This window comes from Leclercia sp. LTM14, assembly GCF_023736175.1.
GTDB classification, from domain to species: Bacteria; Pseudomonadota; Gammaproteobacteria; order Enterobacterales; family Enterobacteriaceae; genus Enterobacter; species Enterobacter barmai.
Map to the genome: position 1 here is coordinate 345,150 of NZ_JAIKTT010000003.1, position 52,074 is coordinate 397,223.

A 52,074-nucleotide genomic window follows, 5' to 3' on the forward strand; every position below is an offset into this window, starting at 1 on the left:
GCTGCCCGGACCACGACGTCCCGCTGGCGGCGCAGACCGTCAGCCAGATGGTGGATAACGTGCTGGCGCAGCCGGAAGGCCGACGCCTGATGCTGCTTGCGCCAATCATTAAAGAGCGTAAGGGCGAGCACACCAAAACGCTGGAGAACCTGGCAAGCCAGGGTTATATCCGCGCCCGTATCGACGGTGAAGTGTGCGATCTCTCCGATCCGCCGAAGCTGGAGCTGCAAAAGAAACACACTATCGAGGTGGTGATCGACCGCTTCAAGGTGCGTGACGACATGACCCAGCGCCTGGCGGAGTCGTTCGAAACCGCGCTGGATCTCTCCGGCGGTACGGCGGTGGTCGCCGATATGGACGATCCGAAAGCGGAAGAGCTGCTCTTTTCCGCCAACTTCGCCTGCCCGATTTGCGGCTACAGCATGCGCGAGCTGGAACCACGTCTGTTCTCGTTCAACAACCCGGCGGGCGCCTGCCCGACCTGTGATGGCCTGGGCGTGCAGCAGTACTTCGATCCTGACCGGGTGATCCAGAACCCGGAACTGTCGCTGGCTGGCGGCGCGATCCGCGGCTGGGATAAGCGTAACTTCTACTATTTCCAGATGCTGAAGTCGCTGGCGGAACACTATAAGTTCGACGTCGAAGCGCCGTGGGGCAGCCTGAGCCCAACCGTGCACAAAGTGATCCTGTCCGGTTCCGGCAAAGAGAACATCGAGTTCAAATACATGAACGATCGCGGCGATACTTCGGTGCGCCGTCATCCGTTCGAAGGCGTGCTGCACAATATGGAGCGTCGTTACAAAGAGACGGAATCCAGCGCGGTGCGTGAAGAGCTGGCGAAGTTCATCAGCAACCGCTCCTGCGCCACCTGTGACGGCACCCGCCTGCGTCGCGAAGCGCGTCACGTGTATGTTGAAAACACGCCGCTGCCGACCATCTCAGACATGAGCATCGGCCACGCGATGGACTTCTTCAACAACCTGAAGCTCTCCGGCCAGCGGGCGAAAATCGCCGAGAAAGTGCTGAAAGAGATCGGCGATCGCCTCAAGTTCCTGGTCAACGTTGGCCTGAACTACCTGACGCTTTCCCGCTCCGCAGAGACGCTCTCCGGCGGCGAAGCCCAGCGTATCCGTCTGGCGAGCCAGATTGGTGCGGGTCTGGTGGGCGTCATGTACGTGCTGGATGAACCCTCTATCGGTCTGCACCAGCGCGACAACGAGCGCCTGCTCGGGACGCTGATCCACCTGCGTAACCTCGGCAACACGGTGATTGTGGTTGAGCACGATGAAGACGCCATCCGCGCGGCAGACCACGTGATCGACATCGGTCCGGGCGCTGGCGTCCACGGTGGTGAGGTGGTGGCGGAAGGGCCTCTGGACGCCATTATGGCGGTACCGGAATCCCTGACCGGCCAGTACATGAGCGGCAAGCGGAAGATTGAAGTGCCGAAACAGCGTGTCCCTGCTGACCCGGAAAAAGTGCTGAAACTGACCGGCGCGCGCGGCAACAACCTGAAAGACGTCACGCTCACCCTGCCGGTCGGCCTGTTCACCTGTATTACCGGGGTGTCGGGTTCCGGTAAATCAACGCTGATTAACGACACCCTGTTCCCGATTGCGCAGACTCAGCTTAACGGCGCAACCCTGGCTGAACCGGCGCCGTATCGCGAGATCCACGGCCTGGAGCATTTCGACAAGGTGATCGATATCGATCAGAGCCCGATTGGTCGCACCCCGCGCTCCAACCCGGCCACCTATACCGGCGTGTTTACGCCAGTACGTGAACTTTTTGCCGGCGTGCCGGAATCGCGTTCACGCGGCTATACGCCGGGCCGCTTCAGCTTTAACGTGCGCGGCGGACGCTGTGAAGCCTGTCAGGGCGATGGGGTGATCAAAGTTGAGATGCACTTCCTGCCGGATATCTACGTGCCGTGCGACCAGTGCAAAGGCAAGCGCTATAACCGCGAAACGCTGGAGATTAAGTACAAAGGCAAGACCATCCACGAAGTGCTGGATATGACCATCGAAGAAGCACGCGAGTTCTTTGATGCCGTTCCGGCGCTGGCGCGTAAGCTCCAGACCCTGATGGATGTCGGTCTGACCTACATTCGTCTGGGCCAGTCGGCGACCACGCTGTCGGGCGGGGAGGCGCAGCGCGTGAAGCTGGCGCGTGAGCTCTCCAAACGCGGCACCGGTCAGACGCTGTACATTCTGGATGAACCGACCACCGGTCTGCACTTTGCCGATATCCAGCAGTTGCTTGACGTACTGCACCAGCTGCGCGATCAGGGCAACACCATCGTGGTGATTGAGCATAACCTGGACGTGATTAAAACCGCGGACTGGATTGTCGATCTCGGCCCGGAAGGCGGCAGCGGTGGCGGCGAAATCCTGGTTTCCGGCACCCCGGAAACCGTCGCGCAGTGCGAAGCCTCGCACACCGCCCGCTTCCTTAAACCCCTTCTGAAGTAGTTACACTGACAGCTGCTGCCGGGTCATCTCCGGCAGCAGTTCTACCGCCTGCTTGTAAGACGCATCCACCAGATAGTAAATCTGCGAATCCGGAATCGACCCGTCCAGATAGACCGTGCTCCAGTGCGCTTTATTCAGGTGCTTGCTGGGACGCACGTCGTTGTGCTGCTGGCGCAGCAGATCCGCCAGTTCAGGGCTGGTTTTTAGCGAGGCCGCCGGACGCCCCTCCACATCTTTCACCATCGCAAACAGCACATCTGCGACCTTAATCTGGGTGGCCTTCCAGTCGCTGTGCACGCTTTGCTCCGCACCCGGCTTGTTCATGCAGTACTGAAGTATCTCCGAAATTGTCATCATTATTCCCCTTGTAGCGTGGCGATGATTTTGCGCGACCCGCCGTGGATACGATGTTCTCCCAGCCAGATCCCCTGCCAGGTGCCCAGCTGCACGCGCCCGTGATTCACCGGCAGCAGCAAAGAGACGCCCAGCATGGAGGATTTAATATGGGAAGGCATGTCGTCTGGCCCCTCGTCATCATGCTCCCAGCGGGCACTATCGGGAACGGATTTGAGAAAATGCTGTTCCATATCGGAACGGACGGTAGGATCGCAATTCTCATTAAGCGTGAGAGAGGCTGACGTGTGTTGCAGCAACAGATGCAGTAAACCGACGTTGATGCGGGGAAGATCGCGGATCTGTCCAATAACCTCGTCCGTCACCAGATGAAAACCGCGAGACCTGGCGCGCAGGGTCAGGGTTTGCTGATACCACATGTGCTGCTCCGTTTTGCAGGATAATCCTTCTAAGTGTGCAGCAATACGACGAAAGGTAAAACCCGTAGCGGGTAAATCTGCTTAAAAAGTGTTCTTTCCTGCGCCAAACAGGCACTCAGTATTCTGAATTAACGATCACCTCTTCCCCAAACGCCCCCGCCTGCGGCAGCGGTTTATACGTGGAGTTGGAGGCGCGCAGCACCCGAATGCCTCTCGCCCCGGCTTCGCGGGCGGCAGTAATGTCGCTATCCGCATCGCCGTAGTAAATCTTGATCTGTTTCTGTTCGATCCACGGGGTTTTGTTATTCTTGCCGGACTTCTCCCCGGCAAAAATCACCGGATTCATCTGCGCCGCAGGGATCAGAAAAGCCTGCTGCAGGGTTTTGGTGAGGGTTTCGGTTTTAGTGGGATGACGCCCGGTAATAAACCAGATGTTGTCGCCGCGCTTCAGATGAAGGGCAATCAGCGCCCGGGCCACCTCTTTGGGAATGCTGAACTCATCCCAGCCGTTGTTCATCTGCTGCCAGAAGGCCGGGTTTTTCAGGTAATCCTCGCTGTCCGGTGACCAGGTTTTTTACCCCGCCAGAAGCCGGGGCTGGAGAACAACACGGTGTCATCAATATCAAACCCCACCGACATGGGCGGGCGGCCCGTCAGGCTGTTCTCAATTTGCGCGATGGAAACCCAATGAATGGGGGCCTGCTCAGCCAGTCGGGCAACGGTCGTGCCGGGATATAACGGTGGAGGTGAAGAGGGACGAGCCGCGACCGGATGACTGAGCGAGAGCAATAAGCAGGCAGCGCTGAGCGCCAGTGTGATCTTGCGCATATTTTCCCCTGAATATTCAAACCGTTATTTTATTTTGAATGGATGGTCAAAACCTCATCGAAAATAACCGCTGAGGGAGGGGAATGAAAGAAGAATTTTTATCTAAGTCGCAATAAAAGAGGAGTATCACAACGCGCGGTTTGACCCATTACGGCCTCCTTCACTGAAGGAAGGAGGCCGTGAGTAAGTGCTTACATTACAGCAGCAAAGGCCTTCGCCACGCGCTGAACGTTGCTGCTGTTCAGGCCGGCAACGCACATACGCCCGCTGGCTATCAGATAGACGCCAAACTCCTCGCGCAGGCGATCCACCTGCTGCGCGCTGAAGCCGGTATAGCTGAACATGCCGCGCTGCTGCAGCAGGTAGTCGAAATTGTGCCCCGGAACGGCGTCCTTCAGCACATCCACCAGCGTCTGACGCATGGCCAGAATGCGGGTACGCATCGCTTCCACCTCTGCCAGCCACTCGGCTTTGAGTTCGTCATCGCCCAGTACGGTCGCCACCACCTGCGCACCAAAGTTTGGCGGGCTGGAGTAGATGCGGCGGACGGTGGCTTTCAGCTGGCCCAGCACGCGCCCGGCGGCTTCCTGATCTTCACAGACCACGGACAGGCCACCGACACGTTCGCCGTACAGCGAGAAAATTTTGGAGAAGGAGTTGCTGACCAGCGCCGGCAGGCCTGCGCTGGCGATGGCGCGAATGGCGTAGGCATCCTCTTCCATCCCGGCGCCAAAGCCCTGATAGGCGATGTCGAGGAACGGGATCAGGTTGCGGGCTTTCAGCACCTCGATAACCACATCCCACTGATCGTTAGTCAGGTCGGCCCCGGTCGGGTTATGGCAGCACGGATGGAGCAGCACAATGCTGCGCTCCGGCAGGGTGTTCAGTTTTTCCAGCAGCGCGGCCACGCGCACGCCGTTGGTCTGGTCGTCAAACCACGGATAGGTATTCACCGTGAAACCTGCGCCTTCAAAGATGGCAACATGGTTTTCCCAGGTCGGATCGCTTACCCAGACACCGGATTCCGGAAAATACTTGTGCAGGAAGTCGGCACCGACTTTCAGCGCACCGGAACCGCCCAGGGTCTGGATAGTGGCGACACGCTTCTGTGCCAGCACCGGATGGTCTGCACCAAACAGCAGCGGGGCAATGGTGTGACGGTAGCTGTTAAGCCCTTCCATCGGCAGATAGAGCGACGCGCCGTGTGGGGTGGCGTTCAGACGCGCTTCGGCCTTGGCCACCGCCTGCAGCTGCGGAATAATGCCCGCTTCGTTGTAGTAAAGACCGATGCTGAGGTTAACTTTATCGCTGCGCGGATCTTCTTTGAAACGCTCCATTAAGGAGAGGATGGGGTCGCCAGCATAGGCGTCGACTTTCTGGAACACGCGATGGTTCTCCGGATAATAATGAGGCAGGGAATTCAACAATAAACCGGAAGCGGCAGAAGATCGAGAGGATGTTAAGGAAGATGGGGTGTGGGCGACAGAACCTGCGGTGCGGTCTGTTTCCCCTCAGCCTGACCCTCTCCCCACAGGGGAGAGGGAACATAGCCATCAGTCGAGATAGTGCATCGCGACCCGCGACGTCAGTCGCGTGATAAGTTCGTAAGCACTTACTTTTGTGATTTCTGCAATCCGTTCGACGGGTAAACCTTCGCCCCACAGGGTCACCGGATCGCCCGCTTTCTCCTGCGCCTCTGGCCCGAGGTCAACGCAGATCATGTCCATCGCCACGCGCCCAACGATGGTAACTTCACGGCCATTCACCAGTACCGGGGTACCGGATGGCGCCGCGCGCGGGTAGCCGTCGCCGTAGCCCATCGCCACCACGCCCAGACGGGTGTCGCGCTCGCTGATCCAGGTTCCGCCGTAGCCGACCGGCTCCCCAGCTTTGTGCTCGCGCACCGCAATCAGGCTGGAAGTGAGCGACATCACCGGCTGAAAACCGAAATCAGGCCCCCAGGGTTTACCCTCCAGCGGCGAGACGCCATAGAGTATAATGCCCGGACGCGCCCAGTCGAAATGGGACTGCGGCCAGAGCAAAATGCCGCCGGATGCCGCGATAGAGCGCATCCCCGGCTTGCCTTCGCAGAAGGTGTTGAAGATATCGAGCTGCTGCTCGGTGGCACCGCATTCGGGCTCATCGGCGCGGGCAAAATGGCTGACGATATTGACCGGCTGACGAACGTTGTTGCACTGGCTCAAGCGCTGATAAAACGCCTCAGCCTGCTCCGGGCGCACGCCCAGACGGTGCATGCCGGTGTCGAGCTTCATCCACACGGTAACGGGCTCGCTGAGCGCCGCGTTTTCCAGCGCCTCGAGCTGCTCCATATTATGCACGGCGGTATGCAGCTGTTGCGCTGCAATGGTCGGCAGATCGGCGGCATTAAAGAAGCCTTCGAGCAGCAGGATCGGCTGGGTGATTCCCCCTTCGCGCAGGCGCAGGGCTTCTTCGAGACGGGCGACGCCAAAGGCGTCGGCATCGGGGAGCGTTCGCGCGGTCTCGATGAGACCGTGTCCGTAAGCGTTCGCTTTCACGACTGCAACCAATTTGCTGGCGGGAGCCAGTTCACGCAGGCGTTGCAGGTTGTGACGCAGAGCGCGGCGGTTAATGACTACAGTTGCCGCTTGCATTGCAATTCCTTGTTAAAAGAATGTCAGAGAGTTATTCGTCGTCGTACTGCGGGCCCGCATAATTATCAAAGCGCGACCACTGTCCGTTAAAGGTCAGACGCACCGTACCGATTGGGCCGTTACGCTGCTTACCGATAATAATTTCCGCGATACCTTTCAGGTCGCTGTTCTCGTGATAAACCTCGTCACGGTAGATGAACATGATCAAGTCGGCATCCTGCTCGATGGAGCCGGATTCACGCAGGTCGGAGTTGACCGGACGCTTGTCGGCGCGCTGTTCCAGGGAGCGGTTAAGCTGCGACAGCGCCACGACCGGCACCTGCAGCTCTTTCGCCAGCGCTTTCAGCGAGCGGGAGATTTCGGCGATCTCCAGCGTACGGTTGTCAGAGAGTGACGGGACGCGCATCAGCTGAAGGTAGTCGATCATGATAAGGCCAATACCGCCATGTTCACGGGCAATACGGCGCGCGCGGGAGCGCACTTCCGTTGGCGTCAGGCCAGAGGAGTCATCGATATAGATGTTCCGTTTTTCCAGCAGAATGCCCATGGTGCCGGAGATCCGCGCCCAGTCTTCGTCGTCCAGCTGGCCGGTACGGATCCGGGTCTGGTCCACGCGCGACAGCGAGGCCAGAGAACGCATCATGATCTGCTCGGAGGGCATCTCCAGACTAAAGATGAGTACCGGCTTATCCTGCAACATCGCCGCGTTTTCGACGAGGTTCATCGCAAATGTCGTTTTACCCATCGACGGACGCGCGGCGACGATAATCAGATCCGAGGGCTGCAAGCCGGAGGTCTTTTTATTCAGATCGTCATAGCCGGTGTTAACCCCAGTCACACCGTCGTGCGGCTGCTGGAACAGTTGCTCAATACGCGAAACGGTGGCGTCCAGCACTTCGGCGATGTTCTTCGGCCCTTCGTCCTTATTGGCACGGCTTTCGGCGATTTTAAACACCCGGGACTCGGCCAGGTCGAGCAGTTCGTCGCTGTTTCGGCCCTGGGGATCGAAACCGGCCTCGGCGATTTCGTTGGCAACGGAGATCATGTCGCGCACGACCGCACGTTCGCGCACGATATCGGCATAGGCGCTGATGTTCGCCGCACTTGGCGTGTTTTTCGACAGTTCAGCCAGATAGGCAAAGCCGCCGACTGACTCCAGTTGCCCCTGACGCTCCAGCGATTCCGCGAGCGTGATCAGGTCGATGGGGCTGCCGGATTCCTGCAGTCGCGCCATTTCGGTAAAGATATGGCGGTGCGGACGGGTATAGAAATCGTCGGTGACCACGCGCTCGGCGACGTCGTCCCAGCGCTCGTTATCCAGCATTAAACCGCCCAACACCGACTGTTCCGCTTCAATCGAGTGCGGCGGGACTTTTAACCCGGCTAACTGCGGATCGCGTTCGCGGGGTTCAGTCTGTTTGTTGAAGGGTTTGTTTCCTGCCATAGTGAATGGAGTTACCGAGATAGAGAGTGGGTCGAAAGATTACCATATTTTCTAATTCTAATGGAGGGAGCATGGCAACGCGTATTGAATTTCATAAGCACGGCGGCCCGGACGTCCTCAGGGCAGTAGAGTTCACTCCTGCCGCGCCTGGTGATAACGAAATCCAGGTCGAAAACAAAGCCATTGGTATTAACTATATCGACACCTACATCCGCAGCGGGCTCTATCCGCCCCCTGCTCTGCCAAGCGGTCTGGGCACCGAGGCGGCGGGCGTGGTGGTTAAAGTCGGCAGCGCGGTAAAACATATTAAAGAGGGCGATCGCGTGGTGTATGCGCAATCGGCTCTCGGGGCCTACAGCTCCGTTCACAACGTCCCGGCAGACAAAGCCGCGATCCTGCCCGGCGCCATCTCGTATGAGCAGGCAGCTGCTTCCTTCCTGAAGGGGCTGACGGTCTTCTACCTGCTGCGCAAAACCTACGAGATCAAACCTGACGAACAGTTCCTGTTCCACGCCGCCGCCGGTGGTGTGGGCCTGATCGCCTGCCAGTGGGCAAAAGCGCTGGGGGCAAAACTGATCGGTACGGTCGGCAATGCGCAAAAGGCCCAGCGGGCGCTGCAGGCGGGTGCCTGGCAGGTGATTAACTACCGCGAAGAGAGCATTGTCGAACGCGTGAAAGAGATCACCGGCGGCAAGAAGGTGCGCGTGGTGTATGACTCGGTGGGGAAAGACACCTGGGAAGCCTCGCTGGACTGTCTGCAACGCCGCGGGCTGATGGTCAGCTTCGGCAACGCCTCCGGCCCGGTGACCGGGGTGAACCTGGGCATTCTGAACCAGAAGGGTTCGCTGTTCGCCACCCGCCCTTCGCTGCAGGGCTACATCACCAACCACGACGAACTGGTTGAGGCCAGCAACGAGCTGTTCTCGCTGATTGCCAGCGGGGTGATAAAGGTGGATGTGGCAGAGGCGCAGAAGTATCCGCTGAGCGATGCCCAACGTGCGCATGAAGTGCTGGAGAGCCGGGCGACACAGGGGTCGAGTTTACTGATCCCCTAATAAGAAATTGGGCTTCCCGTAGGAAGCCCTTTTCTTTTCTTTTTTTGTTCGGCTGTATGTAGGGTACAGCTCGATGAATTCTTTAACGGCGGTCATAGTGACAGATTCGATAACTAAATCCTATTCTGTTCTAAGGAATGCTACCGTAAAAGTTGCAAGGATGTGACGAACCGCTCAATACCTTAGTAACGAAAACGGTTATTGCGCTGATAGCGTGGGAGTTTTGGCGATTTAATCGCCCGTATCGCCCACACCACCGCCACTGCCAGCAGCAGCCACGGCAACAGTTTCAGCATCAGGGCAAACAATCCCCCGATAAACATCACCACGGTGGCGACCACCAGTGCGGCAATGATCCCTAACAGCGAGACGCCGGTTGCCAACAGCATGACAAAAAATCCAATCACAAAAAGTAGTTCCAGCATGGCTCTCTCCCCAAATGCATCACAACGATACGCTGCTATGACCATTACAAGATCCATGCCAAAAATAAGATATTGATATGAAAGCAAAACGCCCGGCGATGCGGCGCCGGGCGTGGTGAATTTGACGAAGTTTTGGTGAAAATTATCGCTTGTCTGCCACCAGACGCAGCGCCTGCTCCAGCACCTCGATATCGGCACCCGCTTTATGGGCATTTTCACTCAGGTAACGTCGCCACTGGCGCGCGCCCGGTATACCCTGGAACAGGCCCAGCATATGGCGGGTGATATGGCCCAGATAGGTTCCGTTGCTCAGCTCGCGCTCGATGTAAGGGTACATCGCCCGTACCACCGCCACCGGATCGCGATCGGCAACATCCATACCAAAGATTTCACGGTCCACCGCCGCCAGCACGCCCGGATTCTGGTACGCCTCACGGCCCACCATCACGCCATCCATATGCTGCAGGTGCGCTTTCGCCTCTTCCAGCGACTTGATGCCGCCGTTAATGGACATCGTCAGCTGCGGGAAATCGCGCTTCAGCTGATAGACGCGCGGGTAGTCCAGAGGCGGGATCTCACGGTTCTCTTTCGGGCTCAGGCCAGAGAGCCAGGCTTTACGGGCATGAATGATAAACATCTCGCACTCGCCCTTCCCGGCCACCGTGCCGATGAAGTCACAGAGAAACTCGTAGCTGTCCTGGTCGTCGATGCCGATACGGGTTTTGACCGTCACCGGAATGGAGACCACGTCGCGCATCGCTTTCACGCAGTCGGCCACCAGCTGCGCATTACCCATCAGGCAGGCGCCAAACATGCCGTTCTGCACGCGGTCGGAAGGACAGCCGACGTTGAGGTTGATCTCGTCGTAACCCCGCTCCTCTGCCAGCTTCGCGCAGTGCGCCAGCGCGGCCGGATCGCTGCCGCCCAGCTGCAACGCCACCGGATGCTCCTCTTCGCTGTAGGCGAGATAGTCGCCCTTGCCATGAATAATTGCCCCGGTGGTCACCATCTCGGTATAGAGCAGGGTGTGGCGCGACAGCTGGCGCAGGAAGTAGCGGCAATGTCTGTCTGTCCAGTCGAGCATCGGCGCGATGGAAAAACGGTGGGCTGGGTAGATGGACGAGTTTTCTGACGACATGGCGAAGTTTTAAGCATCTGGTGAAAATGGGGCGCTACTATAGCACATACTTCGCCGGAGGCAGAGCGCCTCCGGATCCCGTCAGAAGGTCACGCTGAACTGCGCTCCGGCGCCCCAGGTTTCGTCTTCGCCGTAAATGCCGGTCAGATCGATATGGACCGTATTAAAGGGCGCAAAGCCTAACCCGCCGGTAAAGACGTTACTGTCGTTGCCCCTCACGTCAGCGCGAAAGCCGCCGCGCACCGCCAGCCAGCCCAGCGGGGTGATTTCCGCCCCCACGCCGACGTACTGGGCGTTATCTTCACTTTTGAAGCCTTTGGTTTCGGTCAGATCGCCATCGGCGCTGAGGGTGAGCAGTCCGGTGTGCCAGTCCACGCCGGCCGTGACCAGAGGGCGGATCTGGTAGGTGTCCTGATAGCTCACCTCCTGCCCGGTACGACCGTTGAGAATGCGGATGTCTTTGGTATCGATATCACGCGAGAAGAGGTTTTGCCCGCTCAGGCCCACCGTCCAGTTTTCACCGAAGTCCACCGCGACGCCGACATCGACGTTAAAGCTGGTATCGTCATTACGGTAGCGGCTGCTGCTAAAGTCGCTGCTGTCGTAGGTATAAATGGAGGTGGTGTAGTTCCAGAGCCAGGTTTGCTGCAGCTTTGGCGTCACGCCCACCGAAACCGGCAGGTCGTTGAATTCAAACTGACGGGCGATTGCCACACCGTAGTCGGAGACGATAGCCCCCCGGCCCATGGCGACAGAGTTAAGATTGCGGGTAATCACGTCACTGCCGTTTCGCGCCGCCCCGAGCGCCATCTGGTTAGTCATCACCGGGCTACCCTGCAGTCGGCGCAAAAAATCGATATCCTGCCGATCGATCTCCGAGCTGACACGCCCGTGGGCATTGGCCTTGGCGACAAACGCCATCGACAGTCCCGAGCCCGGTATACTGACGGCTATCCCGCCCCCTGCGTTGGCGTGGGCGGTTTTACCTTCGAGAAACTCCAGCTGGTCGGCCAGGTTGCCTGCAGCCCCCTGCAGCTCCCTGAGCGTTCCCTGAGGATCGGCCAGGATCCCCGCCACGGTGAGATCGTCGATCATCTGCCGATCCTCGCTGATCTCATCGCTGATTTCGTCGATCTTATCCTGCAAATTATCTTTATCGCTTATTTGCGCCCCCACCGAGGGGAAAATAACCGCAATATCATCCTCATCTTTCGACTTTGCCAGCAGGGCCGGATTAATTAATACCCCGCTGCTATAATGCGCCGACGCAACGCCTGTCCCCCCCATTGCATCACCACGTGCTTCCGTCCAGGTATTGGCTGCTCCAGCCTGATTAGCCAATAGAAAGGTGGTGGCAATTCCAGCCACAGAAAGTTTGAATTTTATTTTCACAGGACACCTGACTTATTTTGGGTGAATTAACCCCCGCGGCTATATGCCGCGCAGGAGAATACGTCCTCTGTGAAAAAAGTATTAGGAGCCGAATATATCTTAAACTTTCGTATTAGATTAAGCTGTTGATTTCCTTATGGCTTTAAGTAGGTATAGAACAAGAAATTAATTTCGCCCTGGTTTTCCATTATGAGGACCAAAAAATTGTGGCGGATGATCTATCCAGCGATCTTCCCGGGTAGCGGCATATACCGCATTCAGCGGATAATAAATTCGGTTATATTTTTTATTCGCTTCGCCCACGACTAATAACCGCACTTCTTCCGTGGTGTTATTAATAAAGGTGTGGCAGACGCCCGTCCCGGCAGGAAATCCCACGCTGTCTCCCGGTTCAAGTTTCCATAAATAACCGTTGATCCAGGCTTCAGGATAACCCTCCAGTACAAAGATAAATTCTTCTTCATCGCTTTCGGCATGCGGATAAGAGGTGCGACGTCCCGGCGGCAGACGTTCGTGGTGGATACCGAGACGGCTGAGCCCCAGCGCGCGGGCCAGCGGCGCGCCAATGGAAAAAAGCTCTGTACTGTCGGGATAGGTGGAGTTGTCCGGGCCTTCGACATCGCGCCAGTGTCGAATGCAGTCAGGTCTTTTCATGGTTTTATTCTCCTGCGGGTTTTCGTCAGGTATAGCATACCCGGTGGATCTCGGCGTTTGGACCAGAACATGATAAAGTGAGGGTTTCTCATTCCACGTTATTCGAGGTGCAAAATGGAAACGACCACAATGCAGGCACTGTTAGCGCAAGCCGAAAAGCTCTGCGCGCAACGCAATGTGCGCCTGACTCCGCAGCGCCTTGAAGTGTTGCGTCTGTTGAGCCTGCAGAACGGGGCCATCAGCGCCTACGATCTGCTCGACCTGCTGCGCGAAAGCGAGCCGCAGGCGAAGCCTCCAACCGTTTATCGGGCACTCGATTTTTTACTCGAGCAGGGCTTTGTGCATAAGGTGGAATCGACCAACAGCTATGTGCTGTGTCACCTGTTCGATCAGCCGACCCACACCTCAGCGATGTTTATCTGCGATCGCTGCGGCAGCGTGAAGGAAGAAGGCGCTGAGGGAGTGGAAGATATTATGCATACCCTGGCGGCAAAGATGGGCTTTGCCCTGCGCCACAATGTGATTGAAGCGCACGGCCTGTGCCGCAACTGCGTTGAAGTCGAGGCCTGCCGCCATCAGGAAAATTGCCAGCACGACCACTCTATCCAGCTGAAAAAGAAGCCGCGCTGAGCACAAAAAAACGGGCGACCTTAAGGTCGCCCTGGGCGCACATCCATGTACCTGCGGGTAGTAGTTACTTACCAGCGGTAGTTGTTACGGGTTTCCCAGTCACCAACTTCTTTCTCCGCCTGGTCTTTCTCGTATCCATAGCGTTCCTGAATTTTACCCACCAGCTGGTCACGTTTACCTTCGATGACGGTCATGTCATCGTCAGTCAGGTCACCCCACTGTTCTTTTACTTTACCTTTGAATTGCTTCCAGTTACCGCCGACTTGGTCTTTATTCATCATCGATTCCTCTTCGTTCGGTCGTTAAGGTTAAGTTCGTCCTGAAGTTCATTTCGTGCTGGACGTGATAATAATTATAGATAAGCCTGCGGCGTTGGGTTTGTTATTCGGAATCTTTTACCATTTCGTCAGACGAAGCCGCTACTGAAACCAGGTGCCGTTGCGCCAGTGACGCCGCCAGATCCAGGCCAGAGACAGGCCCCGCAGGGCCAGGAAGACGCTCAACGCCAACCACAGGCCGTGGTTGCCGAGCCACGGCAGGGTAAAGAGCGTGAGGCCAAACCCGGCGGCCGCGACGGCCATGCTGTTGCGCATCTCGGCTCCCCGGGTTGCGCCGATAAACATGCCATCCAGCAGATAGCACCAGACGCCCACCATCGGCAGAACCACCTGCCAGATAAGGTAATGGCTCGCCAGCGCCCGCAGCTCGGGCAAAGAGGTCAGCAGCGCAACGATTTGGTTGCCAGCCAGAGCATAGACAAGGGCGAAGGCCAGCGCCACCATACCAGACTGACGGCAGGCTGCCCGCCACACCTCGCGCAGCTGGCCGCTTTCGCGTGCGCCATAGGCCTGCCCGGAGTGCGCCTCAACCGCATAGGCAAAGCCATCCAGCGCGTAGGCGGTAAAGGTCAACAGCGTCATCAGAACGGCGTTGACGGCGATAATCTCCGGCCCCAGCCGCGCGCCCAGCACCGTCAGCGCCCCGAAGCAGAGTTGTAGCAACAGCGAGCGCAGCATGATGTCGCGATTGAGGGCCAGCAGCTTGCGGATATTCCCGCGCCAGCTCGCCTTCAGCAGCGCCAGCGAAATACCGCGCAGGGCCAGTACCCGCCAGACCATCCACAGGCCTATGAGCAAAGTGGCGTATTCGGCGATAGCGGTCGCCAGGGCTGCGCCCTGGACGTTCATTTTCAGTCCGATTACCAGCCACAGATCCAGCACGATATTGAGCAGGTTCCCCACCACCAGCAGGATCACCGGCGCGCGGGCATACTGGACCCCCAGCAGCCAGCCGAGCAGCACCAGATTCGCCAGCGATGCCGGGGCGCTGAGCCAGCGGATCTCAAGGAAGCGTCGCGCCTGATGCAGTACATCCTCGCTGCCGCCTACGATATGCAGCGCCAGGTCGATAAGCGGCGTGCGCAGCAGCACAATCAGCAGCCCGGCACCGAGAGCCAGGATCAGCGGCTGCACCAGCGCCCTGGCCAGACGCAGCGGATCTTTCGCGCCATACGCCTGAGCAGTCAGGCCGGTGGTGCTCATGCGCAAAAAGAGCAGCAGCATAAACAGGAAGCTGGTCGCTGTCGCGCCGATGGCGACACCGCCAAGATAGACAGGAGAATCCAGATGACCGATGACGGCAGTGTCCACCAGCCCCAGCAGAGGGACGCTGATATTGGAGACGATCATCGGGAGGGCAAGACGCCATAACGCCTTGTCTGAAGCAGTCAGCAGAGACATGTGTATGACCGGGAGAGACGGGAAAAGCAGACTGCAGCATTGCCGCAGTCTGTCAGGAAGACGTTATAACCATTCACCGTTGCGGATGACGCCTACCGCCAGCCCTTCGATGGAGAAGTTATGTTCACGCAGATCGACAACAATCGGGGAAAACTCGTTGTTTTCCGGCAGGAGCTGCACCGTGTTGCCCTGTTTCTTCAGGCGCTTAACGGTGACTTCGTCATCGATGCGCGCCACAACGACCTGGCCGTTGCGCACGTCCTGCGTTTTATGCACCGCCAGCAGATCGCCGTCCAGAATCCCGATATCCTTCATGGACATCCCGCTGACGCGCAGCAAGAAGTCCGCGCTCGGTTTGAACATGCCAGGATCGACCTGATAGTGGCCTTCAATGTGCTGTTGCGCCAGCAGCGGTTCCCCCGCAGCGACGCGACCGACGAGCGGAAGGCCCTCTTCTGCTTCAACCAGCAGACGGATACCACGCGAAGCGCCGGACACAATCTCAAGCACACCTTTACGCGCCAGGGCTTTAAGGTGCTCTTCAGCGGCGTTTGGAGAACGGAAGCCCAGACGCTGCGCAATTTCTGCACGCGTCGGCGGCATTCCCGTCTGGCCGATATGATCCCGAATGAGATCAAACACCTCTTGCTGCCTGGTCGTTAACGCTTTCATTCCGCCCCCTGGGTGTATATACAGTTATGCTGTGAGTATATACAGCTAAAGGTGATTTTGGAACCACAAACCGCATAAAAAACCAGAGACTTGTTCGGTTTCTGAAGGCTTATCGCAAATGTCCCCAAAGCAGCGTGACCCAGGTAAACAGGGCAACGATAATCGCCATCAGCACAGCGGCAGAGCCCATGTCTTTCGCCCGCCCCGACAGCTCGTGGTAGTCACTACCAATACGATCGACCACCGCCTCGATCGCGCTGTTCAGAATTTCGACTATCATCACCAACATCACCGAGCCAATCAGCAGTACGCGGGTGATGGGATCAACGTCCAGCCAGCAGGCAATAATAATCGCCGCGATGACAGCAACCCCCTCCTGGCGAAAAGCGGCTTCATTGATCCAGGCAGCACGAATGCCTTTCCATGAATAGCCGGCAGCTTTAATGATTCGGGTTAACCCAGTGGTATTGTTGGCCATTAAAAGAAACCTTTCTTCGAAAATAGCGTCAGAAACGGTGGTTTAAGCGCCTGGCGCAGCCACCGGAAGTATGACGGGTAACAACAGAAATTTTGCGCGCTTTCTGTTATCCTTGCGCCGCAATTGCATTTTTAACCAGAGGCTTTACATCGTTTATGTCTGGCTGGCCACGAATTTACTACAAATTACTTAATTTACCATTAAGCGTCTTGGTAAAAAGCAAGTCTATTCCGGCGGTTCCAACCCTGGAATTGGGACTCGATACCTCGCGTCCTATTATGTACGTTTTGCCTTACAACTCGAAGGCCGACTTGCTGACGCTGCGCGCCCAGTGCCTGGCGCACGATCTCCCGGATCCGCTGGAGCCGCTGGAGATCGACGGCACCCTGCTGCCACGCTACATCTTTATCCACGGCGGTCCTCGCGTTTTCACCTGGTACACGCCGAAAGAAGAGTCGATCAAGCTGTTCCATGACTACCTCGACCTGCACCGCAGCAATCCGCTGCTGGACGTGCAGATGGTGCCGGTATCGGTGATGTTTGGCCGTCGTCCGGGGCGCGACAAAGGCGAAGAGAACCCGCCGTTGCGCATGCTCAACGGGGTACAGAAGTTTTTCGCCGTCAACTGGCTGGGCCGTGACAGCTTTGTCCGTTTTTCACCGTCGGTTTCACTGCGCCGCATGGCCGATGAGCACGGTACGGATAAAACCATCGCCCAGAAGCTGGCCCGCGTGGCGCGTATGCACTTTGCCCGCCAGCGTCTTGCCGCGGTAGGCCCGCGCCTGCCTGCTCGCCAGGATCTGTTTAACAAACTGCTGGCGTCAAAAGCCATCGCCCGTGCCGTCGAAGACGAAGCGCGCAGCAAAAAGATCTCCCATGAGAAGGCGCAGCAAAACGCCATCGCCCTGATGGAAGAGATTGCCGCCAACTTCTCCTACGAGATGATCCGCCTGAGCGACCGTATCCTGAGCTTCACCTGGAACCGTCTCTATCAGGGCATCAACGTGCACAACGCTGAGCGCGTGCGCCAGCTAGCCCACGACGGCCATGAGATCGTCTACGTGCCCTGCCACCGCAGCCACATGGACTATCTGCTGCTCTCGTACGTGCTCTACCATCAGGGGCTGGTGCCACCGCACATTGCGGCGGGCATTAACCTCAACTTCTGGCCAGCAGGCCCGATCTTCCGTCGTCTGGGTGCGTTCTTTATTCGTCGTACCTTCAAAGGCAACAAGCTCTACTCCACCGTGTTCCGTGAATACCTTGGTGAGCTGTTCAGCCGCGGCTATTCCGTCGAGTACTTCGTGGAGGGCGGCCGTTCCCGTACCGGGCGTCTGCTCGATCCGAAGACCGGCACCCTGTCGATGACCATTCAGGCGATGCTGCGCGGCGGCACGCGCCCTATCACCCTGGTGCCGATTTACATCGGTTACGAGCACGTGATGGAAGTGGGCACTTACGCCAAAGAGCTGCGCGGTGCTACCAAAGAGAAAGAGAGCCTGCTGCAGATGCTGCGCGGCTTAAGCAAGCTGCGTAACCTCGGCCAGGGGTATGTTAACTTCGGCGAACCGATGCCGCTGATGACCTACCTTAACAACCGGGTACCGGAGTGGCGCGAGTCTATCGATCCCATCGAAGCGGTGCGCCCGGCCTGGCTGACGCCGACGGTTAACGCCATTGCTGCCGATCTGATGGTGCGGATTAACAACGCCGGGGCGGCCAACGCCATGAACCTGTGCTGTACCGCCCTGCTTGCCTCGCGCCAGCGTTCGCTTACCCGCGAGCAGCTGACCGAGCAGATCGACTGCTACCTGAACCTGATGCGCAACGTGCCCTATGCCTCAGACGCCACGGTACCCACCGCCAGCGCCAGTGAGCTCATCGATCACGCCCTGCAGATGAACAAGTTCGAGGTCGAGAAAGACACCATCGGCGATATCATCATTCTGCCGCGCGAGCAGGCGGTACTGATGACCTACTACCGCAACAACATCGCCCATATGCTGATGGTGCCATCGCTGATGGCGGCCATCGTGACCCAACATCGCCAGATCACCCGTCAGGCGCTGCTGGATAATGTCACGACGCTCTATCCGATGCTGAAAGCCGAACTGTTCCTGCGCTGGAACAGCGACGAGCTGGCTGAGGTGCTGGATAAGCATATCGAAGAGCTGGTTCGCCAGGGGCTGATAACGCTGAAAGATGACGTGCTGGTGATCAACACCGCCCACTCACGTACGCTGCAGCTGCTGGCAGCGGGTGCACGCGAAACCGTCCAGCGCTACGCCATTACCTTCTGGCTGCTGAGCGCCAACCCGTCGATCAACCGCGGGACGCTGGAGAAAGAGAGCCGCACGCTGGCACAGCGCCTGTCGATGCTGCACGGCATCAACGCGCCGGAGTTCTTCGACAAAGCGGTCTTCAGTTCACTGGTGTTGACGCTGCGTGACGAGGGTTATATCAGTGACAGCGGCGATGCCGAGCCGGAAGAGACAATGAAAGTTTACCAGATGCTGGCGGACCTGATTACCTCAGATGTGCGCTTAACGATTGAGAGCGCGACGCAGGGCGAGTAGTGCATAAAAAATGCCGGGTGGCGGCTTCGCCTTACCCGGCCTACGATACAGAACCTGTAGGCCCGGTAAGCGCTAGCGCCACCGGGCTTTTTTATGCCCAGTAGCTAATCGCTAACCCGACAAACAACACCAGCCCCACATAGTTGTTATTCAAAAACGCTTTAAAACAGGCTTCGCGCTCGCGGTTGGCAATCAGCTTCTGCTGGTAGATAAACAGCACGCCCGCCGCCGCAACCGCCGCGTAGAACGCTCCGCCAAGCTGGTTCAGGTAGCCAATCGCCACCATCAGCGCCAGCACCGCCACCTGCAAAATCCCGATAATCAGTTTGTCCTGACGACCAAACAGAATGGCGGTCGATTTGATGCCAATCTTCAGATCGTCGTCGCGATCCACCATCGCGTACTGGGTGTCGTAGGCCACCGCCCAGAGGATGTTAGCCAGGAACATCAGCCAGCAGCTCAGCGGCACACTTTCGCTGACGGCGGCAAACGCCATCGGAATCGACCAGCCAAAGGCGGCTCCCAGCACCACCTGCGGCAGATGGGTGTAGCGCTTCATAAACGGATAGACCCAGGCCAGAGCCAGCGCTGCCACGGAGAGCAGAATGGTCATGGTGTTCAGGGTTAACACCAGCAGGAACGAGAGCAGGACCAGCACCACAAACAGCGCACGCGCCTCTTTCTCGGTTACGTCGCCGCTAGGCAGCGGGCGGTTGGCCGTGCGTTTCACGTGGCCGTCAAATTTGCGATCGGCATAGTCGTTAACCACACAGCCTGCGGCACGCATCAGCCAGACGCCCGCCACGAATACCGCCAGGATCCACAGCGGCGGCAGCCCGGGGGTAGCCACCCACAGCGCCCACAGGGTCGGCCACAGCAGCAATAAGGCACCGATCGGCTTATCCGTTCGCATCAGGCGGTGGTACGCCAGCAGCTTGTTCTGCTTCAGACTCCACTCCATTTTCTCTTCCTCTTAATACAACGGTGACGCCGGTAAAAACAGCTCGGTCAGCATCAAGGGTTTACCACTTAAGCGCAGGCGGGAACGGCGTCCCCACAGCCCGGCATCGCGCCCAATTTCAATAAAATCACGGGTCAGCTCGGAGGAGGTGAACAGATAACGTCCCAGCGGGGTTTTGCCCATCTGCTGTAGCGCCATCTCCGGCCCGGTGAGGGTGGACTCTGGCACCACGGTGCGCCCGGCCAGCCACGGCTCGCCGTCGGCACAGAGCAGGATCTCCCGCAGCCAGTAGCGCGCCTCTTTCGGCAGTAACGGCAGTTCATCCGCAACCGCGTCAGGCGTGACGAACCCCTCCTGAATGAGGGTGACGGTGACTTTCTTGCCCTGCTGCTCAAAACGTTTGGTCATGGAATCTTCCAGCAGCAGCCAGTCGAGCTGCCCCGGTTCCAGCGCGGGGATTTCGTCGAAATAGCGCAGCGCACGCAGGAGCAAAAGCGCGGGGTGTGACATGCCAGACTCTCCGATACATAACGTAAAGCTATTGTATCGCAGAAACGGGCAATGAGGGCGGGCAAACGCAAGTTAGCGATCATTATCGCAACAGAGATGCAACAGCAGCATCCCGCGCAAAAAAAGTGCGCCCGGAAGGGCGCACCAAACTACTGACAAAATCAGCACTGTGGGGAGACGGTCACCCCTTGCCTTTTACACTGCTGATAAAGGTGGAACGGGCAGTGGTTGAGCCTAAACGCTCTGCTTCATCCAGCAGTTTCAGCGCTTTATCGACGTCACCTTTTGCGACTGCCTGTTTAATGGCCTGATTGAAGTAGGTTTCGGTATCGTTCAGTACCGGCTCGCTCTTCTTCGCCGGAGCCGGAGTCGGGGCAACGGCTGGCGCGGCAACCGGGGCGGCGGCTTGCGCTGGGGCCGGTGCGGCATATACAGGTGCAGGTGCGGCGGTATTACCTACCGTGACCGGGCCCGGGCCGGAAGAGCCAAACAGTGGGCCAACCAGCACGCTGGAGGCGTTATTGGTAGACACTTTCAGCTTCAGCTGGCCATCCGTCACGTGACGGGCAATCGGGTCCGGGATATCCGGTACGGCGTTGCCGGTGCCTTTGGCATAGGCTTTAGCCGGATCGAGAAGTTTGGTGGTTTGCTGCAGATCTTTATCGGTGGTGAACACCAGCACATACAATTTCTGCTGGCCCAGCGCTGGCGTCAGGCGCATCACCCCTTCCAGGCGATCGGCGCTCATCACGCCCGGTTCCTGGTAGGTGAAGTATTCGCTCGGGAAGTAGGCCGATGGTGTCAGATTCTGGTCCAGAATCAGCACGTTCGGTGCAAATACGCTGGTCTGTTTATCCACAACGCTTGTCAGCGTCAGGGTGATTTCGCCGATGTTAGCCGGCACGCTGTAGGCAGCCACCGGACCGGCGATCCCCGCCACGTTTAAGGTCTGGCCACCGGTAGAGAGTTGGGTTGTCTGGGCTTTGGACTGATCAACAGGCGTCCAGACCAGCTGCTGGAGCGCGGCTCCCGGAATAGCAGGCGCGGCGCTGGTGTTTTGCGGTACGAAATTGACGCTGGCGAGGGTAACGGCTGGAACGCTTGCCAGCAGCCCTGCAGAGAGGCACAGCGCGACGAGACTTTTTTTCATTTTCATTGTTATTACCTCAGATTGCGTTAGCACTGCGTTGGCCAGGCAATAGCGCGCAGTACCCTAAGAAGAGAGGGGCTTGCGCCCCTCTTTTAGGTCAGTTACGTATTACCACCAGATTTCCATCTGGGCACCGAAGGTCCACTCATCGTTGTCGCCACGGCTGAAGGTTTTCGCAGAGGTGTCGTTATACGCTACGCCAGAGGTGTAGCCAGTGTCACCGTTGTCTGCGTAACCCCATTTCTCATCCCACTTGGCGTAGGTTGCGAAGACGCGGATAGCCGGACGGGACCAGATGCTGTCGCCTGCCTGCCACTGTTGCGCCAGGGTGATTTTGTACTGGCTGTTGGTGTCGTCAGTTTTCTGAGACTTGACGTTGTCGTAGCCAACTTCCAGCAGGGTGGACATGATTGGTGTCCATTTGAACATCGGACGAACACCCACGGTCCACCATTCGGTACCGTTGTTGTTGTCGCGGTCGATGTTCTGGTACATACCGACGTACATCAGATCCCACTGGTCAGCCAGGGTGATCGCACCGTGGTCGAGAACGCGGATCAGAGAACCGTCGTTGTTCAGGCTCGCACCCTGCGGGATACCTTTACCGTTGGAGGTCATAGAGTCCGTTGCGTACTGAACCACAAACTTGTTAAAGCCTTTCAGCATGCTCTGGGTGTGTTCAGCGGTGAACATCCAGCCATCTTTAGAGGCGCCAGGCTGCAGGTAGTAGTCGTCAGGAATGTTGGTGTGACCGTAGTCAACGCCCAGCTCCAGGGTACCGCCCGGGTTGATTTCCATGCCCGCTAAACGAACGTCAAAGACGTCGTTTGGCACGATATTGTCGTAAACGCGGTTGCCATCAGTATCGAAGTCTGAGAACGCGGAAGAGCCGCCGGACTCAGAAGAACGGGTCGCTGCCAAAGACAGTTTACCGAAGCCCAGATCGATGTTTTCGATACCTGCACCAGGACCGGAGATATCCCAGTAGTAGAAGTCGATCATGTGAACGTCATGACGCTGATAGAAGCGCTTACCGGCCCAGATAGTGGAGCCTGGCAGCCATTCGATCAGGTTTTTACCCTGCACGTTTGCTTCACGGAATGCCGGGCTGGTCGCTTCCCAGTCATTCTGCTGTGCAACGGAGTAGGCTACGTTGGTGTCGAAGTAGAAGCTCTTGTCGCCCTCTTTCCACACTTCCTGGCCCAGTTTAATCTCAGCATAGGTTTCACATTCGTTACCGAGACGGTATTTACTTTGTGCACCTGTTGCCTGGAAACACTGCTGTTCGCCACCACTCCCGGTCCAGCCAATGCCGGAACGAGCATAACCTTTAAAGTCTACAGCGCCGGCCTGGGCAGACATGATGCCTGCCGCAATGGCGAGTGCCAGAGGGACTTTGCGCAGAGTAATCATTATTCTATCTCCTGAGATCATTGCTTTTCTTTGAACACTTCACCTGATGGTTTCGTGCTTATTATTGGGATTGCTTAAACGCCGGGCTCCTGATGCAGCCGACGACATGCAGTGCCATCCTCACGGAACAGATGGCAGCGCTCTGGCGGCAAGCCGATAGCGAATGTGGCACCCTCTTTTACCAACACCACGTCGTTCTGGCGGTAGACCAGGTTCTGACGAATGGCGGGGATCTGGATATGAATCTGTGTTTCATGACCTAACTGCTCAACCACCTGAACCTCGCCTTCAAGAGTCACATCGGCGATGTGGCTTGGCAGCAGATGCTCAGGGCGGATACCAAGGGACATGTTGGCCCCTACGTTGACGTTCGCGCTGTCTACCGGTAACCACACCTGCTGGCGGTTAGGCAGTTCGACCTGAACTTGATCGATGGCGGTCGCGGTGACTTTCACCGGCAGGAAGTTCATCTTTGGCGAGCCAATAAAGCCCGCAACAAAGCGGTCTGCCGGGTAGTGATAGAGCTCCAGCGGTTTACCGACCTGCGCCACGCGACCGGCATCCAGCACCACAATCTTGTCGGCCAGGGTCATCGCTTCGACCTGATCGTGGGTGACGTAAATCATGGTGCGGCCAAGGCGTTTGTGCAGACGGGAGATCTCAATACGCATCTGCACGCGCAGCGCGGCGTCGAGGTTCGACAGCGGCTCATCGAGCAGGAACACGCGCGGCTCTGCCACCAGCGTACGGCCAATCGCCACACGCTGACGCTGACCACCGGAGAGCGCCTTCGGCTTACGCTCCAGCAGGTGCGCCAGCTGCAGCACTTCGGCAACCTGGGTCACGCGCTGGTTAATGGTCTCTTTTTTTGCGCCAGCCAGCTTGAGGCCGAACGACATGTTCTCGGCAACGGAGAGATGGGGATAAAGTGCGTAAGACTGGAATACCATCCCGACGCCGCGTTCCGCAGGCGGGATATCGTTCATCCGGGTATCGCCAATCATCAGATCGCCGCTGGTGATGGTCTCCAGACCGGCAATCATGCGCAGCAGCGTGGATTTACCACAGCCTGACGGGCCAACAAAAACCACGAATTCACCTTCCTGGATATCGAGATTGATATCTTTCGATACCACCACGTCGCCCCAGGCTTTCGTTACGTTACGCAGTTCTACGCTCGCCATGCCCTACTCCCTTGTTACAGCCTGTCATCAACAGAAACATTCAATATGGGCTGACTATGCGGTATCGGGCCGCCTCGCGAATCCTCCACCCCCAGCCTTTTTTATGGGGGAGGAGGCGGGAGGATGAGAGAGTGGACTCAGACAGCGCGCCCAGGGGGCTGAGGCTAAATTCGTGATGTCACTGGCAAAATTGACCGCGGTTTTATGTGCGCTGGGACACATAACTGAAAGTTATGCAACGCAGATCACATAAAGAGGGGGTGGGGCGTAGGGGACAGGAGGATGGAAAGAGGATGTCAAATAAGGAGACTGAGCGACGTTGAACCACCTTAATGTATCCACAGCACATCACCAAAAAGGATGGCAGATATGAATATCAAGACTGGCGCACGCGTTTTCGCATTGTCCGCCCTGGCAGCAATGATGATTTCCGCTCCGGCGCTCGCCAAAATTGAAGAAGGTAAGCTGGTAATCTGGATTAACGGCGACAAAGGCTACAACGGCCTGGCCGAAGTGGGTAAAAAATTCGAGAAAGATACCGGCATCAAAGTCACCGTTGAGCACCCGGACAAGCTGGAAGAGAAATTCCCGCAGGTTGCGGCCACCGGCGACGGCCCGGACATTATCTTCTGGGCGCATGACCGTTTCGGCGGCTACGCGCAGTCTGGCCTGCTGGCGGAAGTGTCTCCGGATAAAGCCTTCCAGGACAAGCTGTTCCCGTTCACCTGGGACGCCGTGCGTTACAACGGCAAGCTGATTGCTTACCCGGTCGCGGTTGAATCGCTCTCTCTGATCTACAACAAAGACCTGGTACCGAACCCGCCAAAAACCTGGGAAGAGATCCCGGCGCTGGATAAAGAGCTGAAGGCGAAAGGTAAGAGCGCGCTGATGTTCAACCTGCAGGAGCCGTACTTCACCTGGCCGCTGATTGCTGCCGACGGCGGTTATGCGTTCAAGTTTGAAAACGGCAAATACGACGTGAAAGACGTCGGCGTGGACAGCGCAGGCGCGAAAGCGGGTCTGACCTTCCTGGTTGACCTGATCAAGAACAAACAGATGAACGCGGATACCGACTACTCCATCGCCGAAGCGGCCTTCAACAAGGGCGAAACCGCGATGACCATCAACGGTCCGTGGGCGTGGTCCAACATCGACAAGAGCAAAATCAACTACGGCGTCGCGGTGCTGCCAACCTTCAAAGGCAAGCCGTCTAAACCGTTCGTTGGCGTGCTGAGTGCCGGTATCAACGCCGCCAGCCCGAACAAAGAGCTGGCGAAAGAGTTCCTCGAAAACTACCTCCTGACCGATCAGGGTCTGGAAGAAGTTAACAAGGACAAACCGCTGGGCGCTGTCGCGCTGAAATCCTTCCAGGAAACCCTGGCGAAAGATCCACGTATCGCGGCAACCATGAGCAACGCCGAGAAAGGCGAAATCATGCCGAACATCCCGCAGATGGCTGCCTTCTGGTATGCCACCCGTACTGCGGTCATCAACGCAGCAAGCGGTCGTCAGACCGTGGATGCCGCGCTGAAAGATGCACAGGGCCGTATTACCAAGTAAGTCACAGTGGCGGGTGGCGCTTCGCTTACCCGCCCTACAACTACGGCTCGGACCGTAGGTCAGGTAAGCGGAGCGCCACCTGACAATAAGTTTTCACAGTTGTAGAGGAAGAACCCCATGGATGTCGTTAAAAAGAAACACTGGTGGCAAAGCGACACGCTGAAATGGTCAGTGATTGGTCTGCTGGGCTTGCTGGTGGGTTACCTTGTTGTTTTGATGTACGCCCAGGGGGAGTACCTGTTTGCCGCGATGACGCTGATTTTAAGCTCAATCGGCCTCTATATTTTTGCTAACCGCAAAGCCTATGCCTGGCGCTATGTTTATCCGGGTGTGGCCGGGATGGGGCTGTTTGTCCTGTTCCCCCTCATTTGCACCATCGCCATCGCCTTCACCAACTACAGCAGCACCAACCAGCTCGCTCAGGAGCGCGCCCAGCAGGTGCTGATGGATCGCTCCTATCAGGCCGGTAAGACCTTTAACTTTGGTCTCTACCCTGCTGGCGACGAGTGGAAGCTGGCGCTGACCGACGATGCCGCGGGCAAATACTACGTCTCCGACGCCTTTAAATTTGGCGGCGAGCAGAAACTGGCGCTGAAAGAAGCCGACGCGCTGCCGGAAGGCGAACGCGCCAACCTGCGTATCATCACCCAGAATCGTCAGGCGCTGACCCAGCTGACCGCTGAGCTGCCGGACGAAAGCAAAGTCATTATGAGCTCGCTGCGCCAGTTCTCCGGCACCCGCCCGCTGTATACGCTGGGCGATGACAGCACGCTCACCAACAACCAGACCGGCGTGAAGTACCGCCCGAATAACGACATCGGCTTCTACCAGTCCGTGAATGCCGACGGCAACTGGGGTGACGATAAGCTCAGCCCGGGCTACACCGTGACCATCGGCTGGGACAACTTCACCCGCGTCTTTACCGACGAAGGCATCCAGAAACCGTTCTTCGCTATCTTTGTCTGGACCGTGGTCTTCTCGGTGCTCACCGTGATCCTGACCGTGGCCGTGGGCATGGTGCTGGCCTGCCTGGTGCAGTGGGAATCCCTGAAAGGCAAAGCGATCTATCGCGTCCTGCTGATTCTGCCGTACGCCGTACCGTCGTTCATCTCGATTCTGATTTTCAAAGGGCTGTTCAACCAGAGCTTTGGTGAGATCAACATGATGCTGAGCAGCCTGTTTGGCATCAAACCGGCGTGGTTCAGCGACCCGACCACCGCCCGCAGCATGATCGTCATCGTTAACACCTGGCTCGGCTATCCGTACATGATGATCCTGTGCATGGGGCTGCTGAAGGCGATCCCGGATGACCTTTACGAAGCCTCGGCCATGGACGGTGCGACCCCGTTCCAGAACTTCTTTAAGATTACGCTTCCGCTGCTGATCAAGCCGCTGACGCCGCTAATGATCGCCAGCTTCGCCTTTAACTTTAACAACTTCGTGCTGATTCAGCTGTTGACCAACGGTGGCCCGGACCGTCTCGGCACCACCACGCCAGCAGGCTACACCGACCTGCTCGTCAGCTACACCTACCGTATCGCCTTCGAAGGCGGCGGTGGTCAGGACTTCGGTCTGGCGGCGGCCATCGCCACCCTGATCTTCCTGCTGGTAGGCGCGCTGGCTATCGTGAACCTGAAAGCCACCCGCATGAAATTCGACTAAGGAGGGCACATATTATGGCTATGGTACAACCCAAATCTCAGAAACTGCGCCTCCTCGTGACGCACTTAGGGCTGCTGATTTTTATCGCGGCGATCATGTTCCCGCTGCTGATGGTTATCGCCATCTCCCTGCGTTCGGGGAACTTCGCCACCGGCAGCCTGATCCCGGACGAAATCTCCTGGGAGCACTGGAAGCTGGCGCTGGGCTTCAGCGTTGAGCACGCCGACGGCCGCGTCACGCCGCCGCCGTTCCCGGTGCTGCTGTGGCTGTGGAACTCGGTGAAAGTCGCCACCATCACCGCGATCGGTATCGTGACGCTCTCCACTACCTGCGCCTACGCCTTTGCCCGTATGCGCTTCCCGGGTAAAGCGACGCTGCTGAAAGGGATGCTGATTTTCCAGATGTTCCCGGCGGTGCTGTCGCTGGTGGCCCTGTACGCGTTGTTTGACCGCCTCGGCCAGTACGTGCCGTTTATCGGTCTGAACACCCACGGCGGGGTGATTTTCGCCTATCTCGGCGGGATTGCGCTGCACGTCTGGACCATCAAAGGCTATTTCGAAACCATCGACAACTCGCTGGAAGAAGCGGCCTCGCTGGATGGCGCGACGCCGTGGCAGGCGTTCCGCCTGGTGCTGCTGCCGCTGTCGGTCCCGATTCTGGCGGTGGTGTTTATTCTGTCGTTTATCGCCGCCATCACCGAAGTGCCGGTGGCCTCACTGCTGCTGCGTGATGTGAACAGCTACACGCTGGCGGTAGGGATGCAGCAATACCTCAACCCGCAAAACTACCTGTGGGGCGACTTTGCCGCAGCCGCCGTGCTCTCTGCTATCCCGATCACCGTCGTGTTCCTGCTGGCCCAGCGCTGGCTGGTGAACGGCCTGACCGCGGGGGGCGTGAAAGGTTAAGTTTCATTGTTATTCCACTGCAACCCTCAACTTTGCCTTGATGTATTAATCCAAAACTTGTGACTGTTTTCGGCGGCCCTCGGGCCGCCCTTTTTTATTCCCGTTTCAGTCGCTTCGAGTTGCACAGCCAGAGTGTCATCACCAGCAGCAGGATCGCCGCCGAATAGAGCAACACGTCGAGGGGCGATTTATGATCGACGATAATCAGTCGCACAATCGCGGTAATGCCAATGTAGACAAAGTAACGCAGCGGGAAGTGAAAGCCAGACTGAAAGTACTTCACGATCAAGGCGATAAATTCAAAGTAGAGGAAGTAGACCACCAGCCCTTCAACCAGCTCGTATTTGCTGGTTTGCTCAGGGGCAAAAAGCACATCAGCCAGATGCACCGTCTCTTTACCGAGGAAGACGACCAGGATCAGGCCAAGGCTCAGCAGACCCAGGTTCAGCACGGTCTGCAGAATGGTTGAGATGAACTCAACACGCGGGCGAGTCAGGGATGTCATACAGCACCTCATTCTCCGGGGCGAGGTTCCTGTATAACGCAAAAATGTGACGGGGATCTATATTTTTTGTTTATATTTTGTGCAAAAAAGCCCGGTAGCGCTGCGCTTACCGGGCCTACAAGACCTGTAGGCCGGGCAAACGGAGTGCCGCCCGGCGTTGTTCACAACCGCAAAATTATGCGCGCCAGGCTTTATAACGGTTAATCAGGCCGTTAGTAGAGCTGTCATGGCTATTGATGTCCTTATCGTCACCCAGCTCCGGCAGAATGCGGTTCGCCAGCTGTTTGCCGAGCTCTACGCCCCACTGGTCAAAGGTGAAGATGTTCAGGATTGCGCCCTGAGTGAAGATTTTGTGCTCATACAGGGCAATCAGCGCGCCCAGGCTGAACGGGGTGATCTCACGCAGCAGGATGGAGTTGGTCGGACGGTTGCCTTCGAACACTTTGAACGGCACCACGTGATCCAGGGTTGCCGGATCTTTACCCTGATCGCGATACTCCTGCTCAACCACATCACGCGCTTTCCCGAACGCCAGCGCTTCAGTTTGCGCGAAGAAGTTCGACAGCAGCTTCGGATGGTGGTCAGACAGCGCGTTATGGGTGATGGCCGGGGCGATGAAATCGCAAGGTACCATTTTGGTGCCCTGGTGGATCAGCTGGTAGAACGCGTGCTGGCCGTTGGTGCCTGGCTCACCCCAGATGATTGGGCCAGTCTGGTAATCCACGGCGTTGCCGTTACGGTCAACGTATTTGCCGTTGGATTCCATGTTGCCCTGCTGGAAGTAGGCTGCGAAACGGTGCATGTACTGGTCGTACGGCAGGATCGCTTCGGTTTCTGCACCAAAGAAGTTGTTGTACCAGATCCCGATCAGCGCCAGCAGCACCGGCAGGTTTTTCTCGGGGGCGGTGGTGGAGAAGTGCTTATCCATCGCATGCGCGCCGGAGAGCAGCTCAACAAAGTTGTCGTAGCCCACGGAGAGGATGATGGACAGACCGATTGCGGACCACAGGGAGTAGCGACCGCCAACCCAGTCCCAGAATTCAAACATGTTGGCGGTGTCGATCCCGAACTCGCCTACGGCTTTAGCGTTGGTGGAGAGCGCCGCGAAGTGTTTCGCTACGTGCTGCTCATCACCGGCCGTTTTCAGGAACCAGTCGCGCGCGCTGTGGGCGTTGGTCATGGTTTCCTGGGTGGTGAAGGTTTTGGACGCCACCAGGAACAGGGTGCTTTCCGGGTTCACTTTTTTCAGCACTTCGGCGATGTGGGTACCATCGACGTTAGAGACAAAGTGCATGTTGAGGTGGTTTTTATACGGACGCAGCGCTTCGGTCACCATGAACGGGCCGAGGTCGGAGCCGCCGATACCGATATTCACCACGTCGGTGATCGGTTTGCCGGTGTAGCCTTTCCACTGGCCTGAGATGATTGCTTCAGAGAAGGTTTTCATCTTTTCCAGCACGGCGTTGACTTCCGGCATCACGTCTTTGCCGTCAACGATAATCGGAGTATTGCTACGGTTACGCAGTGCCACATGCAGTACGGCACGATCTTCGGTGCGGTTGATCTTCTCGCCGGAGAACATGGACTTGATGGCACCGCTCAGATCGGTCTCTTTCGCCAGATCCTGCAGTTTTGCCAGCGTCTCTTCGGTGATGCGGTTTTTGGAAAAATCCACCAGCATCCGATCGTCGAAGGTCGCGGAGAACTTATTGAAACGATCGCCGTCTTTCGCGAACAGCTCCGCGATAGTGACGTCTTTCATTTCTTCAAAGTGTTTCTGTAATGCCTGCCAGGCTGCAGTCTGCGTTGGATTGATATTTTTCATAGCAATACTCTTCTGAATTGAGAATTGTGACCTCGGTCGATTGTAGCCTCTGTCGCTAAAAATTGTGATGGTTTTTATGCCATTGGCCTGGCCTGCATCAAGTGCAGCGCAAAAGCTCCAAAAGTATAGCTGTTATAAGTCCTGTTTCTCATATGGAATGCAGCATGAAAAATCCGCATAATCCCGGCGTTGACAGGATCCTTCACACATTTTATTTATACACACGGTATTTGCGCCTGCACCGATAAAACTATTTTGTCCTTGTGCCATGGTCGCTCTTTTCCTTCCCTGACACGAGGTTGTTATGACGAGTTTTGTTGTCGCCAAATTTGGCGGTACCAGCGTGGCCGATTTTGATGCCATGAACCGCAGCGCCGATGTGGTGCTGGCCGATCCTGATACCCGGCTGGTGGTGTTGTCCGCTTCGGCTGGCGTCACTAACCTGCTGGTTGCCCTGGCAGAAGGGCTGGAAGCGAGCGAGCGCCAGGAGAAGCTGGCTGCCCTGCACAAAATTCAGTTCGACATCCTTGGCCGTCTGCGCGATCCGAGCGTGATCAGCGAAGAGATTGAGCGCCTGCTGGAAAATATCATCCCCCTGGCCGAAGCCGCCTCTCTGGCCACCTCCACCGCCCTGACTGATGAGCTGGTCAGCCACGGTGAGCTGATGTCCACCCTGCTGTTTGTTGAAGTGCTGCGCGAGCGTAACGTGCAGTCGCTGTGGTTCGACGCGCGTAAAGTGCTGCGCACCAGCGACCGTTTTGGTCGCGCCGAGCCGGACGTTGCCGCCATCGCCGAACTGACCACCCAACAGCTGGCACCGCGTCTGGCGGAAGGGATTGTCATCACCCAGGGCTTTATCGGTAGCGAAGCGAAAGGCCGCACCACCACCCTGGGCCGTGGCGGCAGCGACTACACCGCCGCCCTGCTGGGCGAAGCGCTGCAGGCCTCCCGCGTGGATATCTGGACGGACGTGCCGGGCATCTACACCACCGATCCGCGCGTGGTGCCTACCGCAAAACGTATTGACGTGATCGCCTTTGAAGAAGCCGCCGAGATGGCGACCTTTGGCGCGAAAGTGCTGCACCCGGCGACGTTGCTGCCGGCAGTGCGCAGCGACATTCCGGTGTTCGTCGGCTCCAGTAAAGATCCAAAAGCGGGCGGCACCATGGTGTGCAATACCACCGAAAACCCACCGCTGTTCCGCGCCCTGGCGCTGCGCCGCAAGCAGACCCTGCTCACCCTGCATAGCCTGAGCATGCTCCACTCCCGCGGCTTCCTGGCCGAAGTGTTCAGCATTCTGGCGCGCCACAGTATCTCCGTGGACCTGGTGACCACCTCAGAGGTGAATATCGCCCTGACGCTGGATACCACCGGCTCAACCTCCACCGGCGACACCCTGCTGACGCAGTCCTTGCTGATGGAGCTCTCTGAGCTGTGCCGCGTTGAGGTGGAAGAAGATCTCGCCCTGGTGGCAATCATCGGTAACGAACTGTCCCGCGCCAGCGGCGTGGGCAAAGAGGTGTTTGGCGTGCTGGAGCCTTTCAACATCCGCATGATTTGCTACGGCGCATCCAGCTACAACCTGTGCTTCCTGGTGCCGGGCGCTGAAGCGGAGCAGGTTGTGCAGAAGCTGCATCATAATCTGTTCGAATAACAGAAAAATGGCCCGGAAATCCGGGCCATTTTTTTATTCTGCCAGCACCGTTCTCATCAGGAGCGAATCCAGCGATCTGATATCACCGTCGCGGCTGTCAGGCAGCGTCGGCGGGTTTTCGCCTCGCGCCAGCTCCCGGGCGATGAAAGCATGCAACAAAGGGCGCCTGGGGCCGTATTGCGCTTCTCCGGCACGCTGCTTTATCGCCACTAAGTCATCGATTTCCTGACGTAACGGCGCATCAAGCCCACTTCCCGCCAGCAGTTCGTCAAAGCGCATCGGCGGCACACCTTTCCCGGCTTCCACCCACCGCACCGCTAACAGTGGACGTAAGACGTAAAAGTACTTCTTCAGCCTCACCTCTTCCCCCTGTAAGTATCCACGGAAGTTTTTGCGCGCCATAGAGTAGTAGTGCCAGCGCGCGCGCACCGGGGAAAACCAGGCGGGCACCTGCGCGCGTAACTGCGTTACCACCGTTTCGTTCTGCTGATAGACAACCGGCGAATCCAGCCACTCGATAAGCGTGGGGTTGGCCGCTTTCAGCAAGCCAAGCGCCTTACGCCACTCCCAGCCGCTCACGTCCAGTTCGTCATCGATGGGCAGTTCGATGACGTCCCGCTGCGGCTCCACGCGCAAGTACCAGTCCGGTTTATGCACATACAGGAATCGCACGTCATAATCGCTGTCCGGCGACGCAAAGCCCCAGCCCCGGCTGCCCGATTCACAGGCGTAAAGCACGGTCACATTGAATCGTTGCTCTATTTCATTGAGCTGATGCCGCACGCGCTCGCGCATGGCGGCATCTACACCGTTGTTAGCCATCTTTTTATCCTTTTACACAGACCACCTGGCGCAAGGTATGGACGATTTCGACCAGTGAGGCTTGCGCCGCCATGACGGCATCGATGTCTTTATAGGCCATCGGGATCTCATCAATGACCTCGCTGTCTTTTCTGCACTCGACGTGCGCCGTGGCGCGGATCTGATCCGCAACGGTGAAGCGTTTTTTGGCCGCCGTGCGGCTCATCACCCGCCCTGCGCCGTGGCTGCAGGAGCAGAAGCTCTCTTCATTGCCCAGGCCGCGCACGATAAAGCTCTTCGCCCCCATCGAACCGGGGATGATCCCCATTTCGCCCTTCTGCGCCGACACCGCCCCTTTGCGCGTGACGAGCACGTCCTCACCAAAATGACGCTCTTTCTGCACATAGTTGTGATGGCAATTCACCGCCTCCTGCTGGGTCAGGAAAGGCTTTGGCACACTGCGCGAAAGCGCGGCCAGCACGCGGGACATCATCACCTCGCGGTTATGGCGGGCAAAATCCTGCGCCCACTCCACGGCTTCGATGTAGTCGTTGTAGTGCCGGCTTCCCTCCTGGAAATAGGCCAGATTTCTGTCAGGCAGGTTGGCGATGTGCTGCTGCATATCCTGCTGCGCCAGGGTAATAAATACATTGCCGATCGCATTGCCCACACCACGCGAGCCGCTGTGCAACATGACCCAGACGCGATCCGCTTCGTCCAGACAGATTTCAATAAAGTGGTTACCGGTCCCCAGCGTTCCCAGATGCTGATGGTTATTGGTTTTCAGCAGCTGGGGATATTTATCCGTCAGCCGTTTAAAGCGCGGGGCCAGCTGCGCCCAGTGGCTATCCACAACATCCGGCGTCTTTTCCCACGCCCCTTTATCGCGACGGGAGCGGGTACTTGTGCGCCCATGCGGCACCGCCTGTTCAATGGCGCTGCGCAATCCGTGGAGGTTGTCCGGCAGATCGCCTGCCAGCAGCGATGTCCGCACGGCGATCATCCCGCAGCCGATATCTACACCCACCGCCGCGGGAATGATGGCCCCTTTGGTGGGGATCACGCTGCCAATGGTGGAACCTTTGCCGAGATGCACATCCGGCATCACCGCCAGATGTTTAAAAATAAAGGGCATCTTTGCGGTATTCAGCAGTTGCTCACGCGCCTCTGGCTCAACGGGCACCCCGTGCGTCCACATTTTTACCGGTGCGCTGTGCTGCGCCGTTAAAACGTCAAAATCGTTCGGTTTCATTTGCTCATCCTCAGGGCAGTCTGTTACCAGGTAGTATTGCCAGAAGCGTGCCAGAATCTTCATACTGCATAAAAAAATCTATCCGTATGATTATATTGCTATTTATTTTATCTTTTTCGCCGAAGATTGCTTAACCTACAGATTATTTTTATCTTTTAGTATCGAACTTTATCTTGCAGGATAAACATGAAGAAGCGGCGGGTAGTGATTGGGGTACTGGGCACGGTAATGGACAAACGCGGGAAGCGGGCCAACCGCCTGCGCAAATGGCGCCCGACGGTCGGGCTTTGCCAGCAGCCCGATCTCCCTGTCGACCGGCTTGAACTGCTCCACCAGCCCCAGGATCGGGGGATGGCGGAGCAGATAACGGAAGATATCAGGCTGCTTTCACCCCATACCACTGTGCGCCCGTATTCCGTCACTATTACCGATCCCTGGGATTTTGAAGAGGTCTACGCCGCGTTTCTCGACTTCGCCACACACTACAAGTTTGACACCGAACATGAAGAGTACCTGGTGCATATCACCACCGGCACCCATGTGGCGCAGATCTGCTGGTTTTTGTTAACCGAAGCGCGGTATCTCCCCGCCAGCCTGATCCAGACCGGTCCCGCCAGCAGGGATGCGCCCGAAGAGGCCGTCCCCGTCGGACGTTACTCAATCATCGACCTGGATTTAAGCCGCTACGCCACATTGACCAGCCGCTTTCAGCGCGAACAGCAGGAATCCGTTTCGTTCCTGAAAGCCGGAATTGATACCCGCAATGCCACCTTCAACGCCCTGATCGATCAGATTGAGCGTGTGGCGCTGCGCTCGACCGCCCCGGTTCTGCTGACTGGCCCAACGGGGGCCGGAAAATCCTTTCTCGCAAACCGCATCTATCAGCTGAAGCAATCCCGCCATCAGCTGGCTGGCAGGCTGGTCGCGGTAAACTGCGCCACGCTGCGGGGTGATAACGCCATGTCGACACTTTTCGGCCATGTCAAAGGGGCATTTACCGGGGCAGCCACGGCGCGCGCCGGGCTGCTGCGCGAGGCGGACGGCGGCGTACTATTTTTAGATGAAATAGCCGAGCTTGGCCTCGACGAACAAGCCATGCTGTTGAAAGCTATCGAAGAAAAAACCTTCTTTCCGTTTGGCTCCGATAAAGAGGTCAGGAGCGATTTTCAGCTAATTGCCGGCACGCACCGGGATATGCGCCAGTGGGTGGCGGAAGGTCGCTTCCGCGAAGATCTCTACGCCCGGATCAATATGTGGAGTTTTGCCCTGCCCGGCCTGGCGCAGCGCCGGGAAGATATCGCCCCGAACGTGGAGTACGAACTGCAGCGCTTTGCGGCCGAAGCGCAATCTCAGGTTCGCTTCGATAAAGAGGCACGCGAGCGCTATCTGCGTTTTGCTGACTCGCCTCAGGCGTTATGGCGCGGTAACTTTCGTGAACTGGGTTCCTCCGTGGCGCGCATGGCCACGCTTGCCGAACAGGGGCGCATCACCTTAGCGCTTGTTGAGGAAGAGATCCTCAGGCTGCAGGAGAGCTGGCAAACCGCCACACCGTTAACGGCGATGGCGCTGGATCTCTTTGACCAGCGACAGCTGGAAACCGTGCTGGAGGTGTGTCGCCGTAGCGCCTCATTATCCGAGGCCGGACGCGAGCTCTTTGCCGTCTCCCGAATGAAAAAGGCCGTGCCTAACGACGCCGACAGGCTGCGCAAATATCTCACCCGTTTTGGCCTGAGCTGGGAAGGCCTCCATCCGGGATCATGAAGAAAATTTGGTTGAACAAAATTCATTAGCAGGATAAACACTATCTCTAAGCCGGGCTCGATCCCGGCTTTTTCATAACTACATGACACAACAAATCGCAAGGAATCCGTATGTTATCCGCCATCACCCGGCTGTTCCCGTTATGGGCGCTGCTGCTCTCTGTTTTAGCCTATTACACCCCAACCACCTTTACCGCTATCGGCCCGTGGGTCACCACGCTGCTGATGCTGATCATGTTCGGCATGGGCGTGCACCTGAAGATCGACGACTTCAAACGCGTGCTGTCGCGTCCGGCCCCGGTGGCGGCAGGTATTTTCCTGCACTATCTGGTGATGCCGCTGGCGGCATGGGCGCTGGCTATCGCCTTTAAGATGCCGCCTGACCTCTCCGCAGGCATGGTGCTGGTGGGCAGCGTGGCCAGTGGTACCGCCTCCAACGTGATGATCTATCTGGCAAAAGGGGATGTGGCGCTGTCGGTGACCATCTCCTCCGTCTCCACCCTGGTGGGCGTGGTTGCCACCCCGCTGCTGACGCGTCTGTATGTGGATGCCCACATTCAGGTGGACGTGATGGGGATGCTGCTGAGCATTCTGCAAATCGTGGTGATCCCGATTGCGCTGGGGCTGGTTATCCATCACCTGTTCCCGCGGGTAGTGAAAGCCGTTGAGCCGTACCTGCCAGCGTTTTCCATGATCTGTATTCTGGCAATCATCAGCGCGGTGGTGGCCGGTTCTGCGGCGCATATCGCCTCTGTGGGCTTCGTGGTGATTATCGCCGTGGTGCTGCATAACACAATCGGTCTGCTGGGCGGTTACTGGGGCGGGAAGCTGTTCGGCTTTGACGAATCCACCTGCCGCACGCTGGCGATTGAGGTCGGGATGCAGAACTCGGGTCTGGCCGCTGCGCTCGGCAAAATTTACTTCTCACCACTGGCAGCTCTGCCTGGCGCGCTGTTCTCGGTATGGCATAACCTTTCCGGCTCCCTGCTGGCAGGTTACTGGTCGGGTAAGCCCCTCGATGAACAAAAGAAAAGCGATGTGGTGAAGGAAGGTTAATTCAGCTTCGCCGCAGCGAAGGCATGCTTTACACTGAAGCCTCTTTCACAGGAGGCTTCAGGTATGTCCACACCAAGATTGACCCAGAAAGAGATGACGGAAAGCGAGCAGCGCGAACTGAAAACCCTGCTCGATCGCGCGCGTATCGCCCATGGCCGTCTGCTGACCAACGCCGAAACCAATCACCTCAAAAAAGAGTACATCGACAAACTGATGGCGCAGCGTGAGCTGGACGCTAAAAAAGCCCGCAAACTTCGCAAAGAGCAGGCTTATAAGGTGGATAAAGAGGCGACGTTTTCCTGGTCGGCCAATACTCCAACCCGTGGAAGGCGCTGATCAGCGCCCTTTCTTTTTGCGTCCTGGCGAAGTAAAGCGTTTTCCGTTTCCGGCAGGCTTCGCCCGGCTTTTCTCTTCTGATTGCGGCGCTTTAACCACCGGGCGTTTGATGCCCTGGGTTTTCGGTTTCGCTTTGGCTTTTGGCTTCGCTTCAGAGGATGAGTTCTCAATCAGCTTAAACAGCTCAATCAGTTCGTCATCGGTCAGATCGCGCCACTCGCCCAGCGGGATGCCGGTAAGGCTGACGTTCATGATGCGCGTGCGTTCCAGCTTCGTCACTTCAAAACCGAAATGCTCGCACATGCGGCGGATCTGGCGGTTTAACCCCTGAACGAGGGTGATGCGGAACGCGAACGGCGCCTCTTTCTTCACCTTGCACTTTTTCGTCACCGTGCCGAGGATCGGTACTCCCGCCCCCATCCCGCGAATGAATTCGTCAGTTACCGGTTTGTTGACCGTGACGATGTACTCTTTCTCGTGGTCGTTACCGGCCCGCAGGATTTTGTTCACCAGATCGCCGTGGTTGGTGAGGAAAATCAGCCCCTGAGAGTCTTTGTCCAGGCGGCCAATCGGGAAAATACGGCTGCTGTGGTTAACGAAATCAACGATGTTGTCGCGCTCGCCATCTTCCGTGGTACTGACAATGCCAACCGGTTTATTCAGCGCGATAAATACCAGGTCTTCTGCGTTACGCGGCTCGATCGCCTGACCATTTACTTTGACCACGTCGCCAGGGGCGACCTGATCGCCAATGGTGGCGCGTTTACCGTTGATAAACACGTTGCCCTGTTCGATATAACGGTCAGCCTCGCGACGCGAGCAGATCCCGCTCTCGCTAATATATTTGTTTAATCGGGTGGATTGAGTTGGCAGCATAATTTCTCCTGTAGAGGCGAAATATACCTTAGGTTTGGGCTGGTAAAAAGATCAGCCGCTGGCGAAAAAGCGAGGTTGAGTTGTTTGCGAAGCGCTTTCAGCATTTGAAGTTTGAGGCTTTACGGGTTCACCCTATCACTTTTATTTTCATTCCCTGTGCATATAGTTTTGTAGTTTATAAACAACAGGGAGTAGTATGAAAGAGCTCGTTCAGACAGAACCCTTTCGCTGCTGGGAGCAAAATTTAAAAGACCGACGTGCGAAAACAGTGATAGCAGCCCGCCTGTTCCGGCTGGCAAACGGATTACCGGGTGACGTGAAACCTGTAGGTGAAGGCGTAAGCGAGCTTAGGATCCACGTCGGTCCTGGTTACAGGATCTACTTCAAACAGCATGGCAAGCGCATCATTCTGCTGTTATGCGGCGGCGACAAAAGTAGTCAGGACAAAGATATCCTTCTGGCCAGGGTGCTTGCCAGAACCTTAAAACTGCAGGAGTAATCCTCCATGAATAAATTAACCTCCTACGATCCCGCGAATGCTCTGATAGACGATGAGCAGATCGCCATCTTTATAACTGACGCGCTCGAAACTGGCGATCCTGCCTTTATCGCTGAGGCACTGGGAGTGGTTGCTCGCGCTAAAGGCATGTCGACCATTGCAGAACAAACGGGATTATCACGAGAGCAGCTCTACCGCTCGTTCAGTGAAAAAGGCAACCCAACGCTTAAAACCACGCTCGCCGTGATGAAAGCGCTGGGCCTGGGCTTAACCATCAAACATGTGAACAGTTAATACTCATCCCGATCGTCGTCCTCATCCGGCTGCTCCATCACGCTGTAGGCTACCGCGCAGAACAGGGAGTTGAGGCGTTTCATGTCGCCCAGCAGCCCCAGGTGCAGGGAACTGGTCTCGATGCTTTGCACGTTCTGCTGGTGCAGTCGGTCAACGTGCGCGTGGGAATAGCGGCGGTTGAGGATACGGAACCGGTGTTTGTTGCGGCGCAGACGGCGGGCGCTGGGCACATCCCCGGAGAAAAAGACCGACATCGCCAGCTTCAGGTTAGCAAGCAGCTGATCGTGCAGTGCATCCAGCTCTTTGACGCCCTCAAGGGAGAACGCCCGGCGGGCCGCCAGCGATTTGTCGGCGATTTCACTCCCCATGCGCTCGACGATATCGGAGGCCTGCTCAAGGTTGAGCGACATCTCGATGATCTCCGCCCAGCGGCGGGACTCCTCTTCCGCCAGCTCGTCTTTCGGCATCCGCGCCAGATAGAGTTTGATGGCGGTATAAAGCACGTTGATATCGTCGGCGAGCTTACGCAGATCTTTCTCTTCCCGCGGCTCGCCATGCATCACCTTTTTCAGCCCTTCCAGCATCAGCTCCATCGCATCGCCCATGCGCAGCGTTTCGCGGGCGGCATTGGCCAGCGCCAGCGCCGGCGTATCAAGGGCGGAGGAGTCCAGATGTTTTGGCTTGAGTCGCATATCCAGCTCAGGCTGGTCGCGGATAATACGTTCACAAAAGCGCGCCATCGGCCCGGCAAAAGGCACCATCGCCACGCAGCGCACCAGGTTGTAGAAGACGTGGAAGTAGATCACCATCTCCGATTCCGGCAGCGACAGGTTATCCATCAGATTCGCCAGCGGGTTAACGAACGGCAGAATGATCAGGCTCCCCACCAGCTTAAACAGCAGGCTGCCAAGCGCCACGCGACGGGCTGCGGCGTTGGCGGCGCTGTTATTGAGCATCGCCAGCAGGCCGGAGCCGAGGTTCGCGCCAATCACCAGACAGAGGGCGACCGGGAAGGAGATAATCCCCGCCGCGGTCAGCGTTGCGGTTAACAGCACCGCCGCCAGGCTGGAGTAGCTGATAAGCGCAAACACCGCACCAATCAACGCATCCAGCATGATGTCGCCGGTCAGCGAGGCGAAAATCACCTGCACACCGCTCGCCTGCGTAATGGGGGTGACGGCCTGGACGATCAGCTCCAGCGCCAGCAGAATCAGCCCCAGGCCGATCCCGACGCGCCCGAGCTGTCCGGCACGGGTCTGTTTCCGGCCCAGGAAAAATATCACGCCGATGAAGATCAAGAGCGGTGACAGCCAGGAGAGATCGAAGGTTAACACCCGCGCCATCAGCGCGGTCCCTACATCGGCACCGAGAACAATCACCAGCGCAGGCGTCAGCGCCACCAGATCCTGAGCCACAAACGAGGTGACCAGCATGGTCGTGGCGTTGCTGCTTTGCACCAGCGCGGTTACGCCAATGCCGGAACAGAACGCGAGCGGTTTTTTCTCAACGCTGCGGCTGAGAACGGTACGTAAGCGGGCGCCAAAAACGCGCATCACGCCGGTACGGACAATGTGAGTGCCCCAGACCAGCAACGCCACGGCAGAAAGCAGATGTAGCAGAGTCAGCACGGATACAGGTTCTCCTTTTCGTCATACGTTTTCCTGAGGTTCGTTGCGCGCGGTATTGCCGGATGGCGGCTACGCCTTATCCGGCCTGGGTTGGAGCGCAGATTGCTGAACCTTCTTCCAGTATAAGGGCTTAAATGTAATAAAGAGACAGGGCACCCATTGGGTGCCCTGTTTGTTGTAAGGAAACGTGACGTGAGCGAAATACTGACCGTCGGCGGCGCAGTCAGGTTGCACACGGACTGCCCGCAGTGAGGGGAGCGTACACAAAGTACGTGACCCGAGTGAGGACAGCCCTGGTGCAAGCTGGCAAGTAAGCCAGGTCAGTCTGCGTCGTAGCCGAGGTTTGGCGCCAGCCAGCGCTCCACTTCTGCCACGCTCATCCCTTTACGCAGGGCATAATCTTCCACCTGATCGCGCTGGATCTGCGCCACAGCGTAGTACTTGCTGTCTGGATGGCTGAAATACCAGCCGGAAACCGAGGCGCCCGGCCACATGGCGAAGGACTCGGTGAGCTTCATGCCGGTATGGGCCTCGACATCCAGAAGCTGCCAGATGGTGCCTTTCTCGGTATGCTCCGGGCAGGCCGGGTAGCCTGGTGCCGGGCGAATGCCCTGGTAGTTCTCGCGGATCAGCTCCTCATTGCTGAGGTTCTCATTGGCCGCGTAGCCCCAGTGCACCTTACGCACCCGCTCATGCAGGTATTCAGCAAAGGCTTCTGCCAGACGGTCGGCAATCGCCTTGATCATGATTTTGTTGTAATCATCATGCTGCGCTTCGAAGGCGTCCGCCAGCGCGTCCTCCTCCAGCCCGCCGGTCACGGCAAACGCGCCGATGTAGTCGGCTTTACCGCTCAGCTTCGGCGCGACGAAATCCGCCAGACAGTAGTTAGCAAAGCCAATCTTCTCGGTCTGCTGACGCAAGTGATGGCTGACCGCCAGCACGTGGGTGCGGGTTTCATCCCGGTAGATTTCGATGTCATCGCCCACCCGGTTCGCCGGGAACAGCCCCACCACGCCGCGCGGGTTGAGAGTCTTCTCCTCGCTGAGCTTGTCGAGCAGATCGTTGGCATCCTTGAACAGGCGCTGCGCCTCTTCACCTACCACTTCATCTTCCAGAATGCGCGGGTATTTCCCGGCCAGCGACCAGGTCATAAAGAACGGCGTCCAGTCGATGTAGTTACGCAGGGTTTCGATGCTGGCCGTCACCGCCTGAACGCCCAGGCGATGGGCGACCGGCGGCGTATAGCTTGACCAGTCAAAGGCCAGATCGTTATCCCGCGCCGCCGCCAGGGTCACCGGCGGGGTGCGCGGCTTTTTGCGCCCATGCTGAATGCGCACCGTTTCATACTCTTTGCGGGTTCTGGCGACAAAGTCGTCGCGCTGGGTCGCTGACAGCAGCGCCGAGACCACGCCAACCGTGCGTGAGGCGTTCTGCACGTACACCGTCGGCCCGCTGTAGTTTTGCTCGATTTTCACCGCCGTATGCGCTTTCGAGGTGGTTGCGCCGCCAATCAGCAGCGGCAGGGTAAAGCCCTGACGCTCCATCTCTTTCGCCACGTTAACCATCTCATCCAGCGACGGGGTGATGAGCCCCGAGAGGCCAATCAGGTCGGCATTCACTTCGCGCGCGGTTTTGAGGATTTTCTCCGCCGGCACCATCACGCCAAGATCGATAATCTCGTAGTTATTACACTGCAGCACCACGCCGACGATGTTTTTGCCGATGTCATGCACGTCGCCTTTCACGGTGGCGATCACCATCTTGCCGTTACTGGAGCCTTTTTCTTTGCTGGCTTCAATATAGGGTTCCAGATAGGCCACGCCTGCTTCATTACGCGGGCGGATTTCACCACCTGCGGCAGGAACATTTTGCCTTCGCCGAACAGGTCGCCGACCACGTTCATGCCATCCATCAGCGGCCCTTCGATCACTTCAATCGGACGCGCGGCCTGCTGGCGTGCCTCTTCGGTATCCAGTTCGATAAACTCGGTGATGCCTTTTACCAGCGAGTATTCGAGGCGTTTTTTCACGTCCCAGGAGCGCCACTCCGCCTGCTGCACGTTGGCGCTGTCATCGGATTTGCTGCCGCGATATTTTTCGGCCAGCTCCAGCATGCGCTCGGTAGCATCGTCGCGGCGGTTCAGGATCACATCCTCCACCGCGTCGCGCAGCTCTGCCGGCAGGTCGTCATAAATCGCCAGCTGACCGGCGTTAACGATCCCCATGTCCATCCCGTTACGAATGGCGTAATAGAGGAACACCGCGTGGATCGCCTCACGCACCGGGTCGTTGCCGCGGAACGAGAACGAGACGTTGGAAACCCCGCCGGAGATCAGCGCGTGCGGCAATTCGCGTTTGATGTCTTCACAGGCGCCGATAAAGTCCTGGGCGTAGTTGTTGTGCTCTTCGATGCCGGTGGCGACGGCAAAGATGTTCGGGTCAAAGATAATGTCTTCCGGCGGGAAGCCAACCTCTTCGGTCAGAATCTGGTACGCGCGGCGGCAAATCTCTATTTTGCGCTCGCGAGTATCCGCCTGCCCGACTTCGTCAAAGGCCATTACCACCACGGCGGCACCGTAGCGGCGCACCATCTTCGCGTGATGGATGAAAGGCTCAACCCCCTCTTTCATCGAGATGGAGTTAACGATGCCCTTGCCCTGAATGCACTTCAGCCCTTTCTCGATCACTTCCCACTTCGAGGAGTCGATCATAATCGGCACGCGGGCAATGTCCGGCTCACCGGCAATCAGGTTGAGGAAACGCACCATCGCCGCTTCGGCGTCGAGCATCCCCTCGTCCATGTTGATATCAATGATCTGCGCGCCGCTCTCCACCTGCTGGCGGGCAACGTCCAGCGCTTCGCTGTACTTCTCTTCTTTGATCAGGCGCTTGAACTTCGCGGAGCCGGTGACGTTGGTACGTTCACCGACGTTCACAAACAGGCTGTCATCGCCGATGTTCAGCGGCTCAAGACCCGCCAGTCGGCAGGCAACCGGCAGCTCAGGCAGCTTGCGTGGCGCCAGGCCCGCGACTGCATTGCTCATGGCAGCGATGTGCTCCGGCGTGGTGCCGCAGCAGCCGCCGACGATATTCAGAAACCCGGATTCGGCCCACTCGCGGATCTGCGCCGCCATGGTCGCGGCGTCGAGATCGTACTCACCAAAGGCGTTCGGCAGGCCGGCGTTCGGATGAGCGGTGACGTAGCATTCCGCTATGCGCGACAGCTCCTGCACATACTGGCGCAGCTCGTCCGGCCCCAGGGCACAGTTCAGGCCAAAGGTCAGGGCATCGGCGTGGCGCAGGGAGTTATAAAAGGCTTCGGTCGTCTGGCCGGATAGCGTACGGCCAGAGGCATCGGTGATGGTGCCGGAGATCATGATCGGCAGATCGACACCCAGGGCTTCGAACTCCTCTTTCACCGCATAGATGGCGGCTTTGGCATTGAGGGTATCGAAGACCGTTTCAATCATGATCAGATCGGCACCGCCTTCCACCAGCGCTTTGGTGGATTCGCGGTACGCGGCCACCAGCTGGTCAAAGGTGATATTTCGAAAAGCCGGATCGTTTACGTCCGGTGAGATAGAGGCGGTACGGTTGGTCGGGCCGAGCACGCCCGCCACGTAGCGTGGTTTCTCTGGCGTGCGGGCCGTCCACTCATCGGCACAGGCACGCGCCAGTCTGGCCGCCTCGTAGTTGATCTCCGCCGAGAGGGATTCCATCTCGTAATCCGCCATGGCGATGGTTGTCGAGTTAAAGGTGTTGGTCTCAACGATATCCGCGCCCGCCTCGAAGTAGGCGTAGTGAATGGCGGCGATAATCTCTGGCTTGCTGAGCACCAGCAGGTCATTGTTACCTTTCAGATCGCAGGGCCAGTCGGCGAAGCGGTCGCCGCGAAAGTCGTCTTCACTCAGACGATAGCTCTGGATCATGGTGCCCATACCGCCATCCAGCACCAGAATGCGTTCATTTAACTGCGCACGCAGTTGATCTACTTTGCTGCTCACACTTGCTCCCGACAACGCTCAACCAGGCCAAAAGGCCAGCAGACCATACTGGCATAATCTTGCAAAGGGGAAAAGTCACACCAGGGTAACATGAGACATGTTCACCATAACTCCTCCGATCAGTGCGGATAGCGGTTGCAAAACAGCCAAATAAAACGAAAATGATTTCCACGATACAGAAAAAAGGAGCCCGCCATGGTCGCCACCGTTCCCGCTAAACGCGGCAGAAAACCCGCCGCCGCGACCGCCCAGGCGGGCGGTCAAGTTCAGTCCCTGACCCGGGGATTAAAGCTCCTTGAATGGATAGCCGAGTCGCACAGCAGCGTGGCGCTGACCGAGCTGGCCCAGCAGGCAGGCCTGCCGAACTCCACCACCCACCGCCTGCTGACCACCATGCAGCAGCTGGGCTTTGTCCGTCAGGTGGGCGAGCTGGGCCACTGGTCCGTAGGTGCCCATGCATTTATCGTCGGCAGCAGCTTTTTACAGAGCCGAAATCTGCTCGCTATCGTCCATCCGATCCTGCGCAAGCTGATGGAAGACTCCGGCGAGACGGTTAACCTGGCGGTGCTCGACCAGAGCGATCACCAGGCGATTATTATCGACCAGGTCCAGTGCACCCAGCTGATGCGCATGTCTGCCCCGATTGGCGGCAAACTGCCGATGCACGCCTCCGGGGCGGGGAAAGCGTTCCTGTCCCAGCTCAGCGAAGAGCAGGTCACGGGTCTGCTGCACCGCAAAGGTTTACACGCCTACACCCACGCGACGCTGGTTTCACCGGTCCATCTGAAAGAGGACTTGGCCCTGACGCGTAAGCGCGGCTACTCCTTTGATGACGAAGAGCATGCGCTCGGCCTGCGCTGTCTTGCCGCCTGCATTTTTGACGAGCACCGCGAGCCGTTCGCCGCCATCTCCATCTCCGGCCCTATCTCGCGGATGACCGATGACCGGGTGACAGAGCTGGGGGCGCTGGTGATTAAGGCGGCGAAAGAGGTGACGCTGGCGTACGGTGGGTTGCGTTAAGTCTTTAATGCCCGGCGGCGCTGCGCTTGCACGGGCCTACAACTACATTCGAACCGTAGGCCCGGTAAGCGCAGCGCCACCGGGCGTTAAATGCCAAATCTGATGCTAAACCGCTGCTTACGCCGGTAAGCGTAGACATCTTCCACATGGCCGTTCTTGATCCGCGTCTGCAGGCCACGCCAGTAATCGGCGTGAAACAGATCGGCGTGCATCTCTTCAAACAGCCTTCCGATGCGCGGGTCAGCGCATAGCCAGTGGCGAAACTCCTCCGGAAAGACATCCCCCGGCGAAACGCTGTACCACGGCTCGCTGGCAAGTTCATCTTCGGGATAACGCGGCGGCGGGATCTCGCGGAAATTCACTTCCGTCATGTAGCAGATCTCGTCGTAATCGTAGAACACGACCCGCCCGTGCCGGGTGACGCCGAAGTTCTTGAACAGCATGTCCCCCGGGAAGATATTGGCTGCCGCCAACTGACGGATAGCGTTGCCGTACTCTTCTATCGCATCGTGCAGCGCCTGCCCTTCCGACTGCTCCAGCCAGATGTTGAGCGGCACCATCCGTCGTTCAATGTAGAGATGGCTGATGACGATTTTGTCCCCCAGATCGCTGATTTTTTCTGGCGCTTCCTGGAGCAGCAGCGCCATCAGTTCTGGCGCGATCTGCCGCTTATCGAGAACGAAGTTTTCAAACTCCTGGGTATCCGCCATGCGCCCGACGCGATCGTGCTCCTTAACCAGCTGATAGCAGGCGCGCACGTGGGCGGCAGACATCTCTTTCTGCGGGGCGAATTTATCCTTAATCACCTTAAAGACCCGATCAAAACCCGGCAGGGTAAAGACCAGCATCACCATGCCGCGAATACCTGGCGCCTCGATAAACTGCTCATCCGCATGGGCGATATAGTGCAGGTATTCCCGATAGCTCTCGGTTTTGGCGTGCTTCTGACACCCTATCGCCATATACAACTCGGCGGTGGTTTTACCGGGCAGGATCTCGCGCAGCCACTCCACCAGCGCGCCCGGCAGGGGGGCATAAACCATAAAATAGGAGCGGGCGAAGCCGAAAACAATGCTGGCTTCGGCGCTGGTAGTCAGGCAGGTATCTACCGCCAGTTCCCCTTCATCGCTGCGGTGAATGGGCAGTAAAAATGGCAGCGTGGCGTCCGGGGTGATCAGTTTCCCCACCAGCCAGGCGGCTTTGTTGCGGTAAAACAGCTCGTTCGCGACCTGCAGATGGCAATTTTGCAGCTTATCCGCACCGAGCGTTTCAGACAGATGAGCGATGATATACCCGACATCACGCGGACGGTTTTGCCAGGGCAGACGCAAGGGCAGATCGGCCAACACTTTGGTTAACAGCGCCTCCCAGCCCTGATCGGGACAAAAGTCTTTCGCCAGCGGACGCGGCAGGGTGCGAAAACGTTGTCCGGGCTGAGAGCTGAAGATAAAGAGCCGCTCCGGTGACAGCGAGCGGTGATCAAACAGCCGACAGTAAACGGAGTTGAAAAAGCTTTCCGCAATCTCATAACGCGGGTAATCCGGCAGCAACTGGGTGTAATGGGTTTTCACCCGCAGCAAAAAAGCAGCATCAATAGTGATGCTGCCGGTAATGCAGCGCAGTTGTTCTACCACAAGGCCCACATGGTGATCGTAGAGGTGAATACGCTGTTTCATGGCCTGCTGCACGGCGTGCCAGTCCGCCTGCTCGAAGCGCTGCTGCGCCCCGCCCGTCACTTCCAGAAAACGGCCATACTGCGCGTCGAAGCCCTGCAGGATGGTTTGGGCAATCAGTAATTCCAGACCACGCGACATAGATTCCCCTCACCCTGACCCTCTCCCCTGGGGGAGAGGGGAAAAAGATTAAAACTGCGCTTCTTCGGTCGACCCGGTCAGGGCGGTCACAGAGGAGGCGCCGCCCTGGATGATGGTGGTCACTTTATCGAAGTAGCCCGTTCCCACTTCCTGCTGGTGTGAGGCGAAGGTATAGCCCTTCTGGCTGGCCGAGAACTCCGGCTGCTGGACTTTCTCGACGTAGTGTTTCATGCCCTCGCCCTGGGCGTAGGCATGCGCCAGGTCGAACATGTTGAACCACATGCTGTGAATGCCCGCGAGGGTGATGAACTGATACTTGTAGCCCATGTCCGACAGCTCCTGCTGGAAGCTGGCGATAGTTTTATCGTCCAGATTTTTCTGCCAGTTGAAGGACGGCGAGCAGTTGTAGGCCAGCAGTTTGCCCGGGTATTTGGCATGGATGGCATCAGCAAAGCGTTTCGCCAGCGCCAGGTCCGGGGTGGAGGTTTCACACCACACCAGGTCAGCATACGGAGCGTAGGCCAGGCCGCGACTGATCGCCTGCTCGATGCCGGCATGGGTACGATAGAACCCTTCGCTGGTGCGTTCGCCGATAATGAACTGGCTGTCGTAGGGATCGCAATCGGAGGTGATCAGGTCTGCGGCATCGGCGTCGGTACGCGCAATCACCAGCGTCGGGACACCCATCACGTCAGCAGCCAGGCGCGCAGCCACCAGTTTCTGGATCGCTTCCTGCGTCGGGACCAGCACTTTGCCGCCCATATGCCCGCACTTCTTCACGGATGCCAGCTGATCTTCGAAGTGTACGGCCGCTGCACCGGCTTCAATCATCGATTTCATCAGCTCAAAGGCGTTCAGCACACCGCCAAAGCCCGCCTCGGCGTCAGCCACAATCGGCAGGAAGTAGTCTACAAAGCGCGGATCCTGCGGCTCAATGCCGGATGCCCACTGGATCTGATCCGCACGACGGAAGGTGTTGTTGATCCGCTCCACCACTGCCGGGACCGAATTTGCCGGATAGAGCGACTGATCCGGGTACATGCTGGAAGCCAGGTTAGCGTCGGCAGCTACCTGCCAGCCAGACAGATAGACCGCCTCAATCCCCGCTTTCGCCTGCTGCAGCGCCTGGCCGCCCGTCAGCGCGCCGAGGCTGTTGATGTAGCCTTTCTTCGACTCACCGTGCAGCAGACGCCACATTTTGGCGGCACCCAGTTGCGCCAGGGTGCATTCCGGATTAACCGAACCGCGTAATTTCACCACGTCCTCGGCGCTATAAGGACGTTCAATGCCTTCCCAGCGCGGTTGAGTCCACTCGTTTTGTAATGCTTCGATTTGTTGGGTACGGGTTTTCATGTGCAGATGCTCCATATTGTTATGTGGTGAAATCAGGCCAGCAGGCGGTAGCCAGGCAGCGTCAGGAAGTCGATTAAGTCATCTGAAGTGGTTATCTGTTCCATCAGGCGCGCGGCGGCGTCGAAACGACCACTGCTGAAGCGGTGCTCGCCCAGCTCCTCCTGAATGTTCAGCATCTCTTCCGAAAGCATCTGGCGGAACAGGGCTTTGGTAACGGGCTTGCCGTTGCTGAGCGTTTTCTGATGATGGATCCACTGCCAGATAGAGGTACGGGAAATCTCGGCGGTAGCGGCATCTTCCATCAGACCGTAAATCGGCACACAGCCGTTACCGGAGATCCACGCTTCGATGTACTGCACGGCCACGCGGATATTGGCGCGCATCCCCTCTTCGGTGCGCTCGCCCTGGCAGGGCTCCAGGAGCTGTGCTGCGGTGACGGGGGCGTCCTCTTCGCGGGTCACGTGGAGCTGGTTTTTGTTATCGCCCAGGATGCGGTTGAACACCTCCATAGCGGTATCTGCCAGCCCCGGATGCGCCACCCAGGTGCCGTCATGGCCGTTGCTGGCTTCCAGCTCTTTATCGGCCTTCACTTTATTCAGCACCTGGGCGTTACGTTCGCTGTCTTTGCTGGGAATAAACGCCGCCATTCCCCCCATCGCAAAGGCGCCGCGTTTGTGGCAGGTTTTAATCAGCAGACGCGAGTAGGCATTCAGGAAGGATTTGTCCATCGTTACCACCTGACGATCCGGCAGAACGCGATCCGGGTGATTCTTCAGGGTCTTGATATAGCTGAAAATGTAATCCCAGCGACCGCAGTTCAGGCCCACAATATGGTCACGCAGGGCATGCAGAATTTCGTCCATCTGGAAAACCGCCGGCAGGGTTTCAATCAGCAGCGTGGCCTTGATGGTGCCGCGCGGCAGTTCAAAACGATCCTCGGTATAACTGAACACCTCACTCCACCAGGCCGCTTCCTGCCAGGACTGCGTTTTGGGCAGATAGAAGTAAGGCCCGCTGCCTTTTGCCAGCAGATTTTTATGGTTATGGAAGAAGTACAACGCAAAGTCGAACAGGCTGCCGGGGATCGCTTCACCGTTCCAGGTGACATGTTTTTCCGGTAAATGCAGGCCACGCACGCGGCAAACCAGTACCGCCGGGTTGGGCTTAAGCTGATAGATTTTCCCGGCTTCATTGGTGTGGCTGATGGTGCCGTCCACCGCATCACGCAGGTTGATCTGGCCTTCAATCACTTTGTTCCAGTCTGGCGCCAGTGAATCCTCAAAGTCCGCCATAAAGACCTTCACATTGGCATTCAGGGCGTTGATTACCATTTTGCGCTCTACCGGGCCGGTGATCTCGACGCGCCGGTCCTGCAGATCCTGCGGAATACCGCGGATCGTCCAGTTACTTTCACGAATGGAAGCGGTTTCCGAAATAAAATCAGGCAGCTTTCCGTTATCAATGTCTTGCTGCTGCTGGATACGTGCCGCCAGTAATTTATTACGTTTTGGCGTGAAGCGGGTCACCAGCTCGGTTAGGAACTCAACGGCTTCGGCGGTCAGGATCTGCTTTTCCTGCTCGCCATGAGGTTGAGTAAAGGCCAGTTCATCGATAATGGTTGCCTGTTGATTCATTGCACTGCTCCTCGTCGTTGATCCGAATTCATTTCCCCCACGCGAACGAAAGATCGTTGTGTAGTTTTCGTTCAGCAAAATTAAGACTATCTTGCTTTGCGTCAAAATCAAAAACTATTTCCATTTTTAATTTAAATAGCAATTAACCTATTGATATAAATGAAATTAAAAATATTTATTGAGACGGAGTGAATTTCGGAAATAAAAAAGGCACCCGAAGGTGCCTTAACTGGAGAGCTGAAACGCTACAGGACGAAGATCATCAGAGGATTAATCCAGCGTTGGATTCATGTGGCGCAGATCGTATGGTGTGATCTGATAGACGTAGTAGTTGAGCCAGTTAGTAAAGAGCAGGTTGCCATGGCTGCGCCAGGTCGCACGCGGTTTGTTCTGCGGATCGTTTTGCGGGAAATAGTTGTACGGTATGTCCGGATTTAAACCCGCCTCTTCATCACGAAAATATTCGCTCGCCAGGGTATCAGGATCGTATTCCGGATGGCCGGTGACGAAGGCAATGCGCTTGTCTTTGCTGGCAAACAGATAGGCGTCGCCCTCCTCGCTTTCCGCCAGGATCTCCAGATCGGTGTAGTCACGAATCAATGCCGCCGGGAAATCGGCATAGCGCGAGTGAGGGGCGAGGAAGGAGTCATCAAAACCCCGGGTCAGCAGCGCATGAGGATGCAGAATATGGTGCTCGTAGACGCCAGAGAGCTTTTCGGTGCGGGTTTGCTTAGGGATGCCGTACAGAATGTTGAGTGCCGCCTGGACCGCCCAACAGACGAACAGCGTAGAGGTAACATGATCTTTGGCCCACTCCAGCACCTGCTTGATCTGCGGCCAGTAGGCAACGTCGTTGAATTCCACCAGGCCAAGCGGTGCGCCGGTCACGATCAGTCCATCGAAGTTCTCGTTACGGATGTCGTCAAAATTACAGTAGAAGTTATTGAGATGCTCTGAGGGCGTATTGCGGGACTCGCGCGCATCAATACGCAGCAGCTGTATATCGACCTGCAATGGAGAGTTCGACAGCAAGCGGAGGAACTGATTTTCCGTCTCGATCTTCTTTGGCATCAGGTTAAGGATAAGCACCTTCAGAGGACGAATTTCCTGACCTGTAGCGCGCGAAGCCGTCATGACAAAGACGTTTTCTTCACGCAAGAAATTGACGGCTGGTAGCTCGTCCTGCACCCGAATCGGCATAACCTTATATCCTCACAGCATACGTATAAACGTTTAGACATCCAGATAGCTGACAATAACCAGGAATCAGGCAAATGTCGAGTACGCAGACGAAAGGTGAGAAAGTTTCAAGGAAGGTAGATCGTAGGCCGGGTAAGGCGGAGCCGCCACCCGGCTTTTCCGCACATACGGCAAAAAACCCCGTACCTTGCGGTACGGGGTTTCTTTAATTGATGCCTGGCAGTTCCCTACTCTCGCATGGGGAGGCCCCACACTACCATCGGCGCTACGGCGTTTCACTTCTGAGTTCGGCATGGGGTCAGGTGGGACCA

At 57.4% G+C, this 52,074-nt stretch carries 42 protein-coding genes, 1 rRNA gene and 2 pseudogenes (1 of these 45 cut by a window edge); 14 read left to right on the forward strand and 31 right to left on the reverse strand.

Features of this window, described 5'->3' with window-relative positions; translation table 11 throughout:
* Positions 1 to 2,471, forward strand: the 3' portion of a protein-coding gene (uvrA, locus tag K5I40_RS10550; RefSeq protein ID WP_223074508.1) for an excinuclease ABC subunit UvrA. The gene continues 355 nt to the left of window position 1, outside the view; the window shows 2,471 of its 2,826 coding nt (coding positions 356-2,826); its start codon lies beyond the left edge, outside the window; its stop codon occupies positions 2,469 to 2,471.
* Here the strand turns inward: uvrA and K5I40_RS10555 are convergent, their stop codons facing one another.
* The 6 genes and pseudogenes from K5I40_RS10555 to dnaB form a co-directional block, all read right to left on the reverse strand.
* Positions 2,472 to 2,825: an MmcQ/YjbR family DNA-binding protein gene (locus tag K5I40_RS10555; protein WP_039031945.1), complete on the reverse strand. Its 354-nt coding sequence runs from the start codon at positions 2,823 to 2,825 to the stop codon at positions 2,472 to 2,474.
* 2 nt (positions 2,826 to 2,827) lie between these two features.
* Positions 2,828 to 3,244 carry a secondary thiamine-phosphate synthase enzyme YjbQ gene (locus tag K5I40_RS10560; protein ID WP_223074509.1) on the reverse strand — a complete coding sequence of 139 codons (417 nt, stop codon included), beginning with the start codon at positions 3,242 to 3,244 and terminating at the stop codon, positions 2,828 to 2,830.
* A 115-nt stretch (positions 3,245 to 3,359) separates the two neighbouring features.
* Positions 3,360 to 4,072 (reverse strand): annotated as a pseudogene (aphA, locus tag K5I40_RS10565) (acid phosphatase AphA).
* Between the two features lie 191 nt (positions 4,073 to 4,263).
* Positions 4,264 to 5,457 carry an aromatic amino acid transaminase gene (tyrB, locus tag K5I40_RS10570; protein WP_223074510.1) on the reverse strand — a complete coding sequence of 398 codons (1,194 nt, stop codon included), beginning with the start codon at positions 5,455 to 5,457 and terminating at the stop codon, positions 4,264 to 4,266.
* Between the two features lie 168 nt (positions 5,458 to 5,625).
* Entirely contained in the window at positions 5,626 to 6,705 is a 1,080-nt protein-coding gene (gene alr / locus K5I40_RS10575; protein ID WP_223074511.1) for an alanine racemase, read from the reverse strand.
* 31 nt (positions 6,706 to 6,736) lie between these two features.
* Positions 6,737 to 8,149 (reverse strand): replicative DNA helicase, encoded by a 1,413-nt coding sequence (gene dnaB, locus K5I40_RS10580; protein ID WP_223074512.1) that lies wholly within the window; start codon positions 8,147 to 8,149, stop codon positions 6,737 to 6,739.
* A 71-nt stretch (positions 8,150 to 8,220) separates the two neighbouring features.
* Between dnaB and K5I40_RS10585 the strand changes: the two genes are divergently transcribed.
* The gene (locus tag K5I40_RS10585; protein WP_039031940.1) at positions 8,221 to 9,204 is read left to right on the forward strand and encodes a quinone oxidoreductase; all 984 of its coding nucleotides are present in this window, start codon (positions 8,221 to 8,223) and stop codon (positions 9,202 to 9,204) included.
* A gap of 182 nt (positions 9,205 to 9,386) precedes the next feature.
* Here K5I40_RS10585 and pspG read toward each other — a convergent pair whose 3' ends face one another.
* The 4 genes from pspG to K5I40_RS10605 form a co-directional block, all read right to left on the reverse strand.
* The gene (gene pspG / locus K5I40_RS10590) at positions 9,387 to 9,629 is read right to left on the reverse strand and encodes an envelope stress response protein PspG (RefSeq protein ID WP_039031939.1); all 243 of its coding nucleotides are present in this window, start codon (positions 9,627 to 9,629) and stop codon (positions 9,387 to 9,389) included.
* 142 nt (positions 9,630 to 9,771) lie between these two features.
* Positions 9,772 to 10,767 carry a tRNA dihydrouridine(20/20a) synthase DusA gene (gene dusA, locus K5I40_RS10595; protein ID WP_039031938.1) on the reverse strand — a complete coding sequence of 332 codons (996 nt, stop codon included), beginning with the start codon at positions 10,765 to 10,767 and terminating at the stop codon, positions 9,772 to 9,774.
* 81 nt (positions 10,768 to 10,848) lie between these two features.
* Entirely contained in the window at positions 10,849 to 12,159 is a 1,311-nt protein-coding gene (locus K5I40_RS10600) for a conjugal transfer protein TraF (protein ID WP_251929651.1), read from the reverse strand.
* Between the two features lie 165 nt (positions 12,160 to 12,324).
* Positions 12,325 to 12,813: a cupin domain-containing protein gene (locus K5I40_RS10605; RefSeq protein WP_223074513.1), complete on the reverse strand. Its 489-nt coding sequence runs from the start codon at positions 12,811 to 12,813 to the stop codon at positions 12,325 to 12,327.
* Positions 12,814 to 12,927: 114 nt separating this feature from the next.
* On the opposite strand from K5I40_RS10605, the gene zur reads away from it, so the two are divergent.
* Positions 12,928 to 13,443 carry a zinc uptake transcriptional repressor Zur gene (zur, locus tag K5I40_RS10610; protein ID WP_039031935.1) on the forward strand — a complete coding sequence of 172 codons (516 nt, stop codon included), beginning with the start codon at positions 12,928 to 12,930 and terminating at the stop codon, positions 13,441 to 13,443.
* 68 nt (positions 13,444 to 13,511) lie between these two features.
* Here the strand turns inward: zur and K5I40_RS10615 are convergent, their stop codons facing one another.
* The 4 genes from K5I40_RS10615 to K5I40_RS10630 form a co-directional block, all read right to left on the reverse strand.
* Positions 13,512 to 13,721, reverse strand: a complete 210-nt coding sequence (locus K5I40_RS10615; RefSeq protein WP_032615972.1) for a CsbD family protein — start codon at positions 13,719 to 13,721, stop codon at positions 13,512 to 13,514.
* 141 nt (positions 13,722 to 13,862) lie between these two features.
* A complete protein-coding gene (dinF, locus tag K5I40_RS10620; protein ID WP_223074514.1) occupies positions 13,863 to 15,182 on the reverse strand; it encodes an MATE family efflux transporter DinF in 1,320 nt (439 codons plus the stop codon).
* 63 nt (positions 15,183 to 15,245) lie between these two features.
* The gene (gene lexA, locus K5I40_RS10625) at positions 15,246 to 15,854 is read right to left on the reverse strand and encodes a transcriptional repressor LexA (protein WP_039031933.1); all 609 of its coding nucleotides are present in this window, start codon (positions 15,852 to 15,854) and stop codon (positions 15,246 to 15,248) included.
* A gap of 109 nt (positions 15,855 to 15,963) precedes the next feature.
* Positions 15,964 to 16,332: a diacylglycerol kinase gene (locus tag K5I40_RS10630; protein ID WP_039031932.1), complete on the reverse strand. Its 369-nt coding sequence runs from the start codon at positions 16,330 to 16,332 to the stop codon at positions 15,964 to 15,966.
* 155 nt (positions 16,333 to 16,487) lie between these two features.
* On the opposite strand from K5I40_RS10630, the gene plsB reads away from it, so the two are divergent.
* Positions 16,488 to 18,908: a glycerol-3-phosphate 1-O-acyltransferase PlsB gene (gene plsB / locus K5I40_RS10635; protein ID WP_138370022.1), complete on the forward strand. Its 2,421-nt coding sequence runs from the start codon at positions 16,488 to 16,490 to the stop codon at positions 18,906 to 18,908.
* Between the two features lie 91 nt (positions 18,909 to 18,999).
* Here plsB and ubiA read toward each other — a convergent pair whose 3' ends face one another.
* The 5 genes from ubiA to malK all read right to left on the reverse strand — a co-directional run bounded on the left by ubiA (position 19,000) and on the right by malK (position 24,126).
* The gene (gene ubiA / locus K5I40_RS10640) at positions 19,000 to 19,869 is read right to left on the reverse strand and encodes a 4-hydroxybenzoate octaprenyltransferase (RefSeq protein ID WP_223074515.1); all 870 of its coding nucleotides are present in this window, start codon (positions 19,867 to 19,869) and stop codon (positions 19,000 to 19,002) included.
* A gap of 12 nt (positions 19,870 to 19,881) precedes the next feature.
* Positions 19,882 to 20,379 (reverse strand): chorismate lyase, encoded by a 498-nt coding sequence (gene ubiC / locus K5I40_RS10645; protein WP_223074516.1) that lies wholly within the window; start codon positions 20,377 to 20,379, stop codon positions 19,882 to 19,884.
* A gap of 181 nt (positions 20,380 to 20,560) precedes the next feature.
* Positions 20,561 to 21,535, reverse strand: coding sequence for a maltose operon protein MalM (gene malM, locus K5I40_RS10650; RefSeq protein WP_138370020.1), 975 nt, complete (start codon positions 21,533 to 21,535; stop codon positions 20,561 to 20,563).
* Positions 21,536 to 21,637: 102 nt separating this feature from the next.
* Positions 21,638 to 22,945: a maltoporin gene (locus tag K5I40_RS10655; protein WP_138370158.1), complete on the reverse strand. Its 1,308-nt coding sequence runs from the start codon at positions 22,943 to 22,945 to the stop codon at positions 21,638 to 21,640.
* Positions 22,946 to 23,016: 71 nt separating this feature from the next.
* Entirely contained in the window at positions 23,017 to 24,126 is a 1,110-nt protein-coding gene (malK, locus tag K5I40_RS10660; protein WP_039031926.1) for a maltose/maltodextrin ABC transporter ATP-binding protein MalK, read from the reverse strand.
* A 369-nt stretch (positions 24,127 to 24,495) separates the two neighbouring features.
* Here malK and malE point away from each other — a divergent pair, with 369 nt between their 5' ends.
* From malE to malG, 3 genes are all read left to right on the forward strand, one after another.
* Positions 24,496 to 25,686 carry a maltose/maltodextrin ABC transporter substrate-binding protein MalE gene (malE, locus tag K5I40_RS10665; RefSeq protein ID WP_039031925.1) on the forward strand — a complete coding sequence of 397 codons (1,191 nt, stop codon included), beginning with the start codon at positions 24,496 to 24,498 and terminating at the stop codon, positions 25,684 to 25,686.
* Positions 25,687 to 25,803: 117 nt separating this feature from the next.
* The gene (gene malF / locus K5I40_RS10670; protein WP_039031924.1) at positions 25,804 to 27,348 is read left to right on the forward strand and encodes a maltose ABC transporter permease MalF; all 1,545 of its coding nucleotides are present in this window, start codon (positions 25,804 to 25,806) and stop codon (positions 27,346 to 27,348) included.
* Between the two features lie 14 nt (positions 27,349 to 27,362).
* Positions 27,363 to 28,253, forward strand: coding sequence for a maltose ABC transporter permease MalG (gene malG, locus K5I40_RS10675; protein ID WP_039031923.1), 891 nt, complete (start codon positions 27,363 to 27,365; stop codon positions 28,251 to 28,253).
* Positions 28,254 to 28,347: 94 nt separating this feature from the next.
* Here malG and psiE read toward each other — a convergent pair whose 3' ends face one another.
* Positions 28,348 to 28,758 (reverse strand): phosphate-starvation-inducible protein PsiE, encoded by a 411-nt coding sequence (gene psiE, locus K5I40_RS10680; protein ID WP_039031922.1) that lies wholly within the window; start codon positions 28,756 to 28,758, stop codon positions 28,348 to 28,350.
* Positions 28,759 to 28,933: 175 nt separating this feature from the next.
* Positions 28,934 to 30,583, reverse strand: coding sequence for a glucose-6-phosphate isomerase (gene pgi, locus K5I40_RS10685; protein WP_223074517.1), 1,650 nt, complete (start codon positions 30,581 to 30,583; stop codon positions 28,934 to 28,936).
* Between the two features lie 304 nt (positions 30,584 to 30,887).
* On the opposite strand from pgi, the gene lysC reads away from it, so the two are divergent.
* A complete protein-coding gene (lysC, locus tag K5I40_RS10690) occupies positions 30,888 to 32,237 on the forward strand; it encodes a lysine-sensitive aspartokinase 3 (protein WP_223074518.1) in 1,350 nt (449 codons plus the stop codon).
* Positions 32,238 to 32,270: 33 nt separating this feature from the next.
* On the opposite strand, the gene K5I40_RS10695 is transcribed toward lysC, so the two are convergent.
* Together K5I40_RS10695 and K5I40_RS10700 are read right to left on the reverse strand one after the other, a co-directional pair.
* Positions 32,271 to 33,059: a nucleotidyltransferase domain-containing protein gene (locus K5I40_RS10695; protein WP_039031919.1), complete on the reverse strand. Its 789-nt coding sequence runs from the start codon at positions 33,057 to 33,059 to the stop codon at positions 32,271 to 32,273.
* Between the two features lie 4 nt (positions 33,060 to 33,063).
* The gene (locus K5I40_RS10700; RefSeq protein ID WP_223074519.1) at positions 33,064 to 34,290 is read right to left on the reverse strand and encodes an RtcB family protein; all 1,227 of its coding nucleotides are present in this window, start codon (positions 34,288 to 34,290) and stop codon (positions 33,064 to 33,066) included.
* 186 nt (positions 34,291 to 34,476) lie between these two features.
* On the opposite strand from K5I40_RS10700, the gene rtcR reads away from it, so the two are divergent.
* From rtcR to K5I40_RS10715, 3 genes are all read left to right on the forward strand, one after another.
* Complete coding sequence (gene rtcR, locus K5I40_RS10705) at positions 34,477 to 36,051, forward strand: RNA repair transcriptional activator RtcR (protein WP_223074520.1); 1,575 nt, start codon at positions 34,477 to 34,479, stop codon at positions 36,049 to 36,051.
* A 110-nt stretch (positions 36,052 to 36,161) separates the two neighbouring features.
* Positions 36,162 to 37,106: a ketopantoate/pantoate/pantothenate transporter PanS gene (gene panS, locus K5I40_RS10710; RefSeq protein WP_039031916.1), complete on the forward strand. Its 945-nt coding sequence runs from the start codon at positions 36,162 to 36,164 to the stop codon at positions 37,104 to 37,106.
* 63 nt (positions 37,107 to 37,169) lie between these two features.
* Complete coding sequence (locus tag K5I40_RS10715) at positions 37,170 to 37,442, forward strand: DUF3811 domain-containing protein (protein ID WP_103177828.1); 273 nt, start codon at positions 37,170 to 37,172, stop codon at positions 37,440 to 37,442.
* On the opposite strand, the gene rluF is transcribed toward K5I40_RS10715, so the two are convergent.
* A complete protein-coding gene (gene rluF, locus K5I40_RS10720) occupies positions 37,443 to 38,318 on the reverse strand; it encodes a 23S rRNA pseudouridine(2604) synthase RluF (RefSeq protein WP_039031914.1) in 876 nt (291 codons plus the stop codon). It abuts the gene before it with no gap.
* A gap of 196 nt (positions 38,319 to 38,514) precedes the next feature.
* Here rluF and K5I40_RS10725 point away from each other — a divergent pair, with 196 nt between their 5' ends.
* Positions 38,515 to 38,817 (forward strand): type II toxin-antitoxin system RelE/ParE family toxin, encoded by a 303-nt coding sequence (locus K5I40_RS10725; protein WP_039031913.1) that lies wholly within the window; start codon positions 38,515 to 38,517, stop codon positions 38,815 to 38,817.
* 6 nt (positions 38,818 to 38,823) lie between these two features.
* Positions 38,824 to 39,111, forward strand: coding sequence for an addiction module antidote protein (locus K5I40_RS10730; RefSeq protein ID WP_039031912.1), 288 nt, complete (start codon positions 38,824 to 38,826; stop codon positions 39,109 to 39,111).
* On the opposite strand, the gene K5I40_RS10735 is transcribed toward K5I40_RS10730, so the two are convergent.
* Both K5I40_RS10735 and metH read right to left on the reverse strand, forming a co-directional pair.
* Positions 39,108 to 40,739, reverse strand: coding sequence for a Na/Pi cotransporter family protein (locus K5I40_RS10735; RefSeq protein ID WP_039031911.1), 1,632 nt, complete (start codon positions 40,737 to 40,739; stop codon positions 39,108 to 39,110). The genes K5I40_RS10730 and K5I40_RS10735 overlap by 4 nt on opposite strands.
* A 320-nt stretch (positions 40,740 to 41,059) precedes the next feature.
* A pseudogene (metH, locus tag K5I40_RS10740) lies at positions 41,060 to 44,742 on the reverse strand (methionine synthase).
* 195 nt (positions 44,743 to 44,937) lie between these two features.
* Between metH and iclR the strand changes: the two are divergent.
* Positions 44,938 to 45,762: a glyoxylate bypass operon transcriptional repressor IclR gene (gene iclR, locus K5I40_RS10745; RefSeq protein WP_039031909.1), complete on the forward strand. Its 825-nt coding sequence runs from the start codon at positions 44,938 to 44,940 to the stop codon at positions 45,760 to 45,762.
* A gap of 86 nt (positions 45,763 to 45,848) precedes the next feature.
* On the opposite strand, the gene aceK is transcribed toward iclR, so the two are convergent.
* The 5 genes from aceK to rrf all read right to left on the reverse strand — a co-directional run.
* A complete protein-coding gene (gene aceK / locus K5I40_RS10750; RefSeq protein WP_223074521.1) occupies positions 45,849 to 47,576 on the reverse strand; it encodes a bifunctional isocitrate dehydrogenase kinase/phosphatase in 1,728 nt (575 codons plus the stop codon).
* A gap of 48 nt (positions 47,577 to 47,624) precedes the next feature.
* Positions 47,625 to 48,929 (reverse strand): isocitrate lyase, encoded by a 1,305-nt coding sequence (aceA, locus tag K5I40_RS10755; protein ID WP_251931017.1) that lies wholly within the window; start codon positions 48,927 to 48,929, stop codon positions 47,625 to 47,627.
* A 32-nt stretch (positions 48,930 to 48,961) separates the two neighbouring features.
* Positions 48,962 to 50,563, reverse strand: a complete 1,602-nt coding sequence (gene aceB / locus K5I40_RS10760; protein WP_039031906.1) for a malate synthase A — start codon at positions 50,561 to 50,563, stop codon at positions 48,962 to 48,964.
* Between the two features lie 270 nt (positions 50,564 to 50,833).
* On the reverse strand, positions 50,834 to 51,763 hold the full coding sequence (metA, locus tag K5I40_RS10765) for a homoserine O-succinyltransferase (protein ID WP_039031905.1): 930 nt from the start codon (positions 51,761 to 51,763) through the stop codon (positions 50,834 to 50,836).
* Positions 51,764 to 51,977: 214 nt separating this feature from the next.
* A 5S ribosomal RNA gene (gene rrf, locus K5I40_RS10770) occupies positions 51,978 to 52,074 on the reverse strand; the annotation flags it as partial.

What these genes read in the sequence shown, in the direction of transcription:
- K5I40_RS10555 (WP_039031945.1), bottom strand. Translation starts at nt 2,825, where the DNA reads ATGACAATTTCGGAGATACTTCAGTACTGCATGAACAAGCCGGGTGCG.
- K5I40_RS10560 (WP_223074509.1), bottom strand. Translation starts at nt 3,244, where the DNA reads ATGTGGTATCAGCAAACCCTGACCCTGCGCGCCAGGTCTCGCGGTTTT.
- alr (WP_223074511.1), bottom strand. Translation starts at nt 6,705, where the DNA reads ATGCAAGCGGCAACTGTAGTCATTAACCGCCGCGCTCTGCGTCACAAC.
- dnaB (WP_223074512.1), bottom strand. Translation starts at nt 8,149, where the DNA reads ATGGCAGGAAACAAACCCTTCAACAAACAGACTGAACCCCGCGAACGC.
- K5I40_RS10585 (WP_039031940.1), top strand. Translation starts at nt 8,221, where the DNA reads ATGGCAACGCGTATTGAATTTCATAAGCACGGCGGCCCGGACGTCCTC.
- pspG (WP_039031939.1), bottom strand. Translation starts at nt 9,629, where the DNA reads ATGCTGGAACTACTTTTTGTGATTGGATTTTTTGTCATGCTGTTGGCA.
- dusA (WP_039031938.1), bottom strand. Translation starts at nt 10,767, where the DNA reads ATGTCGTCAGAAAACTCGTCCATCTACCCAGCCCACCGTTTTTCCATC.
- K5I40_RS10605 (WP_223074513.1), bottom strand. Translation starts at nt 12,813, where the DNA reads ATGAAAAGACCTGACTGCATTCGACACTGGCGCGATGTCGAAGGCCCG.
- zur (WP_039031935.1), top strand. Translation starts at nt 12,928, where the DNA reads ATGGAAACGACCACAATGCAGGCACTGTTAGCGCAAGCCGAAAAGCTC.
- K5I40_RS10615 (WP_032615972.1), bottom strand. Translation starts at nt 13,721, where the DNA reads ATGAATAAAGACCAAGTCGGCGGTAACTGGAAGCAATTCAAAGGTAAA.
- dinF (WP_223074514.1), bottom strand. Translation starts at nt 15,182, where the DNA reads ATGTCTCTGCTGACTGCTTCAGACAAGGCGTTATGGCGTCTTGCCCTC.
- lexA (WP_039031933.1), bottom strand. Translation starts at nt 15,854, where the DNA reads ATGAAAGCGTTAACGACCAGGCAGCAAGAGGTGTTTGATCTCATTCGG.
- K5I40_RS10630 (WP_039031932.1), bottom strand. Translation starts at nt 16,332, where the DNA reads ATGGCCAACAATACCACTGGGTTAACCCGAATCATTAAAGCTGCCGGC.
- plsB (WP_138370022.1), top strand. Translation starts at nt 16,488, where the DNA reads ATGTCTGGCTGGCCACGAATTTACTACAAATTACTTAATTTACCATTA.
- ubiA (WP_223074515.1), bottom strand. Translation starts at nt 19,869, where the DNA reads ATGGAGTGGAGTCTGAAGCAGAACAAGCTGCTGGCGTACCACCGCCTG.
- ubiC (WP_223074516.1), bottom strand. Translation starts at nt 20,379, where the DNA reads ATGTCACACCCCGCGCTTTTGCTCCTGCGTGCGCTGCGCTATTTCGAC.
- malM (WP_138370020.1), bottom strand. Translation starts at nt 21,535, where the DNA reads ATGAAAATGAAAAAAAGTCTCGTCGCGCTGTGCCTCTCTGCAGGGCTG.
- malK (WP_039031926.1), bottom strand. Translation starts at nt 24,126, where the DNA reads ATGGCGAGCGTAGAACTGCGTAACGTAACGAAAGCCTGGGGCGACGTG.
- malE (WP_039031925.1), top strand. Translation starts at nt 24,496, where the DNA reads ATGAATATCAAGACTGGCGCACGCGTTTTCGCATTGTCCGCCCTGGCA.
- malF (WP_039031924.1), top strand. Translation starts at nt 25,804, where the DNA reads ATGGATGTCGTTAAAAAGAAACACTGGTGGCAAAGCGACACGCTGAAA.
- malG (WP_039031923.1), top strand. Translation starts at nt 27,363, where the DNA reads ATGGCTATGGTACAACCCAAATCTCAGAAACTGCGCCTCCTCGTGACG.
- psiE (WP_039031922.1), bottom strand. Translation starts at nt 28,758, where the DNA reads ATGACATCCCTGACTCGCCCGCGTGTTGAGTTCATCTCAACCATTCTG.
- pgi (WP_223074517.1), bottom strand. Translation starts at nt 30,583, where the DNA reads ATGAAAAATATCAATCCAACGCAGACTGCAGCCTGGCAGGCATTACAG.
- lysC (WP_223074518.1), top strand. Translation starts at nt 30,888, where the DNA reads ATGACGAGTTTTGTTGTCGCCAAATTTGGCGGTACCAGCGTGGCCGAT.
- K5I40_RS10695 (WP_039031919.1), bottom strand. Translation starts at nt 33,059, where the DNA reads ATGGCTAACAACGGTGTAGATGCCGCCATGCGCGAGCGCGTGCGGCAT.
- K5I40_RS10700 (WP_223074519.1), bottom strand. Translation starts at nt 34,290, where the DNA reads ATGAAACCGAACGATTTTGACGTTTTAACGGCGCAGCACAGCGCACCG.
- rtcR (WP_223074520.1), top strand. Translation starts at nt 34,477, where the DNA reads ATGAAGAAGCGGCGGGTAGTGATTGGGGTACTGGGCACGGTAATGGAC.
- panS (WP_039031916.1), top strand. Translation starts at nt 36,162, where the DNA reads ATGTTATCCGCCATCACCCGGCTGTTCCCGTTATGGGCGCTGCTGCTC.
- K5I40_RS10715 (WP_103177828.1), top strand. Translation starts at nt 37,170, where the DNA reads ATGTCCACACCAAGATTGACCCAGAAAGAGATGACGGAAAGCGAGCAG.
- rluF (WP_039031914.1), bottom strand. Translation starts at nt 38,318, where the DNA reads ATGCTGCCAACTCAATCCACCCGATTAAACAAATATATTAGCGAGAGC.
- K5I40_RS10725 (WP_039031913.1), top strand. Translation starts at nt 38,515, where the DNA reads ATGAAAGAGCTCGTTCAGACAGAACCCTTTCGCTGCTGGGAGCAAAAT.
- K5I40_RS10730 (WP_039031912.1), top strand. Translation starts at nt 38,824, where the DNA reads ATGAATAAATTAACCTCCTACGATCCCGCGAATGCTCTGATAGACGAT.
- iclR (WP_039031909.1), top strand. Translation starts at nt 44,938, where the DNA reads ATGGTCGCCACCGTTCCCGCTAAACGCGGCAGAAAACCCGCCGCCGCG.
- aceK (WP_223074521.1), bottom strand. Translation starts at nt 47,576, where the DNA reads ATGTCGCGTGGTCTGGAATTACTGATTGCCCAAACCATCCTGCAGGGC.
- aceA (WP_251931017.1), bottom strand. Translation starts at nt 48,929, where the DNA reads ATGAAAACCCGTACCCAACAAATCGAAGCATTACAAAACGAGTGGACT.
- aceB (WP_039031906.1), bottom strand. Translation starts at nt 50,563, where the DNA reads ATGAATCAACAGGCAACCATTATCGATGAACTGGCCTTTACTCAACCT.
- metA (WP_039031905.1), bottom strand. Translation starts at nt 51,763, where the DNA reads ATGCCGATTCGGGTGCAGGACGAGCTACCAGCCGTCAATTTCTTGCGT.